This is a genomic window from Ktedonobacter sp. SOSP1-85, from assembly GCF_016587415.1.
Lineage (GTDB): Bacteria > Chloroflexota > Ktedonobacteria > Ktedonobacterales > Ktedonobacteraceae > Ktedonobacter.
In genome coordinates this window covers 1-55663 of sequence record NZ_BNJI01000003.1, presented here as the reverse complement: position 1 = coordinate 55663, position 55663 = coordinate 1, and the positions used below count along the sequence as shown (strand labels likewise).

Here is a 55663-nt window from a genome sequence, read left to right as displayed (position 1 = left end):
TACGCATAAAGGAGACCTCTTTCGCTTTTTCCCTCCACTCTAGCAGGTCAGCTTCCTTTTTTGCAACACAACCGTTGAAGATGCCACCAGTTGAGGTGGCGGCGGCTAAGTGCCCCTGGCTGTCGATGGCAACCGCGCCGACCGTGCCATGCTTCTCTCCTTCCTGGAGCTTGCCCTCGTCGAGCGCCTTACGTGCCGCTTTCCAGCGTTCGTGCTGGTCCTCGGTGAGCAGGTCTTTTAGCTCACACAGAGAGAGGTTGTGTTGCAAGAAATTTCAAGAAGACAAGATGAGGTTATGGAGCAACTCTCCTTGTTCAGTTTAAGCAACCACTCCGAACAATTTGGTAACCAATGCCACCTGCCCTCTCACATCCCCTTTTGCCACGCCTCGCAGTTGTCCTTTGCGTAGCATGTTCATCACCTCGTACCCCTGTAATGTTCGTCGGGCTGTCTCGAAGGAGAAAAAGCCCATGCCTAGCTTCGTCAACCGTTTGAGGAAGCGGTGATCCTGCTCGACAAGATTGTTGAGGTATTTGACTTGCCGTAATGCGCAGTTTTCAGGGAGGTATCCCTCCGCTTTGAGTTCTGCAAACGCTTTGGGATAGGCTGCGTTTTTGTCCACATTGATGACTCGTGGCGTGCTCGTATGAGACGCTGCGAGGGTTTTGAGCAAGAACTGTCTGGCGGCTTGTGCGTCCCTTGTCGGACTGAAGAAGAAATCGAGGGTTTGGCCCTGAGAATCAACGGCCCGGTACAAGTACACCCACTCTTTTTTGACCTTGATGTAAGTCTCGTCAACGCGCCAGGAGTCGGTTGTGGGCTTCACATGAGGACGGCAACGCCGTTCAAGCGAAGGCGCATACCGCTGGACCCAGCGGTAAATCGTGGTGTGATCGACGTGCAAACCACGCTCCAGCATCATTTCTTCGAGATCGCGGTAGCTGAGCGAATACCGCAAATACCACCTGACGCACAAGAGAATAATGTCGGATTGAAAATGACGCCATTTGAACGGGTGCTGCTCTGCCATGATGCGTTCCTTTTCCACTTTTCTCCCGACTTTAACAGATCAGTTACTTTCTTGCAACACAACCAAAAATACACCAAACGCGAATATGGGGCAAGAGATCGCATCCGTACCACTTTCCTGGGATGCGTACGGCAAGCCATATACGAATACCAACGAGGCCTGGGAGATGTTGTTGCAAGCCTCCAAACATGCGCGGTATCTGGGGTTGGTGGATCCGGCAGCGATCATTGACCGGAAGAACCCGCAGACGCAGGTGTACGCCGCGCCGATCAATACTGAGCGTGCAGAGGCGAGCTACAAGGATGGCCTCCTGACCCTGCTCCTATCGAAGGCGGAGGATGCTCGCACCCGCACGATCAAAGTCAACGTTGCCAACAACGGAGCAGGAATTTTGTTTGAACAGTGATGTTTGGTAGAGATGTCGTGTACGAGAAAAGCGCTCAGAGTCGACCATGTAGCTCTGAACGCTTTTTCTTTTTTAGTAAGACGACAGCAATTTCCTCTCTTGCCCTCCTTCTCAGGAGCGTTCGCACTACATGGGTGCAAAGGATTTGCGCCCAAAGGGAAGTGATCGTCGTTAGAAGCCGCGTTTCTCGTGCGTGGCCAGAAGAAAATAGACGAGCGCGAGCAGCAAGGGGAACAAGCTGAGGATGAACACGGCCGCGCGTGTTGATGCGGGCCAGTCCAGAACCACATCGATGCTGATGAGGACCACGGTGATCCCGAGAAAGACCAGGCCTAGTATCTTGTAGAGCGTGGGATGACGATGGACTATTTTCTTCTCCTCTTCGTAAAAGCTTTCCAATGTTTCCATCCTTCACAGATAGTTTACACAACGTGTACGTAGGGGAAGAGCATCCAATGGAGCGTGAGGCAAGGCTCTAGCATAGATGTGTTCGGGAATGAGCGATGAAGCCGCTTGCTTCAGGGGGAGAGCGTGCGATGGGTGGACCTGACAGTGTGTTGCGCCTGAGCTACGAGAGGACCGGGCCGAGCGCGCGGTGTCAGGGGGGTCTGCCTGACACCCATCCCTAACCCGTCCCCGACACATCCTCAACACGTTCCTACTGCCCGCTCCAGCCTGCTTGAACGCCACTTCATGCCTGCTAACGCCTTGTAACGCCTGCTGAAATGCCCTCAAACGCCTGGTGATGCCTTGTGATGCCGTCTAAAATGCCTGGTAATGCCTTGGAATGCCTTGTGATGCCTGCCGAAATGCCGCCTACGGTACAGCGATTCACGGTGGTGGACAATTTGGACTTCTCTCCCATTCGCTTGACAGGATGGGAGACTCGCCTTATGCTGCTTCTCAAGGAACTCTCCCTGCTCCCCATTTTAAGTAGCGAGGATCGTTATATCCGTTCATGTGTACATATTCCTGGTCGTGGTCGGCCTCTTCCTCTCGTTGGGGCTGCTGTGGCGTCTTTGCTGGTTCCCTCTTAGGCCGTCCTCCTCACATGGAGAGGCTAAGCACACGAAGCTCCACCATCTGCTCAAGCCCCGCTGCCCAGACGATTGCCCCGCCTGCCGTCTCGCCTCCCCTGCCTCGTCGGGTGCAGGGCCAGCGCCTGCTCCGGTGCGTCTCTGGTCTGAGGTGAAAAGCCGGCGGGGAGCACCCAAGCGGGTGAACACCAAGGGCTTCGCTTGTCCCAATCAGCAGTGCGAGTATTGCGGGATTACCGATGCTCACATTCACGCGCTGGTCGGGGATGGCAAGCATGGGCATGCCGAGCGGATCCAGACGTTCCGGTGCCAGGCTTGCCGCACCACGTTCACTGCCAGGTGCAACACTGCCCTGTACCGTCTGAAAACACCATCTCACCAGATCGCCATGGTACTGTCTGCCCTGGCCGAAGGACTGGATCTTTCCGCCGCCGAGCGGGTCTTCGGTTACCGTCAGGCCACCATCACGAGGTGGCTCACTCGCGCAGGCAGGCACGCTGAGCTCTTCCATGAGCGCTGCTTCCGCAACCTGCACATCCCGCATCTGCAGTTGGACGAAATTCGAACGAGGCTCCGCCGTGCTACACAGGTGCTCTGGCTGTGGCTGGCCATCGATCCTTGCACCAAGATTCTGCCTGTGCTGGAGCTCGGTCCTCGAACGTAACACATGGCCCATCGGCTCATCCACTCCTTGAGGCAGATCCTGGCTCCCGACTGTCTCCCGCTTTTTACCAGTGATGGACTCAATCTCTACTTCTATGCGCTGACGGCTCATTTTGGACGGTGGCTTGAGGTGGGTCGGCGAGGACGCAACGTGCGCCGGTGGCAGGTGGAACCAAGCCTGATCTATGGCCAGGCGAAAAAAAGCTACCGGCGACGCAAGCTGGTCCGGGTCACGCACGTGATGCGTCTTGGAACAGAGGACGCTCTCGCCGTCGCTTTACAGGGATTGGGCTTCTCTGGACGACTGAATACAGCTTTCATTGAGCGGGTGAATTTGACCGTCCGACACGGGGTGGCAGCTCTGGCTCGCCGTACCTGGGCCACCGCCCAGCAGTCTCCACACCTGTTAGCTCATCTGGAGTGGTGGCGAGCGTATTATCACTTTGTGCGTCCCCATGCATCGCTGCGGGTGGCCCTTGTTCAGCCCCGCGAGCGAGGTGGCAAACGTCTGGCACAAGGCTATCGGCAACGGACTCCAGCGATGGCGGCAGGGAGAACGAACCGACGATGGACAGCGGGGGAAGTCCTCTGTCCTCCCTTGCCGCCGGTATCATGCTCAACATATTGAGGGCCCTTGAAGCGAGTAGGAGCTCCGCGAAATGGCAGAGGCGGCTCAGTGAAGCTGAGAGCAGATAGGGGTCGGAAACGAGTGGATGAAGCAGCCGATCAGACAGGCCAAATGAAGCAACAACCAGCCCGACATGCGGTCGCAGGGAGTAGTCAAATTATCCACCATGTCCAATGGAAGCACCGCTTTGAATGTGGTTCGATGCATGGCATGGTTCGACGGTCATCCTCGTGCTCAGACTCATCGTTCGGCTTTTACAATAGAAACTTTTGGCTAGCAGAGTGCGTATCTGAATTGAACATCGTTGTGGGAATATGAAAAAAAACTATAATTTTCTTACGAGGTTTTTTTTGTTCCGCTATCGATACGGTTGCTTAACTCAAAAAGTGGGGAGAGATATCCAAAAAGCAATCTTTTTCCCTTCTATTGACCTGAGCATGAGGATCTAAAGTGAAGCACGATGCGAGCCGATGAACGGAGGTATGAGCAAGAAAGAACCCCTTCCCAAAGATTGGCGCGAAGGTCGACGACTGCGTGCCTGGCAACTGTATCAGCAAGGCTGGAAACAGAAAGACATCGCCGAGGCCTTGGGAGTCACTGAAGGTGCGGTGAGTCAATGGATGAGTCGAGCGAAGCAAGATGGTCCTGATGGGCTGCGCCACCAGCCACCACCAGGTCCCCAACCTAAACTGACTGAGGAACAACGCGCCCAGTTGCCTGACCTGCTGGCCAAAGGATCCGAGCACTATGGATTTCGCGGTGAGGCCTGGACCACGGCTCGGGTGGCAGTGCTGATCAAGCAGCAATTTGGTGTCAGGTATCATCCAGCCCATTGTAGCCGCCTCCTTCGCGCAGCCAAGCAGAGTGTGCAAAAACCGATTGAACTGGCCACCCAAAGGAATGAAGAGGCCATCAAGGCATGGAAAGAAGAGCGCTGGCCTGCCCTCAAAAAAAAGCAGAGCAAGAAAAGCGGCAGATCGTTTTTGTAGACGAGGCGGGCTTTTATCTCTTGCCGATGGCGGTGCGCACGTATGCTCCTGTGGGCCAAACGCCGGTCCTGCGCGTGCCGCTGACGTATGACCACATCTCGGCTATTGGTGCGCTGACTCCCGAGGGGCGTCTCTTTATGCAGACCCAAGAACGCTCTTACAAGGGACCAGATGTGGTGGGGTTTCTGCGACTGCTGTTGCGCGAGATCCCAGGCAAGTTGCTCGTCATCTGGGACGGTTCCACCATCCATCGCTGCCAGGCCGTCAAAGATTTCCTGGCGCAAGGCGCTGCTGCACGCATTCACCTGGAACGTTTGCCTGCCTATGCACCCGAGTTCAATCCCCAGGAAGGAGTCTGGAATCTGCTTAAACGTCGTGAACTCAAGAATCGCTGTTGCAAGGATCTGTCTGAGCTTGAGCATGAACTGCTGCTCGCCCGTGCAAGGCTCAGGCATCGCAAGCAGGCTCTGCGTCACTGTTTTGCTCATGCCGGCTACTCTCTTTAGGTTTTTATGCTCAGATCAATAAGTGGGAAGATTGAGCTGAGCAGAAACATGCTCTTCTGCTCAGAAGAGAGAGGCAATCCCTATGAAATCGAATGAAGCAATAGTATCTTTTACCTTGGAGAAAACAGAAAGTCTAACGGAGTAGACATAAGTTATACACACATGCGTCATTTAATGACTAGTGAGGAGGGAATGATGGAAACCATGCCGCCCCTGCCACCGTTTACACAAGAAACCGCAATACAGAAAGTACGTATGGCCGAGGATGCCTGGAATACGCGCGATCCTGACCGGGTTGTGCTGGCATATACGGAGGATACAAGTTGGCGCAACCGAGCTGAATTCCCCGTTGGGCGCGAAGAGGCTCGCCAATTTCTGCAACGCAAGTGGTCAAAGGAACTGGACTATCGTTTGATCAAGGAATTGTGGGCGTATTCCGGTAATCGCATTGCAGTGCGCTTTGCCTACGAATGGCATGATGATTCCAACCAATGGTTCCGTAGCGACGGTAATGAAAATTGGGAATTCAATGAGCAAGGCTTGATGATGCGCCGCTATGCAAGCATTAACGATAGGCCGATTAAAGAATCGGATCGCAAGTTTTTCTGGATGCTCGGTCGGCGTCCAGATGACCATCCAGGATTGAGTGAATTGGGACTGTAAGAAATTGAGTGTCCTCGTGCTCTGTTCCTCATTGGTGCTACGTTAAAAAGAGAGGAGGCAAATTACTATGATGCGTAGCACTGGGCCGGAAAAGGTGGCTGGTCGGGCCCGGACTCCTCTTTAGCACCGAAAAAACGAGCAGAGGGAATGGCTGATGGAACCGGCCCCAGTCATCTCAACATGCATGCGTGCGAGCCTCAACTGGGGGGTGCGCTGCACGCATGCATCGCTGCCACCCCTGGCTCTTTTCCTCATTCCACACGCCGCGTCTCGCGTGTCTTCCCAAATGATCACGCATCGCTTTCGCGCATTGAAACCCCCTTTCTCCACTAAGCCCTTTACCCGCGTCAATCATCATTTCCTGCTAACCACGTCCCAGTCCGTTTTTCCTGTTGTAGACCAACGCTTGCCCTTCACCTCAGTCTGCATTTTGCGTGGCTCGTGCGGAGGGAACCGGAGGACGCCCTTGACCGGGGAGAGCGAACGTGTTCTTCCACAAAGAGGACATTCCACCGATGAGACGGAACTGGCGGTAAATCGTTTGAGATCGATGGGAAGCACCGTTCGAGAAAACGGGCATTTGGGAGAGGTGCTCGTTTGCACCGGTTCTTTCGCCTGCTCAAGCTGTTGGGACGGATCGCGTTGCTCGTTTTCCGGGACGGTTTGCCGGTCGGGTTCTTTCCCATTCACACCTGGCTCTTCCGCTTTGTTCTGATCCTGTGCAAGAGTGGTAGGACCAGCTCCATCAATGAGCTTGAGCGTATCATGGCGCAGCACCAGCAACTCTGCGGCGGACTTGAGCCGCGAGGTGGCTACATCGGTTTCCCCGTCCAGATACTACCATTCCAGGGCGGTCACGACCAGCTTCATCAGGTTGTCCATCGTGACGCGGCGTGAGCGGGTCGGGTCGAGGACTGGATGGGTGAGCCAAGCGTAGATCGAACTGGTCCATTGGCGCAAGTTGAGGGTATTGTCAACTTAAAAAATTTCGTTGATGAGCTTTCACCACGTCGATGCCACATCAACCAGAATTCTCGAGCAACCAAGGCAAGAAAAAGGGCGCAATCCCCACTTTGAGGCCTGTTTCTCTTCTATAAGCTCTACAATTTCAATTAAGTTGACAATACCGAGTCAAGCGGGTCGCATAATCGCACAAATCTCCCCACTTTTCGTTGCCCTTCCATGTTTTTCTCCTTATAACTCATCAGTATCTTTCGTTTGTACGAATAAGTTGACAATATCTCCAAGATTCGGCTGACGTTGACACACTCGAAGTGATTCGAGGAATCCCCCGTGCTTTAGCCGGGGGAGGATGTCAACTCCAATAGTAGGACGAGACAAAGCGTTGCACTATCTGGCTTTCTCTCAACCCCACATTCCGCAGTGAAATTCTCGTTTGACTTTTCAAGCGGCTTCAGGAAGCAGAGGTAAAGAGCATCTCTGCAATATAACTTGGCTCGTAGCCTGAATGCAAAACATTGGGTGCGGAATGTGGGCTCAACTTATCTTTGTCTACGTTCTTCATATTGCCGGCGTAAATCGAGCCCGACAAGCGATTGGATCACCTCTTCATAGGTGTGCTGGGTTCCGGGAATGCATGCATAGACGCCATATTCCAGCTGTGCTTGTTGCAAACGCTGTACTTCTTGACGATCGCTTTCAACAGACCCAGTAGTTTGAGAATAGCCATATCGTAGTTCCATGTCTTTGATCTTCCCCTGCCTTGTTCTTCAACGGCCCAATTGCTCGTTTCGCATCTCTTGCCCTCTCAATGGTTCTTCTCAGCCTCAAGAACCATTGTCCTTAGGATGCAAGAAGCTCCGCGATTAATTGCAGGAGCATCTCTAAGTCAAAGGGCTTCTGGAGCGTTATGAGATGATCCAGGGCGTCGTTTTCTTGTGGCAAATCGGCACTCATGAGGAGAATGGGTCGCTGATCGCCCTCTTCTCTACGCTGCAGCTGGTCGGCGAGTTCCAGCCCATTCATCCCAGGGAGATGGTAGTCGAGCAGAAACAACTCAGGCGTGATTGTGAGAAGCATCTTCAGCGCCATCTCACCGCTTGGGGCAAGATGTCCTTGATAGGTCGTCTCCTCCTGGAGTGCTTCCAGCAGGAGATTGCCAAGGATGGGATCATCTTCGACAATGAGAATACGCTTGACAGCAAGAACATCATTCCATGCCTGTTGTTGGAACATATCCATATGCGCTCCTTATGTTCTTTTCAGGGGAAGCGTCACCTGAAAAGTTGATCCTTTTCCCATTTCGCTCTCCATCGTGATGGATCCTCCATGGTATTTCACAATCTCCGCGACAATATACAAGCCCATTCCGAGGCCTGGAAAGGCGCGCTGATGTGGAGCAACCGCCCGATAGAAGCGCTCAAAGATTTTCTCGTGCTGCTCTTGTGGAATGCCGATACCCTGATCATGCACGCTGAGCGTCACGGCCTCTTCGGATGCCTTGATATCCACCTCTATCGTGTTGGCTCCTGGGGAATATTTGATCGCGTTGCTGATCAGGTTCAGCACCATTTGCTCGAGCCGGTCCTTATCCCCGACCAGAAGAGGGGGGACGCGGCACGATGCACGACGATGGTATGGGTCGTCTGCATCTGTTGCACGATCTCAACGACCTCCTGGAGCACGTCGTCCAGATTCACCGTTTCCTGGGCATACTCCAGGGTGCCAGCCTGAATTTTGGAGAGGTCGAGCAACTCACCGACCAATCGGGTAACCATGTTGAGTTGTGCCTCCATCCGGGAAAGAACGGTATCCGCGTTGTAGATGCCTTGCTTTCCCAGTTGCTTTCGTAATAGTTGCGTTTGCAGCTTCAAGGACGTGAGCGGGGTCTTGAGTTCATGGCTGACCATCCCTAGAAAGTGATCTTTGCGCTGCTCCAGCTCCTTGCGGGCTGAGTTGTCCAGCACAAAGCCGATGCCCTGGAGCACCTCCCCATGAAAGGCCACTCCTCCCATGAGCACGTCCAGGCGGCTCCCATCCTTACACACGAGTTCGGCTTCAAAGGGCGTGGTATCTTGCTGCACGACCAGTTCCTGGTGCACTTGCTGGAACAGCGAGGGCTTCGAGGTTGGCAGGGTGAAACTGCCCCAGTTGATACACCGCCGGCACAGCTCGTCTCGGTTATAGCCCGTCATCCTCAGGAAGGTGTTGTTCCCTTCCACCACCACGTCGCCTTCGGCGAAAAAGATCCCGATCACGCTAGAATTCATGAGATGGTTCACGCGTTCCTGGCTTTGACGCAAGGCGTCCTCGGTTTGTTTCTGCCTCTGGATATCGGTGCAGGTACCAAACCATTGGACGACCTGCCTCTCCTCGTTCCGCAGAGGCACACCCCGTGCTAAAAACCAGCGATAGGCGCCCGGCTGTCTCTCCCTGAGACGATATTCAAACTCATAGGGTTCCCCTGTCTCCAATCCCTGGCGCTGAAGAGCCAGGACCCGTTCTCGATCCTCAGGATGTACAAACTGAAGCGAGGCCGCTTCATCAGACGTGATATCCGTTCGGAGGGCTGTGTGCCACATGCCCTGGATGCACTGCCGGTCAGTGGGAGGCAGGTGCTGGAGCCATTCATCCTCTGTGCATTGCTCGGACATCATATGGGCATAGTCGTGCGAGCGTCGATTACAGTAGGCGATGGAACCATCAGGCCGCCTGATCCAGACAAATTGGGGCACGGTATCGAGCACAGTACGAAGTTCCTCTTCCACGTGCTTGTACTGGGTAATATCGAATCCCGTACAGATCAGATACTCAACCTGCTGATTCGCCGCACATTGGGGCGTCAGCGTCACGGCAAGGTCGAGATACCTTCCTGGGTGTGGGTCTATGCGGGCTTCAAAGCGTACCGTCACTCCCTGTCTGGCCTGTTCGATCGCCGCACCTAATTGCCTTTGGGCATGTGGGACAGACGACCACCAGGAAACAGCGGTGAGCGGTTTGCCAATCACCTCCTCGAGCTGGACCTGCGCGTCCGTCAAGGGACGCTGACTGATCTCCAGGATCAGTCCCTCCGGTGTCAACATCGCGACCCGCTCAGCACTGTGCTCCAGGAGATCCCGATACCGCTGTTCACTTTGGCGAAGGGCGTCCTGGCACTGCGTTGGTTCCGTGTTTTCCTGGAACACGACCGCGAGGCCCACTTCGGTGGGCGAGATCTGTGCATGGAACCAGGTCTGGGTCACCGGGGAACGATAGTCCACGTCGGTCAGTTTCCGCGTCTGTCTGGCCTTGAGCACCGCCTGGTAGAGCGCTGTGCTCACCAGGTGAGGAGCGAGGCACCAGAAGCTGTTTCCAACAAGCGCCTCTTGTGTGGTGCCGAGCATGGTCTGCGCGCTGGCATTGGCATACACAATCGTGGTGGCGTCATCGACGACAAACAACGCATCAGGAAGCGTCTCAAGCGTGCTGAGGAGCGTGTCACGCGATGTGAGCATGCTTGACTCGCTGCTTTGTGGATTGAACATCATACTGTCTCTCTCCCTTTCACGTCTCCCCATCCCTGGTGGCAACGATGTTTTCCCGCTTTGAACCGCAAGAAATAGCATGCAATGGAGATGATCCCTCTTCTGTCACATCGATTGGAACAAGCGATGAAAAAGTGTGTGTATGCAATACGTGCTTTTCCCGGAGAGGCCAGGAGCAATGAGCATCTGCCCCGGGCCCTTTCAGGGGCGGCTTTTAGGGCTATCCGTTGCAGCGCGTATGTACAACGGAAAACGGTATTGTCAACGTACGTTTTTCTCTTGATGAGCTTTTACCACTGAACCTTCATGTGAGGTCTTTCAGAGGGCTTTCTTCCGAGAAGATTTTGGGCCGGTGCGCACTTCTCTCCAGAATTTCTGGCGATAAACGCAACGTGGGCTGCTCGTTCAGGCTGAACCTTCTTTCTCAGTGGAGATCACCTCTCTTGATGAAACTCTATCAGAAGATTGGCTTGTTCAAAATAGCCATTATGGAATATACTGAGGCAGCCATTATTTGTTCTGAGAACAGAGGAGACGGCTTATGCCAAAGCCAACACCACATATCCCATTGCCCAGCATCCAATTGGATGCGAGCGCCAACCTGCCTCTGTGCCGCCAACTCTATGAACAGCTTGGCCGAGCCATTCGCACCGGGTACCTGGCTCCTGGGGCACGGTTGCCCTCAACACGTGCTTTCGCCCGCGAGTTGGGGGTCTCGCGCACAACCGTTGAAGAGGCGTATCAGGATCTCTTTGCCCAGGGGTATATTGAGGGACAGGTGGGAGCAGGCACCTATGTCACGAAGCACCTTTCTGAGAGCCTCTTCCACAAGACGACCATGCCTGCAGCAGTGACGAGGTCTTCTGAGCCAGTAAGTCGATACGCAAGCGTATCGCAGCGTGGCTCTGCGCTCTCATTGCCGCCTGGCTTTGGCAGAGGCAATGAGAGCATCCCTTTTTGTCTCGGACTCCCTGCGCTTGAGAGCTTTCCGCAGCAGGAGTGGGCACGGACAGTCGCGCGAGTGGCACGTCAACTTTCCCCCTCACAGCTCGGCTATCAAGATGTGGCGGGCTATCGCCCATTGCGCGAGGAGATTGCAACCTATCTCACCGTTTCGCGGGGCGTGCGCTGCACAGCGGATCAGGTGATTGTGGTCGCAGGCGCGCAGGCGGGATTGTTCCTGGCAGCGCGCCTGCTCCTGAACCCAGGAGATGCCGCCTGGATAGAAGATCCCGGCTATCCCTATGCGAAAGCGGCGCTTGAGGACGTGGGAGCCATCATCGTGCCGGTTCCCATTGATAAGGAAGGGATAGATGTGGTGAGCGGGAGAGCGAGGCACCCAGAAGCCCGGCTCGTCTATGTGACTCCTTCACATCAATTCCCTCTTGGCGTGACCATGAGCCTTGCCCGACGCTATGAACTGTTGCACTGGGCCCAAGCTGCCGGAGCCTGGATCATTGAGGACGACTACGATAGCGAGTATCGCTACCTTGGTCGTCCTATTCCGGCGCTGCAAGGGCTTGAAGGTGCAGAACAGGTGCTCTATCTGGGAACCTTTAGCAAAGTCCTTTTCCCCGCATTACGTCTAGGATATTTGGTCGTTCCTCCCTCGCTGATCGATACCTTTGTCACTGCCCTGTGCACAGCAAATATCTTTCAGCCGACGCTTGAACAGGCAGCGGTAGCGACCTATATGAGGGAGGGAGATTTCGCCCGCCATATCCGCCGCATGCGTTCGTTGTATGCGAAACGGGGGAATCTCTTGCGGGATTGCGCCGGGCGCTCTCTTGGAGAGGTGCTCACCATCGAGCAGCCCGCCGCCGGATTGCATCTGGTCGGCTGGCTCAGAGAAGGCACCGATGATCGCGACATGGCGCGCAAAGCAGAGAGACAACGCATTATCGTTTCTCCCCTCTCGGCGTATCGTATGGAGCCCACGGGTCGTAGCGGCGTTTTGCTCGGCTATGCCTCCTGGACCGAACGCGAGATTGAGGAAGGCGTGCAACACCTTGCGCGAGCATGGAACACTAGGCAGGAAGAGAGAAAGAGAGGTCCGCGTGTAAATTTGATAATTGAATGATGGAGATTCGGCTCATGCGCACTTTGTGTGGGAAGCTCAAAGGTGATAAAATAGGAGAGATTTTCTCGCTGTTTTCTTCTCCTCCATGAAAGTACGAATGAATTCTCTGACAAGCCTATTGTTCCCTTCTTGCCCCGATGTGGTCATCGAAGACGTGACCCTTGAGGGCAACATGCTCATCTTTTCTCTGCACTCAACCAGGAGAGCTGTTCCATGCCCTGTGTGCGCCTCTCCATCAACACGGCTGCATGGTTCCTACGTTCGCAAGCCTGCGGATCTTCCTTGCCTGGAATACACCGTCCGGTTGCATCTGCGTGTCCGTCGGTTCTTGTGCCAGAAGCGTGAATGTCAACGCCAAACGTTTGCTCTCGCCATATCCTGAGCTGGTCGAGGCTCACGCACGGCGAACCATCCGCCAAACGAAGCTGCTGCGTGCGTTGGCTTTTGCCTTAGGTGGCAAGCCTGCATCCCGCGTGGCTGAATCCTTTGCGTGTTCGGCGAGCCGTGATACCTTGTTACGCTTGCTCCGTCGTTCCCCTTTCCCTGTTGCCCCGGTGCCTCGGGTTCTTGGTCTGGATGACTGGGCCTGGCGCAAGGGACGCCACTATGGAACCATTCTCTGTGATCTGGAGCGGCATACCCCCATTGACCTTCTTCCCGATCGTGAAGCTGATACCGTGGTTGCTTGGCTCAAGGCCCATCCTGGGGTGAAGATCATCAGCCGAGATCGGTCGACCGAGTATGCTGATGCCGCCCGTCGAGGTGCTCCTCAGGCGCTTCAGGTGGCAGACCGCTTTCATCTGATCCGCGAACCTGGGTGATGACCTCGAAGCTCTCCTCAAGCGCTACCGCGATTGTTTTCACTTCAGAGATGAAGAGGAAACTTCACCGTTGCTCGTCCAAGTCCAAGACGATCTTCCATTGCCTCAAGACATCCGTCCTGTTCCGACGAAGCAAGCAGAAAAGGTCCGTCTGGCTCACCGAGAGGAACGACGCCAGCGCTATGAGCAGGCCGTTGCTCTCAAGACGCAAAGGCTCACGATCGGAGAGATTGCCTCTCGTGTGCGCGTGAGTCGAAGCACCACCGAGCGATTTCTTGCCGCTGCGTCTTTCCCTGAAAAGAAACGCAGAAGAAAAGAAAAAACGCGCGTTAGATGCGTATCGCGCTTATCTGGTTGAGCGCTGGCGGCGGGTTGTCAGAATGCTGCCCACCTGCATCAGGAGATCAGTGAACAGGGTTATCAAGGTTCCTATGCATCAGTTTCTGCCTACATCAGATGCTTACGCAAAGGGGTCAGTTTGCCAGAAACTCCGCTCCCTCCCTCTGTTCGGCAGCTTTCGCCCAAGCAAGTCCACTTTTTGTTTTTGCGCCAGCCGACAGACTTGAAGCGAGAAGAGCGAGAAGATCTTGAAGAGATCCTTCGCCGGAATCCTGACCTGGCTTCCCTCTATCAGCTCGTGCAACAGTTTCGAGAACTGATGCACGGTCGTCAAGGCGATCAACTCCATGACTGGACACAACGGGCATTAAAGAGTCCTTTTCCTGAACTTCACAGTTTTGTTGCTGGGTTGCGTAAAGATTGGGATGCCGTGAAAGCCGCCTTTACGGTAGAGTGGAGTAATGGAATGGTTGAGGCACAGGTAAATCGACTTAAGCTGATCAAGAGGCAAATGTATGGACGTGCGAACTTTGACTTGCTCCGTCTACGGGTGCTCCATCGCGACGAACCTGCCCACACAAAGTGCGCATGAGCCGATTTGCCACTATCGAATCTGAACATTTGCAGTTTACTCTTCAAAGAGGAGTGTCATCTGACCTATGTATTCTCGAATAGGCCTGATATAATGGCGAAAAATAGGCTATAGAGACAAGGAGGCTCACACATGGCAAGGTTTGTAGCCCTCTTCAGGGGTGTCAACGTAGGCGGGACGCAGGTACGCATGGACGAACTCAAGGCCCTGCACGAGGACCTGGACCTCACGGATGTCATCACCTATATACGTAGCGGCAACGTCGTCTTCACAGGGTATTGTCAACTTGGGAATGTAGCTGAACAATGTGCTAGAATAACTGCATGAAAATAACCCTCACTGCTCCAAGCTACAAAGGCTTTCGCTTCCCACCAGAAATCATCAGCCACGCCGTGTGGCTGTATTTCCGCTTCTCGCTCAGTTTTCGCGATGTTGAAGAGCTTCTGGCGCAGCGCGGAATCGTCGTGACGTATGAAACAGTGCGCCAGTGGGGTAGTGTTGCAAAAAATTAAAACTCAGCAAATTGAAGTACACACGAACATATCTCGCTGGGAAAAGATGCAGAACATGCACTTTTTCTCCGTGGAAATAATTCTTGTGCCGTAAGTACCCGATCCATTTTCTCAGCTCAAAATTTTTTGCAACACTACCGGCAGAACTGCCCGGTCAGATGTTACTTTTTGTAAGTAATGATCTTTATGTAAGGGATGTACCGCCGTATTCTCCCTTTGTCAAGTAACTAATTTCTTGTAACGTTACAGAAGAAGAGCCCATTCATCCTCTCATTTCTTTCCGACCAGGCCGAACCTTTTTTCATCGGTAGCTTCCTCTTTGGGATATTCCTTCAACAAATCTGCGAATCTGATGGAATCCATTGCTTTGCCCATTGGTGAATTGCCTCAATCACAGGCTCGAGATTGTGCCCTTTGTCAGTCAGGTGATATTCAACGCGTACGGGAATGTCAGGATACACAACGCGTTCCACAATACCTTCCCCTTCTAGTTCACGCATGCGATCACTCAGCATACGGTCGGAGAGACCTTCCACCGCCATTGTGATTTCGCCAAAGCGCTTTGGACCGTGCAGAAGCGTAGCGAGAATCAAACCTGTCCAGCGTTTTCCCAATAATTGAACTGCATATTTATAGCGCGGGCATATACAATGATTTGTTGCGTTTCCTTCTGCTGGCTTCATAGCTGCCCTCATTCTGTACGGATAGGTAGGGACTTACGTCCTTTCCCCCCGTCCAAACGCAGCAGGCGAGTTTCCCCGCACTGCGCTTTCCAGTACTCGACATGACCTATTCGGCCCTTGCGTATGAGGTGGTGGATTTGGGTTGCCCCCGTGAAGCGCACCAGTTTGAGCACAGCACAACCTGTTGCATGGCATCCCCCACTCTGCTGGAGAACATGATGCCACTACTCCAACCGTCATCTGCTTTCCTCACTGCATCCATTCTTCCTCTCGTCAAGCGTCTTTCCCTGGCGGACCTTCACCATGTCCTCGCCATTACAGCGTGGCGTTCGGTTACTATGCCGCCTCCGCCCTCTCTGCCGCACGCTAGCATTCTCGCGTCTCTGTCGAGTAAAGCGGTTTGAGAGTTCCCCCATTCCAAGTAAAGAAGTTCTAGTGACCCTTAGCTCGCCTCCTATACGCCGGGCGGACTTCGGAGCAATTCCAGCCATAATTTACACATAGCCGGACAGCCGCCATCCCATTTTGGGTCGGGTGTGTCAGCCATTTCACCCGTCTTATCTAACGACGCTTCAGACGAAGGTTTCTCTCGTCGGCATAGGTCACAGGGTTCGGTCTTGGGTCCTTTCGGCTAGGATCACAAGCTCCTTTGTCAGCGGGCTTCACACCTAAAGCCTTGCTGAGGCTTTACGCATGCCGCTCAACCCTTATGCCATTACTCAAGCATATCTCTTTTGAGAAACTCCTTTACCCGTGAAAGGGCGCACGTAAATGTGATAATTGGATGTTGTAATTTCTTTCCCTTTGTGTGTCGGTATTGTCAACTTACTTACAATTGTAGAGCTTATGGAAGAGAAACAGACCTCAAAGTGGGGATTGTGCCCTGTTTCTTGCCCTTGTTTGTTCGAGAGTTCTGGCTGATATGGCATCGAAGTGGTGAAAGCTCATCAACAAAAAAATTTAAGTTGACAATACCGTGCCGTGCTATTAGACTCATGAGTGCGCCAGTATACACGGCGGCAGTCATGAGCCTGAGCCCACTCTGTAACAGCCGCAATCAATGCGCGGGCGGATGCCCTTACCACGTGCTTCCGGGGCGGTGAAGAGGTCCTGAAGATAGCAAACATCCGGCCCCGACGTATTGGGATGGATGAAGAAGTGTGTGATGCCGACAAGTCTGCCATCCAGCCTCGCCCCGAAGGCGTGCAGACGCGTATCCTCCTGAAACTCACACCACGCTCGTTCGTACATCTCGGGCGGCACAACCCGCTGGTAAAAGTCGATATATGCGCGGAACAAGTCTTCCCAGACAGCCCTGTCGGAGGGCTCTAGCTTACCGATACTGATCATAGAGTGCTCTCCTTAGTTTTATGATGATACAATTCCTGCCTGGCGCGCTTTCTTCTCCTGCGCAAGCATCCAAATATGCTCTCTTCAGGCAGTCTGGAAGCTCTGTATGTGCTCAGAAATGAACGCGGCTGCCGTACAAGGCTTGTGGCCTGTGACCTCTTCTTCCAGCGCATTCCCAGGCTGATCTCTCCAGCAGAACCTACAACATGACCCGCGAAGCGCCGTAGGTGCTGAGAAGTCTTGAGCCAAAGGGGAGCTTCATAGATACGCTACGTACCAGCATGGGGCTCCGAAGTGCTTTACCTGGCAAAATTATAGAATGATAATGGTCTTCCTACAAGGGCCATTTTATATGGAAAGTACGGAGCCATTTTGCTCTGCCAGGTTTTGGAACTGGTCTCTCTATGGCGAGCGTGCCCTTGGCCGGAGAGGTGCGTTCATCCCCCATCTGTTGCTTCTGTTTATGCCTTTCTCACGCGGAAACGAAGGTTGGTCAGTTGCTCTGCTTGTGAGACGGCTATCGTCTCTAAGGCAACCTGTTCGCCCGCCTTTCGGGCAAAGAAGCGGACACCATCATCGAGCAAGATGGGCGCTACATGCACGAGGATCTCGTCAATCAGCCCTGCCTCGAGACACTGACGGGCAAGGCTGGCACCGATGATCAGCAGATTCTTCCCCTCTGTGGCTCGCAAGCCTGTCGCAACGGTTGTGTTGCAAAAGTAAAATCCATCAGATAAGATGGAATCAAAAAGATGAGAAGAGAAGCATAATGACCCCGCAAGCCCCGTTCAAATGGCGCCATTTTGAAGCTGAGATTATTTTGCTCTGTGTCCGTTGGTATTTGCGGTACGCACTCAGCTATCGCGATATGGAAGAAATCATGCAAGAGCGGGGGTTACGCGTCGATCATACCACCGTCTATCGGTGGATTCAACGATATGCTCCCGAGTTGGAGAAACGGTGCCGACCACATCTCAAAGAAACAACTGACTCGTGGCGCGTTGACGAAACGTATGTCAAGGTCAAAGGAGCATGGATGTATCTCTATCGCGCAGTGGATTCCCACGGGAACACGCTGGAGTTCCATCTCAGCGCCACCCGCGATACACTGGCTGCAAAACGTTTTTTCTCGAAAGTGCTTGGAGCTTCCCATACGGTGGCTCCGCGTGTCATTACAGTTGATAAAAATGCGGCATATCCCAAAGCCCTCAACGAGTTGAAAGCCATAGGGGTTCTGGCTGCTTCGTGTGAACTGCGGCAGCGCAAATATCTCAACAACCTGATTGAACAAGACCATCGCTTCATCAAACGGCTGACCAAACCAGGGATGGGCTTCTTTTCTTTTGAAACGGCCCAAAGAACGTTGCAGGGATATGAAATCATCAATATGCTCAGAAAAGGCCAAGTGCAAGGAATAGGCAAAGATGAAGCTCGAAACCAAGCAGTGTTCATCGCTGAATTGTTTGGTGTAGCTATCTAAACCTGGCAAGAAAGCAGGGTATTTGGAGTCATGTTTCCCCTTCTGGTATTTTTGCAACACAGCCCAACTGATCGCAGAACTGCTTGCACCATAAGGAGAACTGGAGCAGAAGAAGTATGTATATCCTGGCAAAGCAAGCCAGAGAGAAGTTTTGGCTAAATTCGTCCTCCTTTTTGTATCATTTGCCCCTGGTCGAGCACAAAGACAACGTATATACTATGTTCATACCTTTCAAACAAGAACAGCTCGAGCCAGATAGGTAGCGCTCTGTTACAGCTCAATTGAAAAAGGTGCCCGGGGGTGCAAAGGTGCGCCAGCCCCTCGGCATCCAACTTCCCTGCCGCCGCAGCCGGTATACATCTCTTTCAGATAAAACGAAACGGAACAGTAGGTAGCTTGAAGTTAAGAGAGAGAGGTTGGGATGAGGGATCTTCACCATCAAGGTCTCACCCTGTTTGGCAAACAGAGTGAAGCACGCAACGTAGTGTTTGTCGTCCTCCCGCAAGTCCATTTGCTGGATCTGTCCGGTCCGGCACAGGTTTTTGATACTGCTCGCTGTATGGGCGCCCCCTACACCTTGCGTTATAGCTCGTCTCAGACCCAGCAGATAAGTGCGCAGGGAATAGTCCTGGCTGAGCTCTCGCCCCTGGCTCCTGTCGCAGTAGATGACCTGATCCTTCTAGCAGGGGTGGACTGGGACTTCGCCTCCCACGAGAAACCACTCCTCGATCAGGAGACGCGCGATTGGTTGTCTTCAGCCGCAAAAGCTGGAGCCCATATTGCCTCTGTTTGTACTGGTGCGTTTGCACTTGCAGAGGCAGGGTTGCTTGATGGAAGACGCTGTACGACGCACTGGTCCCAGACCAGTGTACTCCAGGCTCGCTTTCCAAAAGCCAAAGTACTTGAAAATGTGCTGTTTGTCCACGATGGAAGGCTCACCACTAGCGCGGGCATCGCTTCTGGTATTGATATGGCGCTGGGGTTGGTACAGCAAGATCAAGGGCCGATGTTTGCGGCCCAGGTAGCGCGTCACCTGGTCGTGTATCTGAGGCGCAATGGATCTCAGCCGCAGAGCAGTATCTCCCTTGAGTATCGCACGCACCTGCATTCGGGGGTGCACCAGGCACAGGATTACCTGATCAACCATATCGCAGAGCACGTGACGCTGGATGAACTGGCAAACGTTGCAGGCATCAGCACGCGGGGATTAAATCGAGCCTTTAAGGAGGCCACTGGCCTGACCCCCATTCAGTACCACCAGCGTTTGAGGATTGAGCTTGCTGCCACCTTGTTATCTAACCCGGCGCTTCGTGTCGAGGAGGTCGCATTGCAATGTGGCTTTGAGGATGTAAGGCATTTTCGTCGCTTGTGGCAAAGGCAATTTGGTGCCCCCCCTCTGCAGCGCGGGCATCGCTTCGCATTTCATAGAAGCGTTGAACGGTGACTATACAGCAAGCTAGCATTTGCTTGATATGTTCAGATAAAGGACCTGTTGAAAGGGCCATTTTCAGGTAGACGAAAGGGGCCATTTAAGAAAGATTTTGATTCATACAGGGGCTTTAAGGAGAGCAGATACAGTATGTCCAAAAGAGCAATACCTGGCAAAAGGATAGAAATCTCTCTTGACCAGAACGCGTCAATTTCGCTGTACAAACAGCTTTACGAGCGATTGCGCTCGGGGATTCTCACAGGACAATTAGAGGCCGGTATGCGCCTGCCTTCGATGCGCGTGCTTTCGAGTGAACTGGGGGTATCACGCAGCACCACCGCTCTTGCCTACGAGATGTTGCTACTGGAAGGATATATCGAGAGCAGGGTGGGAGATGGTACGCGGGTCGCCCATCTGCAATCAGAGCAGTCGTTTATAGGAGATCAGCACACAACGGATAGCTCAGAAACGCCTCAAGCAGTGCTTGCCCGGCGCGGCCAATTGCTCATCAAGGGGTCTTCTTCAGAAGAATTCTTTACCGACCGGGCCAACCGAGGCACAAGCGTGTTCCGCTCCGGCCAGCCAGATGTGGCAGCCTTTCCGTACGAGGTCTGGGCCAGATTGGTAGCAAAACATGCGCGCCACTCACTGCAAGCCGTCTCATGCTACCAGGACGCGCAAGGCTACGCCCCGCTGCGCGAGGTTATCGCCGCGCACATCGGTATTACACGCGGCGTCCACTGCTCGCCCGAACAGATCATCCTCACCGCTGGAGCACAGGGAGCACTCGACCTGGTCGCGCGCGTCTTGCTTGATCCTGGTGATCTGGCCTGGGTCGAAGATCCTGGGTATGAAGGAGCACGTGGAGCACTGCTGGTCGCCGGGGCAAAACTGGTCCCCGTGCCAGTGGATCGGGAGGGGATCGATGTTGAAAGCGGACGACAGCTTTGCCCAAAGGCACGGCTGGCCATCGTTACCCCTTCGCATCAGTTCCCGACAGGAGTCACCATGAGTCTCAGCCGACGGCTCGCGCTGTTGGAATGGGCGAGAGAGACCCAAGCCTGGATCATCGAGGATGATTATGATAGTGAGTATCGCTTTAGTGGACGACCTCTGGAGGCGCTGCAAGGGCTGGATAACGCCAGGCGCGTGATCTATATTGGAACCTTTAGCAAAGTGCTCTTTCCCTCATTGCGCCTGGGTTATCTGGTCATCCCCACCGAGCTGCTCAAGGGCTTGATTGCAACGCGCCGCATTATCGATAGGTACCTCCCGCTCCTCGAGCAATTGGCCCTGGCCGACTTTATTGCTGAGGGTCATTTTGCGCGACACTTGCGGAAAATGCGTGGGCTGTACAGAGAACGTCGGAATGCTCTCATAGAGGCACTTACACAGGAATTCGGCGAGATGTTAGATATCATCGTACCAGAAGCAGGCATGCACTTGGTCGCTTGGCTCCCTGAAGGGATGAGCGCCCAGAGAGCCGTCCAGCAAGCTTCAGCGCATGGCCTGCACCTTCTGCCTCTTTCACAACCCAGCCAGCGCCCCTTTCAACGTGACGGTCTTCTTTTTGGTTTTGCGAGCGCTTCCCCGGAAGAACTGCGCGCGGGGGTAAAAACACTAGCGCTGGCACTAGGAAAAATGTGACCTGAACGGTTCTGTCAGAACTGAGCGCATAAAAGCCCACAGAAAGAGATGGAAGCCATTCGCATCAGGAGTTGCAGGGAAGCAAGTTGTTCTGTGAACAACCGTCGTTGCTCCCGAAGAGGCAGTGTTTCTCCCGTAGTGTGACGTGGGCGAAAGTAGTTACGCAATTCATCAAAAGCGCGGCAAAAACGCGCCGCTGATGCGAAATTCCCAAAGCCACGCATCGGATAGTACCGTTGTCTCACTCCTCGATGGTCTTGCTCCAACCGATTGTTGAGATATTTATTGGTCCGATGCAGTACGTCGCTGCCAAGGATCCTACGTATTGCTCGTGGGTAGGAAGTATGCCCATCTGTTGTCACGCGCTCTGGGGATGACTAACAACCGCAACTGCCTGCTTGAAAAACTGCTGTGCCGCCTCCATGTTCCGCTTCTCGCTCAGCATGGAATCAACCAGGTTGCCGTCGACGTCAATGGCGCGATAGAGATAGCACCACGTTCTGTGAACTTTAATATAAGTCTCATCCACATACCAAGACCTTCCCGCTTGTCCCCGTCGTTTGGCTCGCAGCTGGTCTGCCACCAAGGGCTCAAACCGAGCTTCCCAGTCTCGAACGGCTTCATGGGTAAACACGATGCCCGCTCGAGAAACATTTCAGAGAGATCCCGCAGGCTCAACTTGTACCGAAGCTGCCACAAGACAACCAGCAGAATCACATCAGTGGGATATTCCAGGAAGTTGAATGGCGTCCCTGTGCACTCGTTGAAGCGGCGTTTGCAAGCCGAGCAATAAAACGCTCGATAGCCAAGCGTGGTCTTCTGGGTTTGTTCTTTAGTGGAAGCTGAGGCACAATGTGGACAGTTCATGAGACCCTCCAGATCAGAGAAGTTGTGCTCTCAGCATACCTGCAAACGGTCTCCAAGACCCACGACATGCGCAATGAGTTCGCCGAAACGTTTCTGCTTGTCCTCGGAGGGGCCAGGTAGCTCAACAAGAGTGTGAAGCAGGTCAGTGTGAAGAGGAATGCAGGGGAAAACGAGAAAAAAGGCGTGTGGATGCGAGGGACGATCAAGAAAAGCAGACGGGAAAGACCGTTCAGACAAGCATGCTTGTCCAAGCCAGGGGGATGAGTCACTCTTCAGGTTCTCCTCCTGGCTTCCAGGAGCCTGGACCTCATGTGCTTCCTGACTTGCTCCCCCAATCCCTCCAATTGCACGAAGGCCTCTCTGGCCTGCTAGATCACGTCGGGCCTGGGATCGGAAAGCCTGGCGCGCAAAGGGGGGCGCGCACATCTTTCAGCTCCCCCAGGGCTCTGGCCGCGTGCCCACGGACATCTGCATCTGCATCGCCGAGCGCGGTGAGCAGCGGCTCGACGGCGCGCGCATCTCCCGGCTTGCCCAGGGCGATGGCTGCACTTCCACGGACCCGCCACTTCGCATCGCTGAGCGCGGCGAGCAGCGGCTCGACGGCGCGCGCATCTCTTAGCCACCCCAGCGCAGCGGCTACGTTCGCACGGACAAACTCATCCACATCTTCCAGCAGGGCGAGCAGCGGCTCGATGGCGCGCGCATCTCCCAGACTCCCCAGGGCTCTGGCCGCGAGCCTACGGACATCAGCGTCTGTATCGCTGAGCAGGGCGAGCAGCGGCTCGACGGCGCGCGCATCTCCCAGACTCCCCAGGGCGAAGGCTGCCTGCGCACGAACCTGCACGTCCATATCACTCAGCGCAGCGGCCAGGGGAGCGGCGGCGCGCGCATCCCCCAGAGCACCCAGTGCGCTTACCGCCTGCGCACGGACCCGGCGGTTGGGATCGCTGAGCGCGGCGATCAGGGGAGGAACGGCGCGCGCCTCCCGCAGGTTTTTCAGTCCCTCGACGGCCGTCTGGCGAACCAGGGCGCCCGGATCCTGCAGAGCGATGAGCAGATGGGGGAGTGGCTGCTGCCGATCGAGGCGTAGCAGCGCTCGCAGCGCGTCCAGGCGCAGACGGACGCTCTGCTGCTGGTCGGTGAGGAGGGCTTGCAGAGCGGGCAGCGCGCGGCGATCGCCAAGCTTTTCCAGGGCCTTGATGGCGGCTTTGCTCACCGACTGATCGGGATCGGAGAGGAGGGCTTGCAAAGAGGCAAACGCCTGCGCACGCTCCTTGCGCCGACGCAGGATGTCCTTGATGCTCTGGCGGCGCACCTGGGGATTGGGATCGGACAGTTGTGCTAGTAAGGTCGCGAACGGGATCGGGGACGGGCTCATGGCATGGGTTCTCCTTCCTGGTTTCCAACGAGTTCTCTCCTCGTATTCTCTCCGATGGCCTGTTTTCTGGCAAGCGGTGAAGTCGGGTCACCCATGGCTCGTCCACAACGACCAAGAGTTGACACCAGGCGGCAACCCAAAGCGATCCACTTGACCCTCCACTAGCTCCACTGACCCTTTCAAGGGGATGGTTCACAGCAGATCGCGAGGAGGCATTAGGCGATGGCCAGTCCGAGAAAGGTCGCCACGTGTTCTGGAATCCCGAAGAGGGTGAACGCGATCCGCTCAGCCTGCTCTGTTCGGGCGTTGCGAGCCAGCCGTTCGTCCCATGATAAGCGGGAATGCGCCCGCTCGGGTTGTGTTGCAAGAATGAAGGAGCGATGGTAAACTCTTCTTTATTTGGAGCAGAGCAGAGGAGTTCTTCATGATGAAGAATGCGAGCCCATTCAAATGGCGCCATTTTGAAGCTGCGATCATTCTTTTGTGTATACGCTGGTATCTGCGTTATTCGTTGAGTTACCGCGATCTGGAGGAGATGATGCTCGAACGGGGTCTGCACGTCGATCACACCACGATCTACCGTTGGGTTCAGAAATATGCCCCAGAGCTGGAGAAGCGCTGCCGACCGCATCTCAAAGCCTACAGCGACTCCTGGAAAGTGGACGAGACGTACATCAAAATCAAAAAAGTCTGGTTCTACCTCTACCGGGCCGTCGACTCTGAAGGGAACACGATCGAATTTCTTTTGAGTCCAATGCGGGATGCCGAGGCCGCCACACGTTTTTTCTGCAAAGCCCTGTATTCCTCTGCGTGTTCAACTTCTCAAGCGTGTCCGGTCGCAGAGCAGGTGGCTCAGCCCACGGCTCTGACTGACACCACAACTGTCACGTCCGCTCTTCGCGTGATCAATGTCGATAAGAATGCGGCCTATCCCAGGGCCGTTGCCAACCTGAAAGCCGCTGGAGTCCTGCCTGAACACGTGGAATTGAGGCAGGTGAAATACCTCAACAATCTGATCGAACAAGATCATCGGTTCATCAAACGCTTGACGAAGCCGGGGATGGGCTTTTTCTCGTTCGAGACAGCCAGCAGAACCTTACAGGGATATGAAGCATACAACATGATCAGAAAAGGACAACTGCAAAGGGTGAACAAAGGAGATGTGAGAGGCCAGGTGGCCTTGGTTGCCAAGCTGTTTGAGGTGGCAGCCTGACCGAACGAGGAGAACTCTTCACGTCATCTCCGCCTTCGTCATCGTTTTTGCAACACAACCTTCCATTCAATCAGTCCAAGATTCGTAAGGATGGAGCCTACCATGCCACTTTCTGATCAGCATTCTTGTTCTGCCTCGATAGGTATACGCCGGAGTGAGGTAGAAGCAAAGCTGCAGTCACTGCTTGCTCGGGCCATTGCCTGGGCACAACATCAACAGCATCCCATGATTGCGAGCTTATCTTTTCCTCTTGACCAGATTGCACCATTTCATCTCTTCGCGGTGTTACAGCACCTTAAGCTCTCGCATCGTTTCTTCTGGCTGCATGGGCAGGAGTGTCTCATAGGAGCAGGCGCTTCCCTCGTTCTGGAAGCGCAAGGAGCCGATGTGCATAGGATCTTAAAGCAAAAATGGGATGTAGCCCGCGAGCAGGTAGTGGCTCTTGGAGATGAACAGGGAACAGACGTCTTTCCTACCTTTCTGGGGGATTTCGCTTTGATCCGCAAGCGCGCCATACATCCTCTGCCTGGCGTCATTTTCCTGATGGCGCTTTGATTTTGCCCCAGGTAGTATTTCGTTCAACGCAAGGCGGCTTTTCCCTGACGATCAATCATTCCATTACCCCCGAAGATACTATTCGCACTTGCGAGAGCTCCATTCACTCGTTGCTTGACCGCATTTTTCAGAGAAGTGCATCGTTGGCTCAAGACGCCCTGTTTCGCTCTGGCAAGGCCTCGGAGGACCTGGATCCATCTCAGGAAGGGCTCTGGAAACAACTAGTAAGCGACGCAGTACGGGCAATTCGACAAGGCACCATGGCTAAAGTGGCGTTGGCGCGCAGTATGAGAGTCAATGCACACTCGCAGTCCTCTTCTGATATTCCCTCCCTGGTCTATCGCCTTCACCAGCAAGCACCTCTTTCCTACATTTTCGCCATACAATTCCAGGATACGGCGTTTATAGGCGCAACACCAGAACAGCTCGTAGCAGCACAGGCAGGAAAGATACGGACGATGTCACTGGCCGGATCTGCGCTGCGCGGTCAAACCGTCGAGACCGATGCTCGTATTGGTCAGGCGCTGCTAACCAGTAGGAAAGATCGGGAGGAGCATGCAATCGTGACGGATACCATCATGCAACAATTAGATCCTTTGTGCAACACACTTCATCGACCAGCTCTGCCTCAATTGCTCCGCCTGCCCACCATTCAACATCTGCACACTCCTATCTGGGGCCAATTACGTCAGGGCTATAGCTTGCTTGATGCGGTATGTGAGTTACATCCAACCCCTGCCGTTGGGGGGTTACCCTCTGATGTCGCACGAACCTATATTCGCAACTATGAGCAGATGGATCGTGGTTGGTATGCTGGGCCTCTTGGCTGGATGGATGTGAATGGAGATGGAGAATTTGTTGTAGCGCTCCGTTCTGGACTCGTGCAGAAACAATCCGCAACGCTCTTTGCTGGCTGTGGTATTGTGGCCAACTCGCAGCCAGAAAGTGAATATCAAGAAACATGCTTAAAGTTCCAGGTCATGCTCAATGCACTGAAAGGACAAAGCTAAAACGTTCTGGGCACACCAAGGACGATAGCTCCATTCGCTCGCAAATACAAACCCACTCTGGTCATAAGATGAGGTAGAGCCACACGAACTGGTGAAAATGGGAGGGATGTGAAAATATCAGGCCCCATTGGGAAGATATATGTATGCAAACCAACATATCAGCACCAATGGAGCTGTCGAAACCATTTTGCCCCCCATTCGGTGTGTTGTGAAAGAGGGCAAACAGGGGCAGGCAACATCATCATTCATGAGCACTGGTACAACTGTGCCTGGGCAAACCGCTCCACATCTGGAGTATCGGCATACAATGGTGGAAATAACCACCCGCGATTTGACAATGAAAGACGCATTTGAGCAATCCCACGGGTTTCCTTCCGGGATGGATCTGTTGGAAGCCCAGAGTAGGAGAGAGGCCAACCAGAAGGGTGTCACATTTGCCCGGTGCTCTCTGTCTTCTGTACGGGCCTCTGAGAGAAGGGAAGAAAGCTGTAAGCAAGCGACAGAGAATCCATGGAGGCCAACGAAACAGGGAGGGAAAGAGTGTTCATCCCTTGCAAACATACCATACCATATGGTATGGTATGTGGAAGAGAAACGTGTTTGAGCCAAAGGAGGAACAGGTCATGACGCATCTCAGCAGACGCAGATGGCTTGAGGAAGGACTCGCCCTGCTTGAAGAGGCGGGTGCCGAAGCCCTCACCATCGAGTCCTTGACCACCCGACTCGGGGTGACCAAAGGATCCTTTTACCACCACTTCGCCAATTCCCAGGACTTTAAACAGCGGTTGCTGGAGTTTTGGGAAGAAGAGGGAACACTTCGCATTATCCACTGGGCAGACCAGGAAGATTCCCCACCAGACAAGCTGGCACGGGTAATGCGAGCAAGCTTACATCCTCCTCGGCTCGATGTGGCTCTGCGTGCCTGGGCCTTACAAGACGAACAGGTGCGCGTTCACCAGCAGCGCATCGACCAGCAGCGACTGGCGTATCTCGAAGCGGTGGTCTTTGCCACCAGGGCCGATCGTCTGTACGCAACGTCTCTTGCCAGAGTCCTCTACAGTCTCTACGTGGGCAGCCAGCACATCATTCCCCCCATAGAGGGCGAGGATCTGGGTGCTTTATATCAGCTCGTCCAACAGTGCTTTGCCAAGGAGAGTTAGCAATGATCTATACCCCTGGCCCGGCCTGGCAGACCGGGAAAACGGTGTCTGAACAACCCTTTTATCGTGAACATGGCAAATATATGAAACAGGTTTTTGTGGCCAGGCAGCTGCTCATGGGCGGTGCTTTTCTGGACAATCAGGGTGGTCTAGGCATTCTCGATGTCGCGAGCGAAGCGCAGGCGCGGGAGATCGTCGCACACGATCCCGCGGTGCTGGAGCGGGTTTTTGAACCGCACCTGCATCCCTGGCATGCCTACTCCAATCAGTATCAAGCGCGCAGCGCTCCATCAGGAAAGAGCCCATCGGGCGAGAAGGAGGTCTTGCCATGACAAATCCAACACAGGCTCTCGAACGCTTCGTTCGTCCGAAGACAATTCTGCTCACGAGCTATCGCCGCAACGGCACCTCGGTGGGTACGCCGGTGCATATCGCCGTTAACGGGGAGCACGCCTTCGTGCGTACGTGGGACAAAACATGGAAGTTCAGGCGCATCCGCAACAACCCAGTGGTCGAGATCGCCCCGGCGACCTGGCGCGGTCAGCCCACCGGCCCAGTGATCCGTGCCCACGCTCGGGTGCTGGATGGGAGTGAGGCACTCCATGCTGCTCACGCCCTTGCCCGCAAGTATCCTGTGCTGCATGGTTTCCTTATTCCGCTTGTCCACCGGCTGAGAGGCTATCGGACCGTGCATATCGAGTTGACGGTATTGTCAACTTAAGCAAAATTGTAGAGATTATACAAGAGAAACAGATCCCAAAGTGGGGATGACGCCCTTTTTCTGATCGTGTTTTCTAGAGAATCTTGGAGAATGTGGCATCGATGTGGTGAAAGCTCATCAACAACTTTTTTTAAGTTGACAATACCAATCTGCGCAATATCCACCTTGACTTTGAAGAGCTTACCACCAACTTTGCGTCAGAACCGTTTTTCGTTCAGTTGTCCCTCAGAGGCCTTTTACTACCATTTTCCTTATTTTTCAGCCATGGCGGTAGAATCCTGGAGAGCAACCAACGTTTTTTCGAAAGGTCTTTGAGAAATGATGGGCATCTGCAAAGCCACAGTATTTGGCTATCCGCTCTATGGTCAGGTCCGTTTGTTGGAGGAGCATCTGAGCATGCTGGAGACGTAGACGGAGAAGATATTGGTGCGGGGAAAGGCCAAATTGTTGACGAAAGATCCGGGAAAAATGCGCTGGGGAGAGATGGGCGTAGCGAGCCATATCGGCAATGGAGATGGGTTCAGCGAGATGAAACGAGAGATAGGAGAGCATCCAATGCAATGAGCGTGAGTCTTGCAAAGCCTCCGTCACCATCTGTTGCTGCTTTAGCAAAGATAATACAAGGGCCATGGCATGATACTGTGCTTCCAGTTGACTGACCACATCTCGCCGCTGCCAAGCACCAATCATCGTTAGCATCGTCTCACGAAACCAGATTGGACGCGCTGGTACAAATTTGACAGGGACATGGAGACTATCCCAATCATTTAATCGTGGTTGAAGCAAATGATGAAAACCAGTTAAGTCAACTTGGCCAGGTCGAGTAGGAAAGCTCTCCTCACGAAGCGGATGGTAGAAAATATCCAAGTGTGCATATGGTGTGATTGTCTGGGTTGTGCCTTCCAAGGTGTGAAGATCATTGGGTTGGATGAGACAAAAATCCCCTTCGTGAAAATGGTAGGATCTTTCTTCCACCGAAACAAGGCAGTGTCCTTCTTGGATATAGATCAGTAGGTAGTCCAAGAGACGGCGTGGTGGCGAATGCCAGGGTCTACGTACTGCAAAATCTGCTTGCCGAATAAAGGGAACGATAGGAGAATGGAATGTACACGGTTTCATGTGTATTTGACTTATTGAATGCATTAAGCTCCTTTACTCCTTTTCGCTATACTAATGGCTCGCGCGCTTCTCATTCAGTACATCATGATTGTTTTTGACCCTATCATATCATAATTAAACCCTGCTCTTTCCCGCATTTTTCGGTATACTCCTATCCATGAGGTTTGATCTCATTAGACAAGGAGATATAGAAAATTGGTACCTCAAACAATCGATAATCTTGGTATTGAGCCACTTGCTGGCCTTTGTACATATGAGGAAGCGTGTCGTCCTGGCCATACTGTTGATCATACTGTTTCTCTCCTCAAACGCTACAATTATGTTAAAACTGCCTCGCATGCACTCTTCGCTGCGCATCTTGCTCATACTCCAGAGTGGGAAGTTAAGTGTGCATTCAGTTTACATCTCTGGCTTGAGGCAGAACATAGCACTTGGCTCCGAAAACGGGTGACAGAAATGCGAGAACCTCCGCATTTCCTGGATGAGGCTCCTGACGAAGAGCTGAAGAGGCTCTTTGAAGAACTTATCCGGGCGAGCAATACAATTGAACTGCTGGTTGGCGTCTACCGCGTTGTCAAACCAGCACTCATTCGTGCGTTGAACCAGCACTTGGCTCAAGCAAACCCACTAAGCGACTATCCGACCTGCCGTCTCCTCCGTTTGCTTCTGAAAGATGAAGAGGAAATGGTGGTTTGGGGAACACAAGCAACAACCGCTTTAACGCAGGCCCCAGAAGCAGCCAAGATAGCTCATGACTGGGAAAAACATCTGTCTTGGTTCCTGGATGCCGCTGGGGAATTGCGGGAGATCTTCCCAATGAGAATAATATTCCTTCCCCATGTCCTCGCTCTGATGGCTCTGCCTATACTATGGACAGCGTTCCACGGCGCGATCAGCGTTTTCGCGATTCGTTGAATCGATCAGCAGCCATTGATGAGTATTATCAAGATATATCCCGAGATGCGGATGAGCGTATGTACGCGTTACTCTACAAGCGATTGCGAGAAATGGATGTTCCAGAATGGATGGGGCCAATTCTCTTTAAGACACAGGGGAAACCTTGGGAATACTATCAGGATCTGAGTCGGCAACTTTGGGATGAAGCCCGGCATGCAATGATGGGAGAGGTAGGATTATATGCCAAAGGAGTTCCCTTTTATCGCTATCCCCTTGACATAACATCATCCTTATCCCTGAACAAGAGCTATGAGCCACTCGAGGCACACATTATTCTGTGGGGAATTGAACAAAATTTGATGCCTAAGGAGACTGGGAAGCGCTGGGAATGGGAGATCGCTTTTGCTGCGGGAGACGAGCTTGTAACAAGATTCCAGGATTACGACTGGGCAGATGAAGTGTTACATGCTCAAATTGGGCGCAAGTGGTTGATTCCCGAATTGGGAAGCAGACACGCACTGCTTTCGGCCTGGGAAAGATTGCGGGAACGTTGGGACCAATCGCGTGAAGCCCTGTTCGCCTTGTCAAAACAAGATGAATGGTGGCCTGAATTTCTGGCTGAAGTACGCCATCATCGCACAAGCAAGGTTCCTGGGAAAAGCGAAAGAGAACACAATGACTATGCGAGAGAAGGAGAGTAATCTCTACCCGATAAGATCCTCTCTAGACCCACGGGATGCACAACGAGTTTTAACATATCTGCTAGTTTGCTTGAGAATGTGTTGTTTGTCGCAATTCTCTTCGCATTTTGAGCCATAATTTTTCGTGTGCCTGAGTAGTTAAGAGGCAAGAGAAGCGTACGTTTGACGCTCTCTGATGCAATTCTTTTCTAGACAACAAACTGATTGTTTTCTGGACGTTCGGATCGCCCCAAACGGCCTTTTTCGCATTGACACGAAAAATTATGGGTCAGAAATGGCACTATTTGATATTGCTTGATGAGCGCCTTCATGGCACCGCATGAACGGTTATGCGTCAGAAAGCCGTGTGTTTTCTTTTGCCCGGGCACGGATCAATTCGAGAAAAATGATTAAATGCTGCATGGAAAATTTATGGCTCTTGCCCACTTCGGATACTGGTGGCGAAGTCAAAAATGATGCTCCATGCCAGCTTGAATTCATTGAATCCCAAGCGTGAACCTCGACTTCGCCACCAGTATCACTTCGGGGGCTCACGGCTTGCTTGCTGAGCTGGAGGAGCACTGCAATGTATGAATCTTCCAGCGCGTGATGAAGAACAAGCGAGCACTAAGCCCCCGAAGTGTTACTGGTGGCGAAGTCAGAAATCGTGCTCAGTGCGAGTTGAATATCATGAAAGATTGAGCGTGAACATTGACTTCGCCACCAGTATCCGAAGTGGGCAAGAGCCAATTTATGCGTCGGAAAAACGAAATTTTATTGGCTCATACACAACTTTAGTGAAGGATGAGCTTATTTTTGAAAACTCCTCGCGGTTTTGTGCAGAGAGAATTGCTTCTCAGCATTATATTGATGTGCTTATCACCAAAGCTGTGTATGAGCCATTTTATTCGACAGACAACACTGTTTCAGGCGCCATGCAAAGAACAGAAGAGATTTGGCACACGAAAGTGAGGATTAGCGCCTGCTAGCAGCGTTTTTAGCCGGCCTCTGTCTTAAAATACTTTTCAGCTTCTTATTACATATATTGATCCCTACTTGGCGGAAACGCACAGTGGGAATATTGAAACCCCATCTCGGGATTCCCCCAGAAAAGGAGTCACTCAGTATGATGATCGCGAAAAATAGCAGCGCGAGGATACGTGTAGGAATTATCGGTCTTTATGTGGGAGAGGCGGCCCTTAAAGGATTTCAAAAATTACCACAGGTTGAAGTCCTTGCACTGGCGGGCCTAGAAGAAGAGCGCTTGACCTCCCTGGGAACAACCTATGCAGTACCTCATCTGTATCGCCACTATGAAGATCTGCTCACCCGCGAGGATTTGGATGCCATCAGTATTGCGGTGCCTAACGCACTCCATGCACCGATTGCCCTGAAGGCCCTAAGTCAGGGACTGCATGTGCTGTGTGAAAAACCTCTAGCCAGTACCTTAGCTGAGGCCGAGGCGATGGTAGAAGCTGCTACCCAGGCCAATAGAGTGCTTCAGGTAATCTTTAATCACCGTCAACGTACCGATGTACAAACGCTGAAGCGCGTGATCGACGAAGGCCAGCTTGGCACAATCTATTATGCCAAAGTCTCCTGGATGCGCCGCCGTGGCATCCCTGGCAGTTCCTGGTTCATGAGCAAGAGAATGTCTGGCGGTGGGCCACTTATCGATCTTGGGATCCACGTGCTGGATATGGCGCTTTTCCTTCTAGGTGAACCAACAGCGGTGACTGTGAGCGCTTCAACATATAGTGAACTGAGTAGATGCAGTGCTGACTTTCAGATGTGTGGTCATTCGTCTGAAATAGAACATGTGTTTGAAGTGGAAGACCTTGCCACGGCTTTCATCCGGCTCTCCAACGGGACCACACTTCTGCTAGAAACCAGTTGGGCTACCCACGGCAACGCGCAGGATGATTATGAAATTGTCCTCTATGGGACGAAGGGAGGTGCGAGCATCCATGCCCACAACGGCAACGCGGAAAACGCGCTAACAATTTATACGGATATTGCTGGAACCCCAGCAGAGATTCGCCCAAATGTGCGTGGCGAGGGTCGCCATGATGCCGTCACGCGTCAATTCGTGGAGCGAATTAAAAGTGGACAATGGAAAAGCCACAATGGGAGTGAAGGGCTGAGCCGTTCGCGTATCATTGAAGCCTGTTATGCTTCTGCGGCCCAACAGCGCGAAATGCTTATTGGGGGTCCCGACATAAATTCCCCGATAGATTCCGCTAAGGGCCTAGTAAATAAGGCCAAATCCGCAACAATTTTGAGGTGAACCTGGGAGAATCAGCGCGAATTGTAGGAATTGACATTCTCTCAAGAGACCAAGTCGCACCAGAAGGGCTATCACACACACGTCTCTTGTAAATGAGTAGTGGGACAGACAGGCCTATTTCCAACGTTCGCACCATGCGGGGCAAGATAGTTATATATAGCTGGCGGTATGGTGTAGAAAGGGGAAAAGGCGACAAAAGATGTATTTTCCTCATGAAATAGGGGTGGTAAAAGACTATTTAGCACCCCTATTCTTCAGTTTTTCCGCAAAGGGGAAGGCCATATTCATCGCTATTCCTTTCGTTTTACTGCTTTTGCTTTATTTGGAGATACATCTAGCTGCAATATAACTATCTTGCCCGGCATGGAGTGAACGTTGGAAATGGGCCTACTACGCTATCCTTGGCGGTAAGGTCAACTATCTTCCCCTTATGAGAACGAAGAGGCCATAAAGAGAGCAATCGTCATGGAGGCCAGTCCGGACCAGGCTATGGCGATTGCTCGCGTTTTCTCCACAATTCGTGCACACCCTCTGAGGAAAAGTTCGTGGATAAATGGGTTGTGCGCACCCCTCTGGTTCAGGTATGCTTCGTTAAGAGCAAGCGCTTTCTCCTTTGCCCTGCCCCTCTCAGCAGGCCCCTCTATTTCTCGTGTCTTGATGCACTTTTATAACCAAGGGAGGGAACCGTTATGCCTGAAATTCTTGAGGAGGAGATGCGCCTTGCACCACGCAGTCTTGTCGTACGTCGCTACCCATTGTCAGCGCCAGGAAAAGGGCAGTGTTGCAAAAATAGGTAGTGACTCTATTGAGAAGTGGTATGTAAGGGAGTCGTCAAGAACGCGAGGAAGGACCAAGGATGATCGGCGAGGCCCAAAACCATGGCAGGAGTGCGATGCTGATATCGTTGTGGAGTCCTCTCCCTCGGGAGACGTAACGCCAAATGGGGGCGTATCCAGTTGTGCTCAAAGAGGTGGAGGTGGATCAAGGCATCGAAGGTGGTGTCACATTTGGCAAAGGCATGCGTCTTGCGTGTGAGGGCATTAAGCCGATCGCGGAGAACACCGTTGAGCCGCTCAACATGGGTGGTTCCCGGCTGGGGAATCACCTTGCCCAAAGCAGCGCGGATCTCGATGGAGAGCAGTTTCCCATGCTCATCGCGGTGCTTGATGGTTCGTGTCAAACGCACGTATGGAGGCACCACCAGTGGGGGACGTCCGCGCTGCCCGGCGCGCAGCGGCTGGCGATAGGCTCGTTTGAGAATCGCGGCATAGCCCCGCCAGCCATCGCTGCACCAGTTCAACGGATGGCCCTGTGTGCGTGCTACGGTGAGGGTGACCGCTCGCTCGACGAGATCGTCGCCGATGTGTCCTGTGGCACAGGCGGCGATGAAGCGGCTGGGGCGATCTTGCACGAGGCATCCCCAGCGTTCACCGGCATCAGCTTCGTCGGGGGCTCCGTTTTTTTGCGCACGAAGGACCAAAACTCGTCGATTTCGACCGTTGAGAGGTGGAGATCCTGTGTGAAGATATTCGTCAAGGCCTCCGCATGCTCGCCTGCTCGTCGCAGCCATTGGCCAATCGTCTCGTATTTGTGGCCTGTAATCTCTTCCGCCGCCCGCAGACTTCCTCGGCGCATCACGACCAGGAGCGCTTGAGTCACCTCGGCTACTGGCGTATGCAGACCATACATCGGTGTGCCTTCCGTTTCGCCAAAGAAGCGGCCGCATCCACGACACTGATAGCGCTGTCGTCCTTTGCTACTGCCATTGCGAATGACGTGTGGCTGCGCACACGCAGGATTGGGGCATGCTGGCAGAGATGAGGTTGCTGTCATGGTCAGTCCTCCTGACCTCTATTTTACCACTTCTTTCAAGAGTCACTACCGGATCAAATGACTCAGGGATTAAATCGGTTGCTTCGGAGGCGGAGATCTGCACTGGTGAGGCGTGCTGCCTCAGATGGCTTCTACTCACGGTCATTGTTCATGGTCGGTTACGCTGTTGCTCCCTTGGCCTGGGTCAGGGCGCGAGGCAGGAATGCCAGCACCCCTTGACAGAGGGTCTCGAGCATTGTGGCATGTTGCTCTGTCGCGCTCGCCAGCGTTTCTTGATAGGCAGTAAGAATATCATCGCTGAAGAGCCGTAAAGGTGGATCGAACTGGATGCTTTCCTCGTCATAACGTTCTTGTGGTGGGTAACGGGAAGAGATGTCACTTACCTGCCGTTCTAACAGCTTCACGGTCGCCTGGTACTGAAGGTAGTACCGATCTTCATGACGCAAGAAGACCTTGCACTGCTCAAGGTCAAGATGCTCGGCAAGCACACTGCAAATGTGTAGTGGATTGTGGAACGAGGCGAGTAGGTTTTGGACCCACAGTCGCTGTTCAGTGAGGCTCACCTGCTGCTCACTCATACTGCGCAAGGCTGCCTGGCAAAAGGGGCGCAGGATGCTGATGAAGCCAACGAGGTACTGCATACGTTGAGGGTCAATTTGGGCTGAAGGGCGCGTCACAGGGGAGTGCCGCTCGGTCTGTGTGAGCGAGAAACGTATGACTTCGGTGATTCCCAGGCCAGTTCGCTCCATGAGTCGCCATAAACGAAGTTTATCCTCTTTACTCGGACGGAAGTTGACCTGTGGACCAATGGCTCCTTCGGCGCGTTCCTGTTCTGTGGGTTCCCTCTCTGCAAGGTTTGGCTCTCCTTCACTCACGGTGTGCCTCTCTCTCTTTTGCTCTACAAGGAAGGGCATATATGGCATTTGCTATGCATAAAGAGACTATAGTGCATGAATGAGCAAGTTTCAAGAGGGGAGAGGTTGAATAAGCCAGGCTCTATGGGCATTGGTGGGAGGGATGTGCTGGAGATGCTTGATTGATTCTGGTGCGCTACACAAGTGTAAGGCGGCCGATCCGTGCACCACCTTGTCAGAAAGGGCAAGGTGGAGATGGCGGGCGCTTTGGATGTGGTCTATGCCCGGGTGCCTGGTGAGAGTGTGGGAGTGCAGAAGAGAGGGTGGGTGGAGATGGGGAGGAGGTGCGTGAGAGGAGAGAAGAATGAAGGGATGACAGGGAAAAGAGGGCAGTGGCGCCCCCAGAGTGAGCGTGAACATGCTCATATTCTTGCCATCGCGATTTTGCCCTTCTTCCACCAGCTCCTTTTCATGAGCCAGGTCTATCTGGAAGAAGCGAGGCAGGGCCTGTTCTCTTGCTCAGGCCCTGATTGTTGCTCTTCCCTCTTGGATCGTGTTTGGCCGCGGCCGAGCCTGGCCCAGGGCAAGAGACATGCGAAAGAGACACGGGCGCGCCAGTCTCGTGCTCCAAACAATCACACTCGTTTGCCGTTGCCGCCGGCGCGTCCTGCAATGCTCTCTGCACTGGCATCAATGAGGATCGTTCTCGAGGCTTGTCCCTGCCGCTGCCAGCATGAAGGAGCGTGTGTTGGCCTGGGAGGCGCCAGGACGATGGATGGTGGTTTTGTTTTTCCCATGTTTTTCCCATGGTTGTTCCACGCAGCGCCTGCCCTTCACGTGTGCTGCTCCCGTGTTTTTCCTACAATATCGTGCCAAATTACGATTGCACAAAATGGCGTTTTTTGAGCACGAAAAGGGGGTGTTACACCCCTGTTTTGGTGCATTTTTTGGGAATGGTTGCGTTCCTTGCGATAACGGTGAGAGATGTGACTCTCGGAATAATCTGGCCAAAACGGCATTCATTGCCGTTTTTGGATTGCTTCCCAAACGGAATTTTACGCTCAAATCTTCCCCGAGACGGGCATTTTCTGAAGGAACTCCACTCTCAGAATGCTCGCCAGGCCGATCAAATCTGTTGAAGGATTTCGTACTTCTGGCCACCTTATGCCCGATTTTTGTGCTCTCGGCCAGGTTATGCTGTTTTAGCACAACCGTTATTGAGCTTGAATGCTCCTGTTTATTGCCATTTGTCAAAATGATTGGCCGGGTCTGAGATTCAATCTTTCAAGCCTAGTTCGCGCAGAGTCTCAAACCATACCATCCTCGCTTCTGGCCTACCCATTCCATTCTCCTTGGATCTATCATCTGATACAATTGACTAGATTGTTTGGCTTTCACAAGATACAAACCCATCTCCATATGACGAGATTTAAGTAAGTTCAGTCAGCCAGGAATGCCCAGGATGGACGAGAGCAAGGAACTGAGCCAACCATTCTCGACGCTTTCCATCAAGAGCGGGGAGTGTCCTGGCGAAATCCACCTCGTCCTTAGGACGCAGCCTCTTGGCTTTGTAGAACAACTGAATTTCTGGAGCAAGATAGGGAATGCCATCCGATGTGACCGATCCCAGAGTAGAGAGAGAACCACGGATCTGTGCCGTGCGACGAGAAATCCATTGGTCCTGGTCGGTGTCTATGACCATCAATTGGAGAGCCCAGGGATCACTCTCGTGCGGACGACACCAAATATCATGGACCGAAGCCGGGAGAAGCATGTCTTGTTTCCATTCTTGGAAAGGCCACGAACTGGGTAACAGTTCCTCATGCGCTTCTTGAACATCCCATCCCTGAAACTGCGCACGGATCTCGTGCTGATCTCGGCGCAGAAAGAGGATATCGATATCCTCATGCTCTCGCGTTTGAACTCCGAGGAAGAGATCGAGTGCCCATCCTCCGGCGATCCACCAGGGAACCGTAAGCGAGGAAAAGAATCTGGCGACCTCCTCCGGTTGCCACGGTTGCCACAAGCCAAATTGATTCGGGTCGTTTGCCATACTATTCCTTCCGAACAGTGTTTATATCTTCCTGTCTCAAGCATTTATGTCGATGTATCTTTACAGCATAACATCACCGCTAACAGGAGACAAAACATGCTCTTTGGGTTAGTATTTTACGGCCAACTTTTTGGCACAAAGCGGCCAATCATTGATTCTTACGCAACCTTGCTGATTGCAGTTGTGGTATGCTGGGAAATTACGCCATTTTTCATACTCTTCGGTTTCTTCAGATGAGCCACTTGTTGTTCTTGCTTCTTCTTTCTCTCCTGACTCTTTTTGCTGTGATGGAGCACGCGAAGCTTGAGCAGATCAATTTCGGCGCGACCGTACATACTTCTTTTAAGAAGCTTAAGCCGATTCACATTTCCTTCCAAATGACCATTGCTCCAGGGTAACGTCAATCCCGCAAGGACAGCATCTTTATCTTGTTGCACACCTGTCACAAAGGACGCAAATGCTTCGAGATGACTGGCTTGCACTGCTGCTAGCCAAGTATCAAGCTGCTCTCCTGTCCGCTCGCGTACCATCTGGAGGAACTGTTCCACCAAGTGGTATGCCGTCTCAAGGTGTGGACTCGCCTGCCTCAGAAGTCGAAGGCGTTCCCGTTCTTCTTCCTTTAACTCATCGGGTTTGCGGAAAAAGGGCCAGGTTGCCTGTTGGACGGACATCGTCCTAAGCGGATTGGGTGGGGTGAGGGAAGCATTCTGGCCCGTGGGTGATACAGCACTTCTTCTGAGAGGGAATGCAGATGGTTCCAAGGTCGCTACGTAGCGATAGACCGCACGTTGCGACCCTTTGTAGCCTTTTGCTCTCAGTTCTGCTTCCAGTTGGGACCCGTTGTGACATCCCTGATTCCAGCGCTGCAGAAGATAGGTGTGGTACGGGTCAAGCTGGCGTGCTTGTTGCCGTCTTGGGCGGGAATACGGGATGCCGCGGCTGAGCCAGTGTCGAACTGTTCGCTCAGACATCCCTGTCTGGGCAGCAATCTCAGCGCTCTTCATTCCTTGCTTGTAGAGTGCCGTGATGTGCTCGTACCGCGCCAGCCGCTCAGCTTGACGAGCTTGTTGTGTGCGTTGCTCGGCTCGCGTCCTTGGGTGACGAGAGTGTTTGCATGAAGATGGCTCCCCTTCGCAGGAGTTGGCTCTCGCCTGCTCTGGGCGACGAATCTGTGTCAGACTTTGGGCAAGTTGGACTGAGAGGCAGGCTGCCAGGTTCTTGACGAGGTGCCAACGGTCACTGACCTGCCTGGCTTGTGGCGCGCCTTTCTTGATGGCTGAGGCATATTCCGCTGAGCCATCGCGGCTGACGACATCAATGGAGGGATGGTCCCGCAGCCACGCTTTGACCGTCTCGACGGTACGATCGGGTAACAGATCAATGGGCACCCCCCGTTCGAGATCACAGATGAGGGTTCCATAGCGCAGCCGACGTTTCCACGCCCAGTCGTCCAGACCAATGACGTGTGGTTCTGGTTGGGCAGACTGCTCCAATTGGCGAAGCAAACGCAAGATGGTATCGCGACTGCCGCTGATGCCCAGTTCGCTTCCAAGATCTGCCCCTGTCTGCCCCCCTGTCATGAGTCCCAAGTGGCGGAGCGCTTCTTGCAACCGCTTGGTGCGCTGAGCGTGAGGGTGGCAGAGAGCAGGAAGCCGTTCGACAAAAATCTTTTGAGCACAGGTGCTCTTTGTACAGAAAAAGCGACGGACATGCACAATGAGGCGGAGTGGACGCCCAATCGAAGGCAGATCACGGAGCGTGCGGGTATAGCGACTTTGGATGCGCGACGATGTGCTCCCACACGAGGGGCACAAAGCCGTTGGGGACACGGTACGCAAGGTCAGTATGATCTCCTCGGCTACTTCTATCCCTTCCACTTCGACGTCGGGGAGATCGAGAAAAATGATCATAGGATTCCATTCGTCTCTCAAAAACAAAACAAAGGTGAAAAAATGTTCAACTTCTTACTATATCACATCCTTGATCAGCAAACTTGCGTAAGAATCAATCATTTTGACAAATGGCATTTATCGGCCAAGATATGCCGTTTTAGATGGCCAATTTATGCCGTGAGTCACAAGAGAGATCGTCAGGCATTGGCAGGTGAGAGGGTGTGGAGAAGGGTCTGGGGATGAATGAGCGAGGTGGAGATGGCGACCTGGAGGAGAGCGAGGGCTTCTGCTCTCTCCTCCGGATGAGGAACCAGGCGGTAGCGCCCTGGTTGAACGTTGATGGCCTGAAGGTGATGGCGATAACGATTGGCGGTCATGCGTGAGACCTGGAGGAGGCCTGCGAGTTCGATGTCTGTGAGTCCATCGGGGGGCGCGTCGTACAGGCGGCGGGCACGCTGTTGTTTCTCATAGGTATGGGCCGGAAGTGGCCTGCGTTCTGATGTGGGGAAGGGAAGAGGGTGCGCATGTTGCTCGATAAAGGCGAGTAACGCTGGCGCTGGCCGGAACCACTCGGAAAAGCGCCGGAGGTGGTCGAACCGATGGTGAAGGCGACGCTCTGTTTCGCGCGTGCCGTCCATGATCCCCAGGAGCTGGAGCTGCTCACCGAGCGTTCTTTGCTGGAGAGAGCGCTATCGCGGTAATGCCCTCGTTTGCTGATTTGGCTGCCCCACCGTCGTTCGAGTGTTTCGTCGATTACCAGATCGATACACGCTCCGACTGGCACAAAGGTCTCGACGATGAGCAGGAGCAATTGGCGGCTCACGGCTAAAGGAGACCAGCGCGCTCGATTAAGCACCTGGTGAAAGAGACTCCAGTTGCCCGCAAGGCTGCCGCGACGGTGCGGCGTCCCCGAATCAGAAGCGTTCCAGTCAATAAGATCATCAGTTTCCTCCAGGTCGGAGCCGTAAACAGTGGTCGAAAGGCCATCAGAACTTCTATAATGAGGTCGGGAAAGGGCATGAGCTTCCTTCTGAGTAAGATGGTGCTTTGATCAGCTTCTATCTTATCTCACGAGGGCTTCATGCCTGGTTCTTTCCCCCAAATTGTACAAAGTCAAGCCGAGATAATTTTCAGCGGGAGAGTGTCAAACTTAAGGGCCGGTCGCCGCCGCAGCTCTTCGGGGCCGAACAAGCACGCTTCCCTTACGGTTGTTCGGCTCGGCACTGTGCGGCGCATGTCCCGTCGGTTCGCGCTGCGTCTTTCCACATCAGCGTGCGGTCGCAGATCCAGCGGTCACGTAGCCTCCGTTCCACCATCTGGTGACGAGCGCGGCGTACTCGTCGGCACTGTCTTCCCAGACGAAGTGCCCGGTGTCGATACTGTCGAGCTTGCTCTTGGGCAGCCGAGTATGGAGAAACTCACCGTTGATCGATGGCACCACATGGTCGTGGGAGCCCATGATAATCTGCACCGGCGTCTGTATTTGCGGTAGCAGATCGCGCAGGATCGGCAGCTCCATTGGGAAGGTGCGCACGAAACGCATCGACTCGACGAAGCGATCGCCTTCGTAGGCGGAGAGGTAGTCCTCACGCGCCGCGTCGGATACAGTGTACTGCTGGATGGTACTGAGAGCCCTGGCGATGATCTGCCGCGGGTCGACGCTGCGATACCCCTCGATGTCGGGCGCCTCGACCCAGTCCTTCAGTGGGCTCCCCAGCTGAAGCGGAAATGCCGCGCCTCCGCTGCCAACGACGAGACTACGGAAACGCCCTGGATACAAGGCTGCGGCGAAGAGCAACGCCCCAGTGCCAATATCGGGGCCGACCGCGTGCGGCTGCTCGAGCCCGAACGCATCGGCGAGACGCAACACAAATCCCCCCATTGCACGGGGCGACAGCAGCGCGTCGCGACGCTCCGAATGACCGAACCCCGGCAAGTCGACTGCTACCAGATGGGTGTGTTCGGCGAGCTGCTCCCATATCGGCTCGAATGCAAAGATGCTCTCCGGCCATGGACAGAGCAAGAGAGCGTGCTGGTCCCGCTCCTCGCTCTCCGCGAAGCGGATCGACAACCCGTCGATGGTGCAAAACTTCGTCTGGATGGATGTGTTCAACGAACGTGTCATGGCGGTTCTCCTATACTAGTTCAGAGGATGTTCAATGTTACTACTTCTTTTGTACGTTGTATCCTGGACTTTGCACATTTTAAGCTGAAGAAGCCTTTTTGACCTCTTCCGGTACAATACTAAAGAACGTGTTCGTTCTTTTCACAAGAAAAGGAGGTTTTTGCTCGTGAGGTCGCATCCTCTTGCTCTACTGCTTGCTCCATTCCAATCGGCTTTTAGTCAGCCAACTTGGCGAAAGGCGGTGTTGTTGGTCGAAGGAGCCCTTCTCACCCATGGACGCAGAACCGTCGCAGCGGCTCTCCGAGCGATGGGATTGCAAGAGGAAAGACATTTTAATCGCTTCCATCACGTTCTCAGTCGCGCTCGTTGGTCTTCGCTTCAGCTCAGTCGTCTGCTGTTGGTGCTCCTCGTCCAGACATTTGTCCAGCCAGGAGCAACGGTTGAGTTGGTCGTTGACGAAATGCTGGAACGACGATGGGGACCACATATTGCCAAGTGCGCCTACTATCATGACCCGGTTCGTTCCTCACAAAAGCACAGGAAAATCAGCCGTGGCTTGAAGTGGCTCTGTCTGATGCTCATCGTGACGCCTCCTTGGACGAAGAGGTCTTGGGCACTTCCTTTTCTTTGCGTTTTGTTGACCTCTGAAGAGAGAGATGCGCGCTTGGGACGCCGGCATAAAACCGTTCCAGATTGGACAAAACAACTCGTGAAATTGGTACGCCGATGGCTTCCCGGTCGCGCTATCAAGCTCGTCGGCGATGGAGCCTACAGTGTGGTGGAGTTGGGAACAGTCTGCCGGAAGCAACAGATCACACTCATCGCTCCACTGCGCTTTGATGCGTGTCTCTACACACCACCTCCAGCACGTCAACCACGCCAAATGGGACGCCCTCGTCTGATTGGACAACGCTTGCTGCAACTTGATCAGGTGCTCGATGATCCACGGACCACCTGGCACCGATCTTGGGTCAAGTGGTATGGGCGAGGCCAACAGCAGATCGAATGGTGTAGTGGAACGGCACTGTGGTACCGTGGAGGACAAGTCCCTCTCCCTATCCGCTGGGTCCTCACCCGTGATCCACAGGGAGAGCGAGATGCCCGAGCGTATTTTTCGACCGATCAACAGCAATCTGGTCTCGCCATTATCCTGGACTTTATGAAGCGTTGGCCCGTTGAAGTGACCTTTGAAGAAACGCGAGCCCATTTAGGGGTGCAGACCCAGCGGCAGTGGTCTGATCAGGCTATAGAGCGAACGACTCCTTGTTTGCTTGGACTCTACAGCCTTGTCACACTCATGGGTCAAAAGCTCTATCCCGAAGGAGATATCCCCTGTCAGCAGACAGCATGGTATCGCAAACAGCAAGCTACCTTTATTGATGTGTTGGCTGCCGTACGACGGCACCTTTGGAACAATTTCAGTTATTTGACATCGCCCGAAAACCCTGATGTCATTTTACTCCCACGCTCAGATCTTGTCCGTCTCGCTGATGTGGTGTGTTCCTCAGCTTAAAATGTGCAAAGTCCAGGTATCTGGTCGTCAAAATGACGCTTAAGGGCCATTAGCTCAAGAGTAAATGCACGCGCAGCCTCCCGTGGGGACAGGTGATCTGAGAACGACATGATTTCCCTTCTTTCTTTCTCGCTAACTATGAGCACTGCTGCACGTGCAATACTTTCGGCAAATTTAGGCGTCTCGCGAGCATTGTGATCACTGGCGCCCACTTGTCGGTCATGGGCAGCCTGCTCAAATGTGATGTGACGCTCGTTGAGAAACTCGAGAAACTCACTACAGTGGCACTTCTAATCGGCGTCATTTTCCCCGGAGTTTTCCTTGGAAAGATCCCTTGATCAGAACAAAGGGCGAATGCGAGTCATTTTCCCGAGAATATTCCCCCGCAGTCTCGATTACGCCAGCAGTCCTCCATCGATTGTCAGCGATGTACCAGTGATGTAGGACGCCGCTGGACTGGCGAGAAAGACGATGGCTGCCGCGGCTCCTGTTCCTGGGTAGGTGTGGTGATCCCTTTTTTGCGTGCCTGGGCGCGCACGAGAAAGACCAGGATCGCTGCCCCGCAGCAGAGGAGGAGGCAGGCAAGCGCGATTAGTTTAAAGCCCTGAACAATACTGTTTTCGAGCACGAGGCGACTTGCCCCCTGACCGAGGACACGAAACTGAGCAGCGGCTGCCCGGCTGGCGACAAGAGACGCGGGAATGGTGGTATTGATATGGAAGAGATAGACCTGGCTCAGGATTGCAACCCCAAAGGCTGTGCCGATATTGCGAGCCATTCCGATCGTGCCGGATGCGAGCCCTGACAACTTCTTGGGAACGGCACTCATGACGGTGAGGGTGGCACATGACGAAAACACAGGAATCGCCAGACCACGCATGAGAAACGCTGGCAGCAATCCATTCACATAGGTGCTCTGGAGCGAGAGCGCCACCATCACAAAGAGAAAGCTGAGCCCATTCAGCAATAACGCCAGGATCAGGAAGACATCTCGCCATGCTTTGGCTCGCTGCGCGAGGATTCCGGTCAGCGGGGTGAGTACGACAATCAGGCCAGTCGCGGGTAAAAAAGCCAGGCCACCCTGCAGCGGGGAGAATCCCCAGGTGTTTTGCAGGAACAGGCTCCAATACGGTTGCGATCCAAAGAGGGCGGCTGAGAAGAAGAAGAAACTCAAGCAACCCATGACGAACGGAAGGTTGCGAAACAACGCCAGGTCAATGAGCGGCCAGCGGACTCGCCGTTCGGTGATGACGAAGAGCACCAACAGAACGACCCCGAGCAGGCCACTTCCTATGACCACCCTGTTTGTCCACCCCTCATCGCCTGCCTGCGTCAAGCCAAAGAGCAGGAAGAGCAGGCCGCTGGAGAGAAGCAACAAGCCTAGCCAATCCACGGGTATGCTCTCGCTCTCCTCGTGTTCTGCCGGGACAAAGAGCACGGTCACAATGAGGGCGAGGATGCCGAGAGGAAGATTCACGAAGAAGATCCAGCGCCAGCTCTCCCCTTGCACCAGCAATCCGCCGAGGACCGGACCGGCAATGAGCCCCAGACCGGAGATGCCTCCATAGAGGCCAATCGCCAGACCATGCTCATGCGGAGGGAAGGCGCGAATGATGATCGCGAGCGTGCCGGGCGTCATGATCGCCGCTCCAATGCCCTGGATAATGCGAAAGATAATCAAGACGACAATGGTCGGTGCCAGGCCACAGGCCAGAGAGGCGCCGGTGAAGATCGCGAGCCCCGCCAAATAGACCGCCCGCTGTCCCCACAGATCGCCGAGGCGACCGATCCCCATCGGCAACACGCCAATCATGAGCACATAGCCGGAAATGGTCCAGGAGACCGTGCTCAGCGGGGTATGAAAATCCTGCCCAATGGTCGGCAAGGCTACATTGACAATAAAGAGATCGATATAGAGCATCAGCAGCCCAAAACAGGCGGCGAACAGGGTCAGCCATTTGGATGGGGGTCGTTGTTTCATGGAAGTCTCCAGATGATTTTCTCTGACGTGCGCTGATCCGACGCGCTTGCATCAGCAGGTTGAGCGCCGGCGGCTTTGCAGCCAGAGTTGCTTTGTGTATGAGAGGGGAATGGACCTCTCTCTGTGAGGTTCAAACCAGGGTGGTGATGCCCTGGTGCTCGTCCGTTGCTGTGTAGCACCAGCACGAGGCGCCGTGGCAGGTCCAGATGGTCGAGCGTTACCGTGAAGAAGAAGCGCAGCGCCGATACCGAGCAATTGATGGTCGAAGGCTGCACGCCAGACTCGGCCACGCATGGACATGTCTTCGAGCATGCGCTGACGCAGCGGACTAACCGACCATTGAACAGGCTGGGTAGACATCGGGTCTGGAGCCGAGGATGAAGGGTGACCCTTCATCCTCGGCTCCAGACCCAGCCCCGCCCAACCTATCACCGCCCTCCGTGGCAGGCGCCCACCTCGCCCCAAGCGACCCTACCACGAAGCGGTTTCGTGCATGGGCGCTGAACGGAAAGCGCGAATGTGGCCGATTTCCAACTGTCTGTCTGTGACTGGAGTCAAGAAGGATGACGATACCGTATTCATGTCCTCCGGTCCTCCACAGTCCCTACACGCTCCTTTACGCTAGCAGTCCCCCATCGATCGTCAGCGATGTACCGGTGATGTAGGATGCCGCTGGACTGGCGAGAAAGACGATGGCTGCCGCGATCTCCTCGGGCCGACCGTAGCGACCAAGGGCGATGGTTGGTATCACGCTGCGTGAGAAAGGACCATCAGCCGGGTTCATGTCGGTGTCGATCGCGCCAGGTTGCACCACATTGGCGGTAATTCCTCGTGGTCCGAGATCCCGCGCCCACCCCTTGGTATACCCCAGAAGAGCCGCCTTCGTCGCACTATAGTCAGCCAAGCCAGGGGTTCCCACTCGGGAGGCAAACCAGGAACCGACCGAGATGATGCGTCCCCCCTCGCTCATGACCTGTGCCGCCGCGCGCACCGCCGTTGCCACTCCAGCCAGGTTCACCGCCATCAATCGAGCAAAGCTCGCCTCATCTCTCTCTGGATCGTTTACACTCCCAAATAAGAGGATCCCAGCGTTATTGACCAGGATATCAAGGTGCCCGAAATGCTCGACCACCTGCTCGATCAACTCAGTGACCTGAACCGAATCAGCCTGATCTGCTCGAAAGGCGAGTGCACGTACCCCTTGCTCTCTGATCTCACTGGCAACGACCTCTGCCTTCGTGGCCGACTTCGTATCGGTATAGCTGATCGCAACATCCGCGCCTGACTCGGCGAGTGCACGCGCCGTTGCTGCCCCAATCCCACGCGACCCACCAGTGACCAGGGCTACCTTCCCGCTCAGTGTCTTTGTCATCATGTTCTTCTGCTCCATTCTGCTCTTTTTATTTTTCAAGCTGTCTTGAGGCGAGACGCTGAAAGACGATAGCATGCATACTGGTTCTTAATTTTGAGACCTCATTCGTATTAATCGTCTTTCTGTTCATGTATGTCTCCTTGCGATACATTGGTACACCGGACAGTGCGCCAGTCATTCCACCGTTGACGACGATTTCGGCTGCCTGGATAGGTGCTGCATCGTCGGAAGCGAGGAACAACACAGCCGTTGAGACCTCGTCGGTTGTGCCGAAACGTTCCAAGGGAATACTGCTGACGACGCTTTGTTCCACCTGGGTCAACGCTTCAGGAGGAGGTGCCAGGCGAGACCAGATCGATGGAGAGGTTGCCCCTGGAATCACAACGTTCGCCTCCGTGTGCTTCTGACGAAACATGGATGTGTCTCGACCAACCAGTCACTGAGATCGTTGACCGATCGGCCAACAAGTGCCTCGTGTCTTCTGTGGTGCAGGACGACGGGCACACATTGTGCCCGTCGTCCCCCGCTCAGCGCAGGGATCTGAAGCCCGCGCGGACTTCTTCGCTGAAGAGTTCCGGACCAGCGATCATGCTCAACTGCGTAGCGGCAAGCGTCATGGCAGCAGTCCCCAAAAAGCGGCGGCGATCAAGAATTTTGTTGATGTGACTCATCATCCTTTTCTTTTTCTTAAGAAGGCTGTAACACGCTGTCTCCTCGCTGTCCACCTGCACTTCTGCTGTGCTCTGAGAGAGACAGCATGTCAAGAGGGAGGGCCTGTAAGGAGGTAGGTCAAGCGCCCCCTCTGTCACGCTGGACTCGCATGGAGCGCATCCGACAAGACTGAGTATACTGACACCGGCCGAGCAAATCAGTACCCGAGACGTCCCATTTCGCGCCTCAGGCAGTACCCTCCTCGAGTCCGGTGAAAAGAGCCTGCTTATGCCTCGTTCCTTGTACGGAGAACGCGATGCGGCAGGTGGCCGGCTGGACGAACGGCGGGATTACAGGACCTCGACGGTCCTCTCCTCGTTGACAGCCGCGCGCAAGGCCTCAGCCTTCGGGTGCGCGGTGCGCTCATGGACGTGTGACGCGGGCGTCCGATCGATCAGCAGGCTGAGCAGTTCGGGGCGGCTGTAGTGACCGCGCGCGTCCATGAGTCTCTTGCGGGAGTCGATGAGAGCGAAGTCCAGATCGGCAATCACTTCACCTTCCCCAGCTGTGAGAGGCTCGCCGATGATCTGGCCTTCCGGGTTCACAATGGCGGTGAAGCAGCCACCGGAAATCGGCTCGATAGCACATCCCGTATCCTTCATGAGTCTTGCCTGCTGATCGGCATCGAGCCACGCCGTCGCGTTGACAACAAAGCAAGCGGATTCGAGGGCGTGCTGGCGGATGCTCACTTCCATCTTCTCCGCGAACCGCGGGCCAGCGAACGATCCGGGATACATCGCCGAGTGGATCTGCTCGCCATCGGCAATGAGCGCGTAACGCGCGAGCGGCTGGAAGTGCTCCCAGCAGGCGAGCTGTCCGATGCGCCCGACGGCGCTCTCGACGGCGCGCAGGCCCGAGCCGTCGCCCTGGCCCCAGACTATCCGCTCATTATAGGTTGGCGTGATCTTGCGGCGGCGCTGGATCAGCGTCCCATCCGCGTCGAAGAGCAGTTGTGTATTGTAGATCGAGCCACCATCGCGCTCATTGATGCCGATCGAGACGACCATGTTCGCCTCCTTTGCGGCCTCGCCGATCGCATGGGTCTCGGCAGACGGGACCGTGACTGACTCTTCGAGTAGACGCTGATGCTCCTTTCCTAACAGCATGTCGTACGGTGACTGCACGAAGGTGAAATAGGGGTAGTAGGGAATGACGGTCTCGGGGAAGGTCGCGAACTGGACGCCCTGTTTGCCCAGCTCACGGATCTTCTTCACGACCTTCTCGACGGTCCCCTGCCGGCTGTACAGCACGGGGCTGATCTGCACGGCGGCGGCTTTCACGATGATGTTCATTATATGTTCCTTTCAGGTTGATGTTACGGAATTCACCATGATATATATTGTAGATACAACATTATGGGCCACTTACTCCATGAGGTTGACATGATGGCATTCGCTACTACTCTATGTGCTGTATATACAACATTTGCTATGATATATATATTGCATATACAACACTATAGGCCACTTACTCCACGAGTTCGCCGAGCGGGATGCTGTCGGTCACGCCGACGATGGCAGCCACGCCTTCCTCGCCGAGCGCCTGTTTGGCTTTCACCTGCGCTGCTCGCCACGCAGGTACCGCCGAAACCAGTAAGTTCCTACCGGCCTGCGAGAGGACAAGTGGACGGCTCCGACCGCCCTCTTCAGAAACCATTTCCTCGACCCATCCCTCCGCCAGGAGAAGCGCGAGATTGCGTGTCAGGGTCGAGCGCTCCTGGTAGTTGGCACGTCCGATCTCAGCGCGACTTGCTCCTCCAAGCCTCGCAATGAGCACGAGCAACGAGAACTGCGGAGCATTGACGCCGTAAGGCCGAAGGGCCTGATCATACATGTTGGTGATGATGCGCGATATGCGGCGCGTGCGCGTCAGCAAGCAAGTGCGAGTGATCTCGTCAACCACGCCGGTATCGGCCATCTTAATCTCAGTGCTCATCATCCTGGTCTCCAGTATAGTGTATCTACAACATTCATCCTGGTCTCTAGTATAGTGTATATACAACATACTGTCAAGGCCTGACACTGCGCTGCGCCTTGAGTTCGTCGCGAGGATGACATACCCCAAGTGAAAGATCCATCGAGAACCTTGCTCCTCCCTTCTCAAGAGAACGAAGGAGATAAACAAATGTTGTCCGGCTCACCCACTGGTTAGCGTCATCACAACGGAGAAGAAGTCCAGGAAGCCATTCATCTGGAAGTGGTACAACGCGATGTGGGAAGGTGGTGTGCCAGGTATCTGCGTTCAGGAATATCTTGTTCATCAAAGGCTTTCTTTTTCCCCAATCTTCTTCTCCCCCAGAAGCACGTCATCGCGCAGCCAGGCGAGACGACATGACAGCGAACGCTATGCCGCCATGCTGACCTCCAAGCTCGCAGGGATGAAGGCACCTGAAGCGGGCAATGAGCGCTATCGTCGTGCGGTGTATACCTTAACGCAATGGAACGAGGCACACCGTCCGTTAGAGCGCTGGTATATTACGACTCTGGCGATCCAGAAACTGGTTGGTGGTCGCAAGGAAGCTATTAACGCCTATCTCGAGACGCATGAGGATGAGATCAATGCCCATCATGAGCGTCTGGAGATCAAGCCTTCCTTCAACCGAAAGCCTGAACCCATTACAGAGATGGTCCACATTGCCGAGGAGCCGACCGCTTTTCCCTGGGGGCAAGCCGAACCCGTTGGGGAGTCGTGACCTGGTCGGCAAGGAGAGAGAAGGAGCAAGCCAGAGGAAATCTGCTCTTTGGCTTGCCCCTTCTCTCTTTGTAATTCCTATAGCCTCTGACCTCTTGATGAGGATGAATCCTTTTTTTTCGGCTGAATGGCAAACTTTCCTTGACATGCTTCTTCTTAAAAGAGCATGGCTCTCTAAAGGCCCCCTCATTCAGATTGGCGTGTATCGAAGAGAGCTTGAGCTGCAGCAACTTGTTCATAGTGGTCAACAACCCAGTGCTCAAGTTGGAGTACCACCCCACTCAACGTTGCCCCTAAAGGAGTCAAGCTGTATTCCACACGCGGCGGTACTTCTGAATAACTTCTGCGTTCAACCAAACCAGCACGCTTTAGGTCGCGTAACGTCTGTGTCAGCATTTTCTGCGAAATTCCCTGGATGGAGCGCATCATCAGATTGGTGCGCATTGGCCCTGACTTGAGCAAACAGAGGATCAAGAGAGACCATTTCCCTCCAATGAGTTCCAAGATGTCTCGCGATGGGCACTGAGCCGAAAACGGCTGGGCTTTTTTCTCGTTGTTCATTGCTTCTTGTATGGTCATGACTTTCTTCCAACTCAATGGATATTTTTTTCCTGTTTTTCTAATTATTACCAAAAAGTGCGTACTTGTCAAGTGGTAATATTTGCTTTAGACTGAACGCGTGTTTAGGCGATGAGCTTGCCCCGCTTCAAAAACATACCATCCATGGCCTCAGGGGAATAATGGAACGGATGTGCACGTTAAGGGATTGGCTTCTCTCCTGCTTCGGCTCTGCACGTGGCTTGAGTAAGAGGATACCATGTTCCCTTTTGAGTGAGAGGCGTGCATTGTCGCTCGACATGCTCTCTGTCAACCCGCATCCTAAGCCACTTCATTTCCGTTGTGCCTCAGAGGCCATATACAAGGAGCTGTTAGAAAATGAATGATACTGAGATTTTGGAGATGAATCGAAACGTTATTGAGGAATTTCGCGCGAATGGTGGTAAGGTAACAGGTTGGGTGCCTTTGATTCTTCTTACAACGAGGGGGGCTAAATCAGGTCAGGAACGTATTAATCCGTTAATATCTATCCCTTATGGCGATAACTATCTTGCGGTCGCTTCCAAGGGTGGCTCGCCTAAGCATCCTTTGTGGTATCACAATCTACTGGCTCATCCCGATGTCACGGTTGAGGTTGGAAACGAGAAGTTTTCTGCCAGGGCCAGATTGCTAAGTGACGATGAGCGAGCCCAGGCATTCGCGGAGGCGGCCAAGGTGTTTACTGAATATGACGAATTGCAGAAGATGACGTCCCGCGAGATCCCCGTTTTTCTGCTTGAGCGCGAGAAATAATAGTAAAGAGCCAATATTTGGTTATTGGCCTGTCAGCGTTTTTTGCGAAAAGATACGATGTACCATATAACTGACATGGAGATTGGAAAATAGTCATAAAGGAGGAAAAACCTCTTTTATCAAAGAGAGCTTATCCTCCTTCATCAGAACTGTTTCTGTGCTCTAAGAGATGCCAGGTTCTTCATTGCTCTTCAAGGTAGGTTGCTCTCGCAAGGAGGATACCGGAGAGAAAAGGACTCAGAGAAACGCGAAAAACATTCCAACAGTTGAGAGTGGAACGGCTAGAAGAAGCCCAATTAGGCCTCTGAGGAAGAATGGAACGGATGTGCACGTTAAGGGATTGGCTCTCTCCTGCTTCGGCTCTACAAGTGGCTTGAGTAGGAGGATACCATGTTCCTTTTTGAGTGATAGGAGTGCATTGTCGCTCGACATGCTCTCTGTCAACCCGCTTCCTAAGACACTTCATTCCCTTGTCATGCACATCCGTTCCGTTGTTCCTCAGAGGCCTTTTACAATTGCGGTGTTTCTGCTCATGAAGTAGATAGATCTTCCTGTATTGTAGGAACCCACGTTGTAGCCAGTGCTCCTGACTACAAGAGAATGGAGAGATTTCCTGGGAACACTGGTCACATGCCTCTTCCATGACCATACTGGATTCCGGATTCCTCGTTGGCCAGTCGTGTTGGCGTCTGCACTGACCAATCAGACGATCATCACGCAGATGATCGAGAAATCCGAAATACCCGGCTTGCAAGAATACTAAAGAAAAGAGGAGAAAAGAACGACGATGTCAACACAAACCATGCGAGTGATTCACATCCATAGCTATGGTGGACCTGAAGTGCTCAAGCTTGAAGAGAAGGCACGTCCAGAGCCGCAGATGGGCGAAGTGTTGCTGCGGGTCTACGCGGCTGGCGTGAATCCAATCGACTGGAAAATCCGTCAGGGCTTGACGAAAGCATGGATGCCGGTGACGTTCCCCTATACCCCTGGTATTGAGGTGGCGGGCGTGATTGAAGAGGTTGGTCCCGGTGTGACGGCATTCAAGAGGGGACAAGCCGTTCTAGCGCAGACCCGCGAAGGAGCCTATGCCGAGTACATCACGATCCCTGTAGAAGCTCTCGCGCTCAAGCCGCAGACGGTAAGTTTTGCTGAAGCCGCCACCATCCCGGTTGGCGCGACAACGGCCTGGCGAGCGCTATTTGATCACGGCGGCCTGACCGCTGGTCAGCGGGTGTTGATTCAAGGGGCTGCGGGTGGGGTGGGTCTGTTCGCGGTCCAGTTGGCGAAATGGAAGGGCGCACAGGTGATCGGCACGACCTCCACTGCGAATCTCGATTTCGTGCATGGGCTTGGTGCTGACGCGGTCGTGAATTACACGACAACCTCCGTTGAGGATATAGCCCAGGATGTGGATGTGGTGTTGGATGGAGTCGGGGGAAAGGCCCTCAGCAGTTCGCTGGCCGCACTCCGACAAGGGGGAACGCTGATCTCGATTGTCGAGCCACCGCCGCAGGAAGAAGCGCAGGCGCGCGGCGTTCGCGCGATGATGAGCCGGGGAGCAGCAAGCGTTCCCTTACAGATGTTGACACAATTGATCAATGAAGGCCATCTCAAAGTGACGGCTGGGAAGACGTTTCCCCTCAGTGATGTGCAACAGGCCCATGAGTACAGTCGGAGCGGTCATGGGCGTGGCAGGATTGTGCTACAAATCGATTGACAGCACGAGGTATCTCAAGCAAAGAGAGAGAGAAAAGAAGATGCCTATCAAGAAACGTTCATTTACACCATCCAGCAATCAGGAAGCAATCCTTCCTTCTCTGCCTGCGGAAATCGACCAGGAGACGACAGAGAGTAAGCAGGGATCGACGCGAATTAGGATGAGGCACGTACTCATTCTGGGCGGATTGGCGGCCTTTGCCCCGCTATCGACGGATATGTACCTGCCCTCTCTTCCCGCTGTGAGCCACGACCTCGGCGCCACCATGTCGCTGGCGCAGATTACGCTGACCGCCTGTATTCTCGGTCTAGCTTTCGGCCAGATCATCATTGGGCCGCTCAGCGATGCCTGGGGGCGACGTCGGCCTCTGCTCCTGGGCATCGCTCTCTACGTACTCATGTCTCTGCTGTGTCTGGTCGCACCTACCATCACTATTCTGGCCGTGCTGCGTTTTGTGCAAGGGTTTGCCGGGGCTGCCGGGATCGTGATTGCCCTTGCCATTGCCCGTGATCTGTATGCTGATAGCGCTCTGGCACGCTGCATCTCTCTGTTGATGACGGTGAACTTTCTCGCTCCCATCATCGCGCCCACGCTTGGCGCCCAGCTGCTGACATTTACCTCTTGGCGCGGGATCTTTGTCGCCCTGGCTCTCCTTGGGGGTCTGGCGTTTCTGGCCTCTGCGTTCGGGATCGGCGAAACGCTGGAGCCATCCCGCCGCCAGAAGAGTGGCATTTCCGCCACCTGGCAAGCGGTGTGCGCGCTGCTGACGAACCCGCGCTTCATGGGCTACGCGCTTTCCAGCAGCTTCGCTTTTGCGGCGGCGATGGTCTACATTTCCGTGTCTCCTTTCGTCCTGGAGAATATCTACGGCCTCTCGCCCCAGATATACGGCCTGGTGTTCGGCCTCAATGCCCTCGGTCTCGCTGGCATGAGTCAAGTGAACGCGAGGCTGGTGAAGAGGAGGCCGCCGCAGAAGCTCCTGGCCAGGGGAGTTATGGTCCTCGCCCTGGTGGGCCTGGCCTTACTGGGAATACTACTGGCAGGAATCGGCCTTGTCGGAGTGCTGCCGCTTCTGTTCGTGTTCGTCGCCAACCTGGGTTTGATCGTGCCGAATGCGACGGCACTGGCGCTCGCTGCGACTGATGCCCGGACGGCCGGAAGTGCGTCTGGGTTGCTAGGGATGGTGCAGTTCACCGTTGGGGCAGTCCTGGCATCACTCGTGGGTCTCATTGGAACAGCAACCGCCATCCCGATGGGGCCGCCATTGCCCTGTTCGGTCTCGCTGCGCTGATCACCTTTCTTGTTCTCTGTCGCACTCCACAGATGCGGTAGGTTGCCTTCTCTCCAGATGGGCCGATGGAGACAACGCTTCTTCCAACAACAGCGTCATTGTTTTCTTCTCCCTGCACTCTGGAGAAGAAGCGAATGTACCATATAACTGGTATTGTCAACTTAAAAAATTTCGTTGATGAGCTTTCACCACTTCGATGCCACATCAACCAGAATTCTCGAGCAACCAAGGCAAGAAAAAGGGCGCAATCCCCACTTTGAGGCCTGTTTCTCTTCTATAAGCTCTACAATTTCAATTAAGTTGACAATACCCATCATTGTAATAGATTTCTTGAGGTGAGAGCAGGAATACGTCTTCGTTCTCAGGGATGGGAGTGGGTGAAGAACAGTCCAGGTGATGGTCGGTGGAATGCGTGCCTGGGGTTTGGTGAAGGGACCTCTGGAGTGGGTTGGTATGAGCACCTCAACTCGGCTTTGTACAATTTTTGGGAAAGAATGAGATGTGAAATTCTCTTGAGGTAAGGTAGAAGCTGACCAAAGCACAGTCTGTCTCACCTGAGAGGAGGTTTATGCTGACACTGACTCATGAGGAATAGGCATCGTAAATGACCATGGCTGAAATCTGCCAGACATTTCTCGCTTCAAAGCGTAAGATAGTGGCGAGTGGCTCCCTTGAGAAAGGACCAAAAGCATATGATACAAATGGAGCGATTTATGCATAAAGTGATTGAACCGAAAATTCTCTACTTCGGAACTCCTGTCGTCCTCATACGTACCCGGAATAAGGATGGATCGCTCAATCTTGCCCCGATGTCCTCGGCGTGGTGGCTGAACCAATCGTGTATGCTAGGAATGAGCGGTAGATCGCAAACGATAGAGAATCTTCTCCGCGAGCGCCAGGGGGTGCTCAATCTTCCTTCATCGGACCTTGTCGGCGCTGTTGACCGGCTGGCGCTCACTACCGGGCGTAATCCTGTACCCGAATATAAGGAGAAAATAGGCTATCTCTACGAGCCAGATACATTTGGCGTCTCAGGGCTAACCCCTCTCCC

The 55663-nt window shown here is 53.8% G+C and carries 58 protein-coding genes and 10 pseudogenes (1 of these 68 cut by a window edge); 34 read left to right on the top strand and 34 right to left on the bottom strand.

The window, feature by feature from the left end:
* The 3 genes and pseudogenes from KTE_RS38215 to KTE_RS38205 form a co-directional block, all read right to left on the bottom strand.
* Positions 1–7 (bottom strand): annotated as a pseudogene (locus KTE_RS38215) (IS6 family transposase) (its annotated part extends 98 nt beyond the left edge of the window); the annotation flags it as partial.
* 78 nt (positions 8–85) lie between these two features.
* Positions 86–268: pseudogene (locus KTE_RS38210) on the bottom strand (isoaspartyl peptidase/L-asparaginase); the annotation flags it as partial.
* 51 nt (positions 269–319) lie between these two features.
* Positions 320–1030 carry an IS6 family transposase gene (locus KTE_RS38205; protein ID WP_201391219.1) on the bottom strand — a complete coding sequence of 237 codons (711 nt, stop codon included), beginning with the start codon at positions 1028–1030 and terminating at the stop codon, positions 320–322.
* Between KTE_RS38205 and KTE_RS38200 the strand changes: the two genes are divergently transcribed.
* Positions 1029–1436, top strand: a complete 408-nt coding sequence (locus KTE_RS38200; RefSeq protein WP_201391217.1) for an Hsp20/alpha crystallin family protein — start codon at positions 1029–1031, stop codon at positions 1434–1436. The two genes, KTE_RS38205 and KTE_RS38200, sit on opposite strands and share 2 nt — an antisense overlap.
* 171 nt (positions 1437–1607) lie before the next feature.
* Here KTE_RS38200 and KTE_RS38195 read toward each other — a convergent pair whose 3' ends face one another.
* Complete coding sequence (locus tag KTE_RS38195) at positions 1608–1835, bottom strand: hypothetical protein (protein WP_201391215.1); 228 nt, start codon at positions 1833–1835, stop codon at positions 1608–1610.
* Positions 1836–2483: 648 nt separating this feature from the next.
* A complete protein-coding gene (locus tag KTE_RS38190) occupies positions 2484–3149 on the bottom strand; it encodes a hypothetical protein (protein ID WP_201391214.1) in 666 nt (221 codons plus the stop codon).
* Here KTE_RS38190 and KTE_RS38185 point away from each other — a divergent pair.
* The 5 genes from KTE_RS38185 (at position 3141) to KTE_RS38170 (ending at position 6819) form a co-directional block, all read left to right on the top strand.
* Entirely contained in the window at positions 3141–3764 is a 624-nt protein-coding gene (locus tag KTE_RS38185) for an integrase core domain-containing protein (protein WP_201391212.1), read from the top strand. The two genes, KTE_RS38190 and KTE_RS38185, sit on opposite strands and share 9 nt — an antisense overlap.
* A 482-nt stretch (positions 3765–4246) precedes the next feature.
* Positions 4247–4753 carry an IS630 family transposase gene (locus KTE_RS48320; RefSeq protein WP_236600299.1) on the top strand — a complete coding sequence of 169 codons (507 nt, stop codon included), beginning with the start codon at positions 4247–4249 and terminating at the stop codon, positions 4751–4753.
* Positions 4684–5259, top strand: coding sequence for an IS630 family transposase (locus KTE_RS48315; protein ID WP_236600298.1), 576 nt, complete (start codon positions 4684–4686; stop codon positions 5257–5259). The genes KTE_RS48320 and KTE_RS48315 overlap by 70 nt, the downstream gene beginning before the upstream one ends.
* 195 nt (positions 5260–5454) lie before the next feature.
* The gene (locus KTE_RS38175) at positions 5455–5922 is read left to right on the top strand and encodes a DUF1348 family protein (protein ID WP_374226882.1); all 468 of its coding nucleotides are present in this window, start codon (positions 5455–5457) and stop codon (positions 5920–5922) included.
* Between the two features lie 597 nt (positions 5923–6519).
* Entirely contained in the window at positions 6520–6819 is a 300-nt protein-coding gene (locus KTE_RS38170) for a hypothetical protein (RefSeq protein ID WP_201391208.1), read from the top strand.
* A gap of 605 nt (positions 6820–7424) precedes the next feature.
* On the opposite strand, the gene KTE_RS38165 is transcribed toward KTE_RS38170, so the two are convergent.
* The 4 genes from KTE_RS38165 to KTE_RS38155 all read right to left on the bottom strand — a co-directional run bounded on the left by KTE_RS38165 (position 7425) and on the right by KTE_RS38155 (position 10409).
* Complete coding sequence (locus KTE_RS38165; RefSeq protein ID WP_201391206.1) at positions 7425–7625, bottom strand: hypothetical protein; 201 nt, start codon at positions 7623–7625, stop codon at positions 7425–7427.
* 100 nt (positions 7626–7725) lie between these two features.
* The gene (locus tag KTE_RS38160; RefSeq protein ID WP_201391204.1) at positions 7726–8124 is read right to left on the bottom strand and encodes a response regulator; all 399 of its coding nucleotides are present in this window, start codon (positions 8122–8124) and stop codon (positions 7726–7728) included.
* Between the two features lie 9 nt (positions 8125–8133).
* The gene (locus tag KTE_RS50165; protein WP_374226867.1) at positions 8134–8454 is read right to left on the bottom strand and encodes a sensor histidine kinase; all 321 of its coding nucleotides are present in this window, start codon (positions 8452–8454) and stop codon (positions 8134–8136) included.
* Positions 8445–10409 (bottom strand): PAS domain S-box protein, encoded by a 1965-nt coding sequence (locus KTE_RS38155; protein WP_374226866.1) that lies wholly within the window; start codon positions 10407–10409, stop codon positions 8445–8447. Before KTE_RS38155 ends, KTE_RS50165 begins: the two co-directional genes overlap by 10 nt.
* Before the next feature lie 538 nt (positions 10410–10947).
* Between KTE_RS38155 and KTE_RS38150 the strand changes: the two genes are divergently transcribed.
* From KTE_RS38150 to KTE_RS38125, 6 genes and pseudogenes are all read left to right on the top strand, one after another.
* The gene (locus KTE_RS38150) at positions 10948–12486 is read left to right on the top strand and encodes a PLP-dependent aminotransferase family protein (RefSeq protein ID WP_201391202.1); all 1539 of its coding nucleotides are present in this window, start codon (positions 10948–10950) and stop codon (positions 12484–12486) included.
* Between the two features lie 85 nt (positions 12487–12571).
* On the top strand, positions 12572–12868 hold the full coding sequence (locus tag KTE_RS50160; protein WP_374226865.1) for a transposase family protein: 297 nt from the start codon (positions 12572–12574) through the stop codon (positions 12866–12868).
* On the top strand, positions 12828–13307 hold the full coding sequence (locus KTE_RS38140; RefSeq protein ID WP_201391198.1) for a transposase: 480 nt from the start codon (positions 12828–12830) through the stop codon (positions 13305–13307). The genes KTE_RS50160 and KTE_RS38140 overlap by 41 nt, the downstream gene beginning before the upstream one ends.
* A gap of 478 nt (positions 13308–13785) precedes the next feature.
* The gene (locus tag KTE_RS38135) at positions 13786–14238 is read left to right on the top strand and encodes a transposase (RefSeq protein ID WP_201391196.1); all 453 of its coding nucleotides are present in this window, start codon (positions 13786–13788) and stop codon (positions 14236–14238) included.
* Positions 14239–14370: 132 nt separating this feature from the next.
* Positions 14371–14565, top strand: coding sequence for a DUF1697 domain-containing protein (locus tag KTE_RS38130; protein ID WP_201391194.1), 195 nt, complete (start codon positions 14371–14373; stop codon positions 14563–14565).
* Positions 14562–14729, top strand: a pseudogene (locus KTE_RS38125) (IS6 family transposase); the annotation flags it as partial. The gene KTE_RS38130 and the pseudogene KTE_RS38125, both read left to right, overlap by 4 nt.
* A gap of 353 nt (positions 14730–15082) precedes the next feature.
* Here the strand turns inward: KTE_RS38125 and KTE_RS38120 are convergent.
* The 3 genes and pseudogenes from KTE_RS38120 to KTE_RS38110 all read right to left on the bottom strand — a co-directional run bounded on the left by KTE_RS38120 (position 15083) and on the right by KTE_RS38110 (position 17475).
* Positions 15083–15433, bottom strand: coding sequence for a helix-turn-helix domain-containing protein (locus tag KTE_RS38120; RefSeq protein ID WP_201391192.1), 351 nt, complete (start codon positions 15431–15433; stop codon positions 15083–15085).
* Between the two features lie 947 nt (positions 15434–16380).
* A pseudogene (locus KTE_RS38115) lies at positions 16381–16783 on the bottom strand (GNAT family N-acetyltransferase).
* A gap of 461 nt (positions 16784–17244) precedes the next feature.
* Positions 17245–17475, bottom strand: a complete 231-nt coding sequence (locus KTE_RS38110) for a dihydrofolate reductase family protein (RefSeq protein ID WP_201391188.1) — start codon at positions 17473–17475, stop codon at positions 17245–17247.
* 77 nt (positions 17476–17552) lie between these two features.
* Between KTE_RS38110 and KTE_RS38105 the strand changes: the two genes are divergently transcribed.
* From KTE_RS38105 to KTE_RS38095, 3 genes are all read left to right on the top strand, one after another.
* Positions 17553–18263 (top strand): IS6 family transposase, encoded by a 711-nt coding sequence (locus tag KTE_RS38105; protein WP_201391186.1) that lies wholly within the window; start codon positions 17553–17555, stop codon positions 18261–18263.
* 421 nt (positions 18264–18684) lie between these two features.
* Entirely contained in the window at positions 18685–19707 is a 1023-nt protein-coding gene (locus KTE_RS38100; protein ID WP_201391184.1) for a GlxA family transcriptional regulator, read from the top strand.
* A 135-nt stretch (positions 19708–19842) separates the two neighbouring features.
* A complete protein-coding gene (locus KTE_RS38095) occupies positions 19843–21339 on the top strand; it encodes a PLP-dependent aminotransferase family protein (RefSeq protein WP_201391182.1) in 1497 nt (498 codons plus the stop codon).
* Between the two features lie 14 nt (positions 21340–21353).
* On the opposite strand, the pseudogene KTE_RS50155 reads toward KTE_RS38095, so the two are convergent.
* Positions 21354–22206 (bottom strand): annotated as a pseudogene (locus tag KTE_RS50155) (IS6 family transposase).
* On the opposite strand from KTE_RS50155, the gene KTE_RS49125 reads away from it, so the two are divergent.
* On the top strand, positions 22192–22326 hold the full coding sequence (locus KTE_RS49125; RefSeq protein ID WP_255553056.1) for a hypothetical protein: 135 nt from the start codon (positions 22192–22194) through the stop codon (positions 22324–22326). The pseudogene KTE_RS50155 and the gene KTE_RS49125 overlap by 15 nt on opposite strands.
* A 253-nt stretch (positions 22327–22579) precedes the next feature.
* On the opposite strand, the gene KTE_RS38085 is transcribed toward KTE_RS49125, so the two are convergent.
* The gene (locus KTE_RS38085; protein WP_201391180.1) at positions 22580–23584 is read right to left on the bottom strand and encodes a HEAT repeat domain-containing protein; all 1005 of its coding nucleotides are present in this window, start codon (positions 23582–23584) and stop codon (positions 22580–22582) included.
* Between the two features lie 427 nt (positions 23585–24011).
* Here KTE_RS38085 and KTE_RS38080 point away from each other — a divergent pair, with 427 nt between their 5' ends.
* From KTE_RS38080 to KTE_RS38060, 6 genes and pseudogenes are all read left to right on the top strand, one after another.
* The gene (locus tag KTE_RS38080) at positions 24012–24797 is read left to right on the top strand and encodes an IS6 family transposase (RefSeq protein ID WP_201394498.1); all 786 of its coding nucleotides are present in this window, start codon (positions 24012–24014) and stop codon (positions 24795–24797) included.
* Between the two features lie 102 nt (positions 24798–24899).
* Positions 24900–25352 (top strand): hypothetical protein, encoded by a 453-nt coding sequence (locus KTE_RS48305; RefSeq protein WP_236600904.1) that lies wholly within the window; start codon positions 24900–24902, stop codon positions 25350–25352.
* Positions 25334–26362 (top strand): annotated as a pseudogene (locus KTE_RS38075) (isochorismate synthase MenF); the annotation flags it as partial. The gene KTE_RS48305 and the pseudogene KTE_RS38075, both read left to right, overlap by 19 nt.
* A 623-nt stretch (positions 26363–26985) precedes the next feature.
* The gene (locus tag KTE_RS38070) at positions 26986–27522 is read left to right on the top strand and encodes a TetR/AcrR family transcriptional regulator (RefSeq protein WP_201391178.1); all 537 of its coding nucleotides are present in this window, start codon (positions 26986–26988) and stop codon (positions 27520–27522) included.
* Between the two features lie 2 nt (positions 27523–27524).
* Positions 27525–27854 (top strand): YciI family protein, encoded by a 330-nt coding sequence (locus KTE_RS38065; protein WP_201391176.1) that lies wholly within the window; start codon positions 27525–27527, stop codon positions 27852–27854.
* The gene (locus KTE_RS38060) at positions 27851–28243 is read left to right on the top strand and encodes a PPOX class F420-dependent oxidoreductase (RefSeq protein ID WP_201391174.1); all 393 of its coding nucleotides are present in this window, start codon (positions 27851–27853) and stop codon (positions 28241–28243) included. Before KTE_RS38065 ends, KTE_RS38060 begins: the two co-directional genes overlap by 4 nt.
* A 258-nt stretch (positions 28244–28501) precedes the next feature.
* On the opposite strand, the gene KTE_RS48300 is transcribed toward KTE_RS38060, so the two are convergent.
* Together KTE_RS48300 and KTE_RS50150 are read right to left on the bottom strand one after the other, a co-directional pair.
* Complete coding sequence (locus KTE_RS48300; protein WP_236600903.1) at positions 28502–29029, bottom strand: helix-turn-helix domain-containing protein; 528 nt, start codon at positions 29027–29029, stop codon at positions 28502–28504.
* A gap of 126 nt (positions 29030–29155) precedes the next feature.
* Positions 29156–29362: pseudogene (locus tag KTE_RS50150) on the bottom strand (AraC family ligand binding domain-containing protein); the annotation flags it as partial.
* A gap of 456 nt (positions 29363–29818) precedes the next feature.
* Here KTE_RS50150 and KTE_RS38050 point away from each other — a divergent pair.
* The 4 genes from KTE_RS38050 to KTE_RS38035 all read left to right on the top strand — a co-directional run bounded on the left by KTE_RS38050 (position 29819) and on the right by KTE_RS38035 (position 33226).
* Positions 29819–30277, top strand: a complete 459-nt coding sequence (locus KTE_RS38050) for a hypothetical protein (protein WP_201391170.1) — start codon at positions 29819–29821, stop codon at positions 30275–30277.
* Positions 30274–30960 carry a hypothetical protein gene (locus KTE_RS38045; RefSeq protein ID WP_236600902.1) on the top strand — a complete coding sequence of 229 codons (687 nt, stop codon included), beginning with the start codon at positions 30274–30276 and terminating at the stop codon, positions 30958–30960. The genes KTE_RS38050 and KTE_RS38045 overlap by 4 nt, the downstream gene beginning before the upstream one ends.
* Positions 30961–31529: 569 nt before the next feature.
* Positions 31530–31928 carry a hypothetical protein gene (locus KTE_RS38040; RefSeq protein WP_201391166.1) on the top strand — a complete coding sequence of 133 codons (399 nt, stop codon included), beginning with the start codon at positions 31530–31532 and terminating at the stop codon, positions 31926–31928.
* Positions 31929–32065: 137 nt separating this feature from the next.
* Positions 32066–33226 carry a Gfo/Idh/MocA family protein gene (locus tag KTE_RS38035; protein ID WP_236600901.1) on the top strand — a complete coding sequence of 387 codons (1161 nt, stop codon included), beginning with the start codon at positions 32066–32068 and terminating at the stop codon, positions 33224–33226.
* A gap of 802 nt (positions 33227–34028) precedes the next feature.
* On the opposite strand, the gene KTE_RS38030 is transcribed toward KTE_RS38035, so the two are convergent.
* The 10 genes and pseudogenes from KTE_RS38030 to KTE_RS37990 form a co-directional block, all read right to left on the bottom strand.
* The gene (locus tag KTE_RS38030) at positions 34029–34637 is read right to left on the bottom strand and encodes a hypothetical protein (RefSeq protein WP_236600900.1); all 609 of its coding nucleotides are present in this window, start codon (positions 34635–34637) and stop codon (positions 34029–34031) included.
* Positions 34547–35059, bottom strand: a complete 513-nt coding sequence (locus tag KTE_RS38025; protein WP_201391164.1) for an IS1 family transposase — start codon at positions 35057–35059, stop codon at positions 34547–34549. Before KTE_RS38025 ends, KTE_RS38030 begins: the two co-directional genes overlap by 91 nt.
* Before the next feature lie 158 nt (positions 35060–35217).
* Complete coding sequence (locus KTE_RS38020; protein ID WP_236600899.1) at positions 35218–35934, bottom strand: hypothetical protein; 717 nt, start codon at positions 35932–35934, stop codon at positions 35218–35220.
* A gap of 614 nt (positions 35935–36548) precedes the next feature.
* Entirely contained in the window at positions 36549–36710 is a 162-nt protein-coding gene (locus tag KTE_RS38015; protein WP_201391160.1) for a hypothetical protein, read from the bottom strand.
* A 632-nt stretch (positions 36711–37342) separates the two neighbouring features.
* Positions 37343–37966, bottom strand: coding sequence for a nucleotidyltransferase domain-containing protein (locus KTE_RS38010; RefSeq protein ID WP_201391158.1), 624 nt, complete (start codon positions 37964–37966; stop codon positions 37343–37345).
* Between the two features lie 158 nt (positions 37967–38124).
* Positions 38125–39876 carry an ISL3 family transposase gene (locus KTE_RS38005; protein WP_201391156.1) on the bottom strand — a complete coding sequence of 584 codons (1752 nt, stop codon included), beginning with the start codon at positions 39874–39876 and terminating at the stop codon, positions 38125–38127.
* Between the two features lie 179 nt (positions 39877–40055).
* Positions 40056–40496 carry a hypothetical protein gene (locus KTE_RS48295; RefSeq protein WP_236601073.1) on the bottom strand — a complete coding sequence of 147 codons (441 nt, stop codon included), beginning with the start codon at positions 40494–40496 and terminating at the stop codon, positions 40056–40058.
* Positions 40497–40618: 122 nt separating this feature from the next.
* Positions 40619–40681, bottom strand: a pseudogene (locus KTE_RS48290) (hypothetical protein); the annotation flags it as partial.
* A 2-nt stretch (positions 40682–40683) separates the two neighbouring features.
* Positions 40684–40878 (bottom strand): hypothetical protein, encoded by a 195-nt coding sequence (locus tag KTE_RS48285; protein ID WP_236600898.1) that lies wholly within the window; start codon positions 40876–40878, stop codon positions 40684–40686.
* Positions 40879–41125: 247 nt separating this feature from the next.
* The gene (locus KTE_RS37990; RefSeq protein ID WP_201391152.1) at positions 41126–41983 is read right to left on the bottom strand and encodes an alpha/beta fold hydrolase; all 858 of its coding nucleotides are present in this window, start codon (positions 41981–41983) and stop codon (positions 41126–41128) included.
* A 166-nt stretch (positions 41984–42149) separates the two neighbouring features.
* Here KTE_RS37990 and KTE_RS37985 point away from each other — a divergent pair, with 166 nt between their 5' ends.
* Positions 42150–43496 (top strand): transposase, encoded by a 1347-nt coding sequence (locus tag KTE_RS37985; RefSeq protein ID WP_201391150.1) that lies wholly within the window; start codon positions 42150–42152, stop codon positions 43494–43496.
* 395 nt (positions 43497–43891) lie between these two features.
* Here the strand turns inward: KTE_RS37985 and KTE_RS37980 are convergent, their stop codons facing one another.
* The gene (locus tag KTE_RS37980) at positions 43892–43969 is read right to left on the bottom strand and encodes a hypothetical protein (RefSeq protein ID WP_236601047.1); all 78 of its coding nucleotides are present in this window, start codon (positions 43967–43969) and stop codon (positions 43892–43894) included.
* A gap of 260 nt (positions 43970–44229) precedes the next feature.
* Positions 44230–45477 (bottom strand): annotated as a pseudogene (locus KTE_RS48280) (MFS transporter); the annotation flags it as partial.
* Between the two features lie 222 nt (positions 45478–45699).
* On the opposite strand from KTE_RS48280, the gene KTE_RS37975 reads away from it, so the two are divergent.
* Positions 45700–45858, top strand: coding sequence for a hypothetical protein (locus KTE_RS37975; protein ID WP_201391148.1), 159 nt, complete (start codon positions 45700–45702; stop codon positions 45856–45858).
* Between the two features lie 235 nt (positions 45859–46093).
* On the opposite strand, the gene KTE_RS37970 is transcribed toward KTE_RS37975, so the two are convergent.
* The 5 genes from KTE_RS37970 to KTE_RS37950 all read right to left on the bottom strand — a co-directional run bounded on the left by KTE_RS37970 (position 46094) and on the right by KTE_RS37950 (position 49498).
* The gene (locus tag KTE_RS37970; RefSeq protein WP_374226881.1) at positions 46094–46849 is read right to left on the bottom strand and encodes an SDR family NAD(P)-dependent oxidoreductase; all 756 of its coding nucleotides are present in this window, start codon (positions 46847–46849) and stop codon (positions 46094–46096) included.
* Positions 46850–46877: 28 nt separating this feature from the next.
* Positions 46878–47264, bottom strand: coding sequence for an SDR family oxidoreductase (locus KTE_RS37965; protein ID WP_201391144.1), 387 nt, complete (start codon positions 47262–47264; stop codon positions 46878–46880).
* Between the two features lie 112 nt (positions 47265–47376).
* A complete protein-coding gene (locus KTE_RS37960; protein WP_201391143.1) occupies positions 47377–47523 on the bottom strand; it encodes a hypothetical protein in 147 nt (48 codons plus the stop codon).
* A gap of 327 nt (positions 47524–47850) precedes the next feature.
* Positions 47851–48852 (bottom strand): nitrilase-related carbon-nitrogen hydrolase, encoded by a 1002-nt coding sequence (locus KTE_RS37955; RefSeq protein WP_201391141.1) that lies wholly within the window; start codon positions 48850–48852, stop codon positions 47851–47853.
* Between the two features lie 175 nt (positions 48853–49027).
* On the bottom strand, positions 49028–49498 hold the full coding sequence (locus KTE_RS37950) for a MarR family winged helix-turn-helix transcriptional regulator (protein WP_201391139.1): 471 nt from the start codon (positions 49496–49498) through the stop codon (positions 49028–49030).
* Positions 49499–49784: 286 nt separating this feature from the next.
* On the opposite strand from KTE_RS37950, the gene KTE_RS37945 reads away from it, so the two are divergent.
* Positions 49785–50252, top strand: a complete 468-nt coding sequence (locus KTE_RS37945; protein ID WP_201391136.1) for a hypothetical protein — start codon at positions 49785–49787, stop codon at positions 50250–50252.
* 185 nt (positions 50253–50437) lie between these two features.
* Here the strand turns inward: KTE_RS37945 and KTE_RS37940 are convergent, their stop codons facing one another.
* Positions 50438–50902 carry a helix-turn-helix domain-containing protein gene (locus tag KTE_RS37940; RefSeq protein ID WP_236600897.1) on the bottom strand — a complete coding sequence of 155 codons (465 nt, stop codon included), beginning with the start codon at positions 50900–50902 and terminating at the stop codon, positions 50438–50440.
* A gap of 285 nt (positions 50903–51187) precedes the next feature.
* Here KTE_RS37940 and KTE_RS37935 point away from each other — a divergent pair, with 285 nt between their 5' ends.
* The 5 genes and pseudogenes from KTE_RS37935 to KTE_RS37920 all read left to right on the top strand — a co-directional run.
* Positions 51188–51601 (top strand): nitroreductase family deazaflavin-dependent oxidoreductase, encoded by a 414-nt coding sequence (locus tag KTE_RS37935; RefSeq protein WP_201391134.1) that lies wholly within the window; start codon positions 51188–51190, stop codon positions 51599–51601.
* 580 nt (positions 51602–52181) lie between these two features.
* Complete coding sequence (locus KTE_RS50145) at positions 52182–52364, top strand: DUF6022 family protein (protein ID WP_374226864.1); 183 nt, start codon at positions 52182–52184, stop codon at positions 52362–52364.
* Positions 52365–52388: 24 nt separating this feature from the next.
* Positions 52389–53321 (top strand): NADP-dependent oxidoreductase, encoded by a 933-nt coding sequence (locus tag KTE_RS37930; RefSeq protein WP_201391132.1) that lies wholly within the window; start codon positions 52389–52391, stop codon positions 53319–53321.
* A 40-nt stretch (positions 53322–53361) separates the two neighbouring features.
* The gene (locus tag KTE_RS37925) at positions 53362–54612 is read left to right on the top strand and encodes a multidrug effflux MFS transporter (RefSeq protein WP_201391130.1); all 1251 of its coding nucleotides are present in this window, start codon (positions 53362–53364) and stop codon (positions 54610–54612) included.
* Positions 54613–55325: 713 nt separating this feature from the next.
* Positions 55326–55663: pseudogene (locus KTE_RS37920) on the top strand (flavin reductase family protein); the annotation flags it as partial.

What these genes read in the sequence shown, in the direction of transcription:
- KTE_RS38190 (WP_201391214.1), bottom strand. Translation starts at nt 3,149, where the DNA reads ATGGGCCATGTGTTACGTTCGAGGACCGAGCTCCAGCACAGGCAGAAT.
- KTE_RS38035 (WP_236600901.1), top strand. Translation starts at nt 32,066, where the DNA reads ATGATGATCGCGAAAAATAGCAGCGCGAGGATACGTGTAGGAATTATC.
- KTE_RS50165 (WP_374226867.1), bottom strand. Translation starts at nt 8,454, where the DNA reads ATGGTGCTGAACCTGATCAGCAACGCGATCAAATATTCCCCAGGAGCC.
- KTE_RS38160 (WP_201391204.1), bottom strand. Translation starts at nt 8,124, where the DNA reads ATGGATATGTTCCAACAACAGGCATGGAATGATGTTCTTGCTGTCAAG.
- KTE_RS37935 (WP_201391134.1), top strand. Translation starts at nt 51,188, where the DNA reads ATGAATGATACTGAGATTTTGGAGATGAATCGAAACGTTATTGAGGAA.
- KTE_RS38100 (WP_201391184.1), top strand. Translation starts at nt 18,685, where the DNA reads ATGAGGGATCTTCACCATCAAGGTCTCACCCTGTTTGGCAAACAGAGT.
- KTE_RS37930 (WP_201391132.1), top strand. Translation starts at nt 52,389, where the DNA reads ATGTCAACACAAACCATGCGAGTGATTCACATCCATAGCTATGGTGGA.
- KTE_RS38060 (WP_201391174.1), top strand. Translation starts at nt 27,851, where the DNA reads ATGACAAATCCAACACAGGCTCTCGAACGCTTCGTTCGTCCGAAGACA.
- KTE_RS38065 (WP_201391176.1), top strand. Translation starts at nt 27,525, where the DNA reads ATGATCTATACCCCTGGCCCGGCCTGGCAGACCGGGAAAACGGTGTCT.
- KTE_RS38130 (WP_201391194.1), top strand. Translation starts at nt 14,371, where the DNA reads ATGGCAAGGTTTGTAGCCCTCTTCAGGGGTGTCAACGTAGGCGGGACG.
- KTE_RS38070 (WP_201391178.1), top strand. Translation starts at nt 26,986, where the DNA reads ATGACGCATCTCAGCAGACGCAGATGGCTTGAGGAAGGACTCGCCCTG.
- KTE_RS38205 (WP_201391219.1), bottom strand. Translation starts at nt 1,030, where the DNA reads ATGGCAGAGCAGCACCCGTTCAAATGGCGTCATTTTCAATCCGACATT.
- KTE_RS37970 (WP_374226881.1), bottom strand. Translation starts at nt 46,849, where the DNA reads ATGACAAAGACACTGAGCGGGAAGGTAGCCCTGGTCACTGGTGGGTCG.
- KTE_RS49125 (WP_255553056.1), top strand. Translation starts at nt 22,192, where the DNA reads ATGTGGACAGTTCATGAGACCCTCCAGATCAGAGAAGTTGTGCTCTCA.
- KTE_RS38050 (WP_201391170.1), top strand. Translation starts at nt 29,819, where the DNA reads ATGCGAGAACCTCCGCATTTCCTGGATGAGGCTCCTGACGAAGAGCTG.
- KTE_RS48305 (WP_236600904.1), top strand. Translation starts at nt 24,900, where the DNA reads ATGCCACTTTCTGATCAGCATTCTTGTTCTGCCTCGATAGGTATACGC.
- KTE_RS38080 (WP_201394498.1), top strand. Translation starts at nt 24,012, where the DNA reads ATGAAGAATGCGAGCCCATTCAAATGGCGCCATTTTGAAGCTGCGATC.
- KTE_RS48295 (WP_236601073.1), bottom strand. Translation starts at nt 40,496, where the DNA reads ATGGACGGCACGCGCGAAACAGAGCGTCGCCTTCACCATCGGTTCGAC.
- KTE_RS38040 (WP_201391166.1), top strand. Translation starts at nt 31,530, where the DNA reads ATGAATCTTCCAGCGCGTGATGAAGAACAAGCGAGCACTAAGCCCCCG.
- KTE_RS37965 (WP_201391144.1), bottom strand. Translation starts at nt 47,264, where the DNA reads ATGTTTCGTCAGAAGCACACGGAGGCGAACGTTGTGATTCCAGGGGCA.
- KTE_RS48285 (WP_236600898.1), bottom strand. Translation starts at nt 40,878, where the DNA reads ATGCCCTTTCCCGACCTCATTATAGAAGTTCTGATGGCCTTTCGACCA.
- KTE_RS38185 (WP_201391212.1), top strand. Translation starts at nt 3,141, where the DNA reads ATGGCCCATCGGCTCATCCACTCCTTGAGGCAGATCCTGGCTCCCGAC.
- KTE_RS38105 (WP_201391186.1), top strand. Translation starts at nt 17,553, where the DNA reads ATGACCCCGCAAGCCCCGTTCAAATGGCGCCATTTTGAAGCTGAGATT.
- KTE_RS38150 (WP_201391202.1), top strand. Translation starts at nt 10,948, where the DNA reads ATGCCAAAGCCAACACCACATATCCCATTGCCCAGCATCCAATTGGAT.
- KTE_RS37925 (WP_201391130.1), top strand. Translation starts at nt 53,362, where the DNA reads ATGCCTATCAAGAAACGTTCATTTACACCATCCAGCAATCAGGAAGCA.
- KTE_RS38175 (WP_374226882.1), top strand. Translation starts at nt 5,455, where the DNA reads ATGGAAACCATGCCGCCCCTGCCACCGTTTACACAAGAAACCGCAATA.
- KTE_RS37950 (WP_201391139.1), bottom strand. Translation starts at nt 49,498, where the DNA reads ATGATGAGCACTGAGATTAAGATGGCCGATACCGGCGTGGTTGACGAG.
- KTE_RS38155 (WP_374226866.1), bottom strand. Translation starts at nt 10,409, where the DNA reads ATGATGTTCAATCCACAAAGCAGCGAGTCAAGCATGCTCACATCGCGT.
- KTE_RS37960 (WP_201391143.1), bottom strand. Translation starts at nt 47,523, where the DNA reads ATGATGAGTCACATCAACAAAATTCTTGATCGCCGCCGCTTTTTGGGG.
- KTE_RS38165 (WP_201391206.1), bottom strand. Translation starts at nt 7,625, where the DNA reads ATGGAACTACGATATGGCTATTCTCAAACTACTGGGTCTGTTGAAAGC.
- KTE_RS50160 (WP_374226865.1), top strand. Translation starts at nt 12,572, where the DNA reads ATGAAAGTACGAATGAATTCTCTGACAAGCCTATTGTTCCCTTCTTGC.
- KTE_RS48315 (WP_236600298.1), top strand. Translation starts at nt 4,684, where the DNA reads ATGGAAAGAAGAGCGCTGGCCTGCCCTCAAAAAAAAGCAGAGCAAGAA.
- KTE_RS38120 (WP_201391192.1), bottom strand. Translation starts at nt 15,433, where the DNA reads ATGAAGCCAGCAGAAGGAAACGCAACAAATCATTGTATATGCCCGCGC.
- KTE_RS37990 (WP_201391152.1), bottom strand. Translation starts at nt 41,983, where the DNA reads ATGACACGTTCGTTGAACACATCCATCCAGACGAAGTTTTGCACCATC.
- KTE_RS38010 (WP_201391158.1), bottom strand. Translation starts at nt 37,966, where the DNA reads ATGGCAAACGACCCGAATCAATTTGGCTTGTGGCAACCGTGGCAACCG.
- KTE_RS38015 (WP_201391160.1), bottom strand. Translation starts at nt 36,710, where the DNA reads ATGGGAAAAACAAAACCACCATCCATCGTCCTGGCGCCTCCCAGGCCA.
- KTE_RS38200 (WP_201391217.1), top strand. Translation starts at nt 1,029, where the DNA reads ATGATGCGTTCCTTTTCCACTTTTCTCCCGACTTTAACAGATCAGTTA.
- KTE_RS37955 (WP_201391141.1), bottom strand. Translation starts at nt 48,852, where the DNA reads ATGAACATCATCGTGAAAGCCGCCGCCGTGCAGATCAGCCCCGTGCTG.
- KTE_RS38085 (WP_201391180.1), bottom strand. Translation starts at nt 23,584, where the DNA reads ATGAGCCCGTCCCCGATCCCGTTCGCGACCTTACTAGCACAACTGTCC.
- KTE_RS38005 (WP_201391156.1), bottom strand. Translation starts at nt 39,876, where the DNA reads ATGATCATTTTTCTCGATCTCCCCGACGTCGAAGTGGAAGGGATAGAA.
- KTE_RS38095 (WP_201391182.1), top strand. Translation starts at nt 19,843, where the DNA reads ATGTCCAAAAGAGCAATACCTGGCAAAAGGATAGAAATCTCTCTTGAC.
- KTE_RS48320 (WP_236600299.1), top strand. Translation starts at nt 4,247, where the DNA reads ATGAGCAAGAAAGAACCCCTTCCCAAAGATTGGCGCGAAGGTCGACGA.
- KTE_RS38025 (WP_201391164.1), bottom strand. Translation starts at nt 35,059, where the DNA reads ATGACAGCAACCTCATCTCTGCCAGCATGCCCCAATCCTGCGTGTGCG.